Source organism: Mesorhizobium humile (genome assembly GCF_033977215.1).
Lineage (GTDB): Bacteria > Pseudomonadota > Alphaproteobacteria > Rhizobiales > Rhizobiaceae > Mesorhizobium > Mesorhizobium humile.
On the sequence record NZ_JAVIIV010000016.1, the window covers coordinates 111,618 to 158,827 of the forward strand.

General features: G+C 59.6%; 56 protein-coding genes and 3 pseudogenes (1 of these 59 only partly in view). 29 read left to right on the forward strand and 30 right to left on the reverse strand.

Annotation, left to right across the window (positions count from 1 at the left end):
• On the reverse strand, positions 1–337 hold the start of the coding sequence (locus tag RFM52_RS22605) for a LysR substrate-binding domain-containing protein (RefSeq protein ID WP_320293555.1). 551 nt of this gene lie to the left of the window's left edge; the window shows 337 of its 888 coding nt (coding positions 1–337); its start codon is at positions 335–337; its stop codon lies beyond the left edge, outside the window.
• A gap of 246 nt (positions 338–583) precedes the next feature.
• On the opposite strand from RFM52_RS22605, the gene RFM52_RS22610 reads away from it, so the two are divergent.
• Together RFM52_RS22610 and RFM52_RS22615 are read left to right on the forward strand one after the other, a co-directional pair.
• Positions 584–1,450 (forward strand): transporter substrate-binding domain-containing protein, encoded by an 867-nt coding sequence (locus tag RFM52_RS22610; protein ID WP_320293556.1) that lies wholly within the window; start codon positions 584–586, stop codon positions 1,448–1,450.
• A gap of 61 nt (positions 1,451–1,511) precedes the next feature.
• Positions 1,512–2,612 carry an NAD(P)/FAD-dependent oxidoreductase gene (locus RFM52_RS22615; protein WP_320293557.1) on the forward strand — a complete coding sequence of 367 codons (1,101 nt, stop codon included), beginning with the start codon at positions 1,512–1,514 and terminating at the stop codon, positions 2,610–2,612.
• A 537-nt stretch (positions 2,613–3,149) separates the two neighbouring features.
• On the opposite strand, the gene RFM52_RS22620 is transcribed toward RFM52_RS22615, so the two are convergent.
• The 3 genes from RFM52_RS22620 to RFM52_RS22630 form a co-directional block, all read right to left on the reverse strand.
• Entirely contained in the window at positions 3,150–3,317 is a 168-nt protein-coding gene (locus RFM52_RS22620; RefSeq protein ID WP_320293558.1) for a hypothetical protein, read from the reverse strand.
• Positions 3,314–3,580, reverse strand: a complete 267-nt coding sequence (locus tag RFM52_RS22625; RefSeq protein WP_320293559.1) for a hypothetical protein — start codon at positions 3,578–3,580, stop codon at positions 3,314–3,316. The genes RFM52_RS22620 and RFM52_RS22625 overlap by 4 nt, the downstream gene beginning before the upstream one ends.
• Before the next feature lie 401 nt (positions 3,581–3,981).
• Complete coding sequence (locus tag RFM52_RS22630) at positions 3,982–4,200, reverse strand: hypothetical protein (RefSeq protein ID WP_320293560.1); 219 nt, start codon at positions 4,198–4,200, stop codon at positions 3,982–3,984.
• 78 nt (positions 4,201–4,278) lie between these two features.
• On the opposite strand from RFM52_RS22630, the gene RFM52_RS22635 reads away from it, so the two are divergent.
• From RFM52_RS22635 to RFM52_RS22645, 3 genes are all read left to right on the forward strand, one after another.
• Positions 4,279–4,683, forward strand: coding sequence for a hypothetical protein (locus RFM52_RS22635; protein ID WP_320293561.1), 405 nt, complete (start codon positions 4,279–4,281; stop codon positions 4,681–4,683).
• A gap of 331 nt (positions 4,684–5,014) precedes the next feature.
• Positions 5,015–5,182, forward strand: coding sequence for a hypothetical protein (locus RFM52_RS22640; RefSeq protein WP_320327874.1), 168 nt, complete (start codon positions 5,015–5,017; stop codon positions 5,180–5,182).
• Positions 5,183–5,320: 138 nt separating this feature from the next.
• Entirely contained in the window at positions 5,321–5,497 is a 177-nt protein-coding gene (locus RFM52_RS22645) for a hypothetical protein (RefSeq protein ID WP_320293563.1), read from the forward strand.
• Between the two features lie 341 nt (positions 5,498–5,838).
• Here RFM52_RS22645 and RFM52_RS22650 read toward each other — a convergent pair.
• Both RFM52_RS22650 and RFM52_RS22655 read right to left on the reverse strand, forming a co-directional pair.
• A pseudogene (locus RFM52_RS22650) lies at positions 5,839–6,018 on the reverse strand (GNAT family N-acetyltransferase); the annotation flags it as partial.
• A gap of 48 nt (positions 6,019–6,066) precedes the next feature.
• On the reverse strand, positions 6,067–6,270 hold the full coding sequence (locus RFM52_RS22655; RefSeq protein ID WP_320293564.1) for a GNAT family N-acyltransferase: 204 nt from the start codon (positions 6,268–6,270) through the stop codon (positions 6,067–6,069).
• Between the two features lie 95 nt (positions 6,271–6,365).
• On the opposite strand from RFM52_RS22655, the gene RFM52_RS22660 reads away from it, so the two are divergent.
• The 3 genes from RFM52_RS22660 (at position 6,366) to RFM52_RS22670 (ending at position 8,420) form a co-directional block, all read left to right on the forward strand.
• Positions 6,366–6,527 carry a hypothetical protein gene (locus tag RFM52_RS22660; RefSeq protein WP_320293565.1) on the forward strand — a complete coding sequence of 54 codons (162 nt, stop codon included), beginning with the start codon at positions 6,366–6,368 and terminating at the stop codon, positions 6,525–6,527.
• A gap of 784 nt (positions 6,528–7,311) precedes the next feature.
• A complete protein-coding gene (locus RFM52_RS22665) occupies positions 7,312–7,686 on the forward strand; it encodes a hypothetical protein (protein ID WP_320293566.1) in 375 nt (124 codons plus the stop codon).
• 365 nt (positions 7,687–8,051) lie between these two features.
• On the forward strand, positions 8,052–8,420 hold the full coding sequence (locus RFM52_RS22670; RefSeq protein ID WP_320293567.1) for a hypothetical protein: 369 nt from the start codon (positions 8,052–8,054) through the stop codon (positions 8,418–8,420).
• 683 nt (positions 8,421–9,103) lie between these two features.
• Here RFM52_RS22670 and RFM52_RS22675 read toward each other — a convergent pair.
• Positions 9,104–9,469, reverse strand: a complete 366-nt coding sequence (locus RFM52_RS22675) for a hypothetical protein (protein WP_320293568.1) — start codon at positions 9,467–9,469, stop codon at positions 9,104–9,106.
• 251 nt (positions 9,470–9,720) lie between these two features.
• On the opposite strand from RFM52_RS22675, the gene RFM52_RS22680 reads away from it, so the two are divergent.
• Positions 9,721–10,227 carry a cupin domain-containing protein gene (locus RFM52_RS22680; protein ID WP_320293569.1) on the forward strand — a complete coding sequence of 169 codons (507 nt, stop codon included), beginning with the start codon at positions 9,721–9,723 and terminating at the stop codon, positions 10,225–10,227.
• 229 nt (positions 10,228–10,456) lie between these two features.
• On the opposite strand, the gene RFM52_RS22685 is transcribed toward RFM52_RS22680, so the two are convergent.
• The 3 genes from RFM52_RS22685 to RFM52_RS22695 all read right to left on the reverse strand — a co-directional run bounded on the left by RFM52_RS22685 (position 10,457) and on the right by RFM52_RS22695 (position 13,105).
• Positions 10,457–10,687: a hypothetical protein gene (locus RFM52_RS22685; protein WP_320293570.1), complete on the reverse strand. Its 231-nt coding sequence runs from the start codon at positions 10,685–10,687 to the stop codon at positions 10,457–10,459.
• Between the two features lie 916 nt (positions 10,688–11,603).
• The gene (locus RFM52_RS22690) at positions 11,604–12,071 is read right to left on the reverse strand and encodes a metallophosphoesterase family protein (RefSeq protein WP_320293571.1); all 468 of its coding nucleotides are present in this window, start codon (positions 12,069–12,071) and stop codon (positions 11,604–11,606) included.
• Between the two features lie 125 nt (positions 12,072–12,196).
• The gene (locus RFM52_RS22695) at positions 12,197–13,105 is read right to left on the reverse strand and encodes a ribonuclease Z (RefSeq protein ID WP_320293572.1); all 909 of its coding nucleotides are present in this window, start codon (positions 13,103–13,105) and stop codon (positions 12,197–12,199) included.
• A gap of 653 nt (positions 13,106–13,758) precedes the next feature.
• Between RFM52_RS22695 and RFM52_RS22700 the strand changes: the two genes are divergently transcribed.
• The 6 genes from RFM52_RS22700 (at position 13,759) to RFM52_RS22725 (ending at position 20,402) form a co-directional block, all read left to right on the forward strand.
• Complete coding sequence (locus tag RFM52_RS22700) at positions 13,759–14,262, forward strand: hypothetical protein (RefSeq protein WP_320293573.1); 504 nt, start codon at positions 13,759–13,761, stop codon at positions 14,260–14,262.
• Positions 14,263–14,382: 120 nt separating this feature from the next.
• Positions 14,383–14,604: a hypothetical protein gene (locus RFM52_RS22705; protein WP_320293574.1), complete on the forward strand. Its 222-nt coding sequence runs from the start codon at positions 14,383–14,385 to the stop codon at positions 14,602–14,604.
• 535 nt (positions 14,605–15,139) lie between these two features.
• Positions 15,140–15,505, forward strand: coding sequence for a YybH family protein (locus tag RFM52_RS22710; protein WP_320293575.1), 366 nt, complete (start codon positions 15,140–15,142; stop codon positions 15,503–15,505).
• Positions 15,506–15,551: 46 nt separating this feature from the next.
• Positions 15,552–16,175, forward strand: coding sequence for a 2-hydroxychromene-2-carboxylate isomerase (locus RFM52_RS22715; protein ID WP_320293576.1), 624 nt, complete (start codon positions 15,552–15,554; stop codon positions 16,173–16,175).
• Between the two features lie 58 nt (positions 16,176–16,233).
• A complete protein-coding gene (locus RFM52_RS22720) occupies positions 16,234–17,427 on the forward strand; it encodes an MFS transporter (RefSeq protein WP_320293577.1) in 1,194 nt (397 codons plus the stop codon).
• A 1,805-nt stretch (positions 17,428–19,232) separates the two neighbouring features.
• Complete coding sequence (locus tag RFM52_RS22725; protein ID WP_320293578.1) at positions 19,233–20,402, forward strand: acyltransferase family protein; 1,170 nt, start codon at positions 19,233–19,235, stop codon at positions 20,400–20,402.
• A gap of 46 nt (positions 20,403–20,448) precedes the next feature.
• Here RFM52_RS22725 and RFM52_RS22730 read toward each other — a convergent pair whose 3' ends face one another.
• From RFM52_RS22730 to RFM52_RS22740, 3 genes are all read right to left on the reverse strand, one after another.
• Positions 20,449–21,594, reverse strand: coding sequence for an acyltransferase family protein (locus RFM52_RS22730; RefSeq protein WP_320293579.1), 1,146 nt, complete (start codon positions 21,592–21,594; stop codon positions 20,449–20,451).
• A 110-nt stretch (positions 21,595–21,704) separates the two neighbouring features.
• Positions 21,705–22,022 carry a YMGG-like glycine zipper-containing protein gene (locus RFM52_RS22735; RefSeq protein ID WP_127234358.1) on the reverse strand — a complete coding sequence of 106 codons (318 nt, stop codon included), beginning with the start codon at positions 22,020–22,022 and terminating at the stop codon, positions 21,705–21,707.
• A 103-nt stretch (positions 22,023–22,125) separates the two neighbouring features.
• A complete protein-coding gene (locus RFM52_RS22740; RefSeq protein WP_430699209.1) occupies positions 22,126–22,452 on the reverse strand; it encodes a type II toxin-antitoxin system HicB family antitoxin in 327 nt (108 codons plus the stop codon).
• A 64-nt stretch (positions 22,453–22,516) separates the two neighbouring features.
• Here RFM52_RS22740 and RFM52_RS22745 point away from each other — a divergent pair, with 64 nt between their 5' ends.
• On the forward strand, positions 22,517–24,079 hold the full coding sequence (locus RFM52_RS22745; RefSeq protein ID WP_320293580.1) for a recombinase family protein: 1,563 nt from the start codon (positions 22,517–22,519) through the stop codon (positions 24,077–24,079).
• A complete protein-coding gene (locus RFM52_RS22750; RefSeq protein ID WP_320293581.1) occupies positions 24,076–24,894 on the forward strand; it encodes a plasmid partitioning protein RepB C-terminal domain-containing protein in 819 nt (272 codons plus the stop codon). The genes RFM52_RS22745 and RFM52_RS22750 overlap by 4 nt, the downstream gene beginning before the upstream one ends.
• Positions 24,895–24,899: 5 nt before the next feature.
• On the opposite strand, the gene RFM52_RS22755 is transcribed toward RFM52_RS22750, so the two are convergent.
• Complete coding sequence (locus RFM52_RS22755; protein WP_320293582.1) at positions 24,900–25,214, reverse strand: hypothetical protein; 315 nt, start codon at positions 25,212–25,214, stop codon at positions 24,900–24,902.
• 80 nt (positions 25,215–25,294) lie between these two features.
• Here RFM52_RS22755 and RFM52_RS22760 point away from each other — a divergent pair, with 80 nt between their 5' ends.
• From RFM52_RS22760 to RFM52_RS22770, 3 genes are read left to right on the forward strand one after another with little or no spacing between them, the layout of a single operon-like run.
• Positions 25,295–25,597 carry a hypothetical protein gene (locus tag RFM52_RS22760; RefSeq protein ID WP_320293583.1) on the forward strand — a complete coding sequence of 101 codons (303 nt, stop codon included), beginning with the start codon at positions 25,295–25,297 and terminating at the stop codon, positions 25,595–25,597.
• Between the two features lie 50 nt (positions 25,598–25,647).
• Positions 25,648–25,977, forward strand: a complete 330-nt coding sequence (locus tag RFM52_RS22765; RefSeq protein ID WP_320293584.1) for a hypothetical protein — start codon at positions 25,648–25,650, stop codon at positions 25,975–25,977.
• A 2-nt stretch (positions 25,978–25,979) separates the two neighbouring features.
• Positions 25,980–26,684 carry an SOS response-associated peptidase gene (locus RFM52_RS22770; RefSeq protein ID WP_320293585.1) on the forward strand — a complete coding sequence of 235 codons (705 nt, stop codon included), beginning with the start codon at positions 25,980–25,982 and terminating at the stop codon, positions 26,682–26,684.
• 445 nt (positions 26,685–27,129) lie between these two features.
• Here RFM52_RS22770 and RFM52_RS22775 read toward each other — a convergent pair whose 3' ends face one another.
• The 4 genes from RFM52_RS22775 to RFM52_RS22790 all read right to left on the reverse strand — a co-directional run bounded on the left by RFM52_RS22775 (position 27,130) and on the right by RFM52_RS22790 (position 28,193).
• Complete coding sequence (locus tag RFM52_RS22775) at positions 27,130–27,327, reverse strand: hypothetical protein (protein WP_320293586.1); 198 nt, start codon at positions 27,325–27,327, stop codon at positions 27,130–27,132.
• Positions 27,328–27,338: 11 nt separating this feature from the next.
• Entirely contained in the window at positions 27,339–27,548 is a 210-nt protein-coding gene (locus tag RFM52_RS22780) for a hypothetical protein (protein ID WP_320293587.1), read from the reverse strand.
• A 103-nt stretch (positions 27,549–27,651) separates the two neighbouring features.
• Entirely contained in the window at positions 27,652–27,876 is a 225-nt protein-coding gene (locus tag RFM52_RS22785) for a hypothetical protein (protein ID WP_320293588.1), read from the reverse strand.
• Complete coding sequence (locus tag RFM52_RS22790) at positions 27,873–28,193, reverse strand: hypothetical protein (protein WP_320293589.1); 321 nt, start codon at positions 28,191–28,193, stop codon at positions 27,873–27,875. The genes RFM52_RS22785 and RFM52_RS22790 overlap by 4 nt, the downstream gene beginning before the upstream one ends.
• Positions 28,194–28,574: 381 nt before the next feature.
• Here RFM52_RS22790 and RFM52_RS22795 point away from each other — a divergent pair, with 381 nt between their 5' ends.
• On the forward strand, positions 28,575–28,760 hold the full coding sequence (locus RFM52_RS22795) for a DUF3606 domain-containing protein (protein WP_320293590.1): 186 nt from the start codon (positions 28,575–28,577) through the stop codon (positions 28,758–28,760).
• A 175-nt stretch (positions 28,761–28,935) separates the two neighbouring features.
• Here the strand turns inward: RFM52_RS22795 and RFM52_RS22800 are convergent, their stop codons facing one another.
• A complete protein-coding gene (locus tag RFM52_RS22800; protein ID WP_320293591.1) occupies positions 28,936–29,139 on the reverse strand; it encodes a KTSC domain-containing protein in 204 nt (67 codons plus the stop codon).
• An 896-nt stretch (positions 29,140–30,035) separates the two neighbouring features.
• Between RFM52_RS22800 and RFM52_RS32965 the strand changes: the two are divergent.
• Positions 30,036–30,146, forward strand: a pseudogene (locus RFM52_RS32965) (hypothetical protein); the annotation flags it as partial.
• 215 nt (positions 30,147–30,361) lie between these two features.
• Complete coding sequence (locus RFM52_RS22805; RefSeq protein WP_320293776.1) at positions 30,362–31,627, forward strand: NRAMP family divalent metal transporter; 1,266 nt, start codon at positions 30,362–30,364, stop codon at positions 31,625–31,627.
• A gap of 1,134 nt (positions 31,628–32,761) precedes the next feature.
• Here the strand turns inward: RFM52_RS22805 and RFM52_RS22810 are convergent.
• The 9 genes from RFM52_RS22810 to RFM52_RS22850 all read right to left on the reverse strand — a co-directional run bounded on the left by RFM52_RS22810 (position 32,762) and on the right by RFM52_RS22850 (position 41,457).
• Positions 32,762–33,400 (reverse strand): hypothetical protein, encoded by a 639-nt coding sequence (locus RFM52_RS22810; RefSeq protein ID WP_320293592.1) that lies wholly within the window; start codon positions 33,398–33,400, stop codon positions 32,762–32,764.
• The gene (locus RFM52_RS22815; protein ID WP_320293593.1) at positions 33,384–33,794 is read right to left on the reverse strand and encodes a phage holin family protein; all 411 of its coding nucleotides are present in this window, start codon (positions 33,792–33,794) and stop codon (positions 33,384–33,386) included. Before RFM52_RS22815 ends, RFM52_RS22810 begins: the two co-directional genes overlap by 17 nt.
• A gap of 24 nt (positions 33,795–33,818) precedes the next feature.
• Entirely contained in the window at positions 33,819–34,337 is a 519-nt protein-coding gene (locus tag RFM52_RS22820; RefSeq protein WP_320293594.1) for a hypothetical protein, read from the reverse strand.
• A gap of 721 nt (positions 34,338–35,058) precedes the next feature.
• Entirely contained in the window at positions 35,059–36,222 is a 1,164-nt protein-coding gene (locus tag RFM52_RS22825) for a sensor histidine kinase (RefSeq protein ID WP_320293596.1), read from the reverse strand.
• Positions 36,223–36,745: 523 nt separating this feature from the next.
• Complete coding sequence (locus RFM52_RS22830) at positions 36,746–37,051, reverse strand: hypothetical protein (RefSeq protein ID WP_320293597.1); 306 nt, start codon at positions 37,049–37,051, stop codon at positions 36,746–36,748.
• A 145-nt stretch (positions 37,052–37,196) separates the two neighbouring features.
• Positions 37,197–37,526 carry a DUF6894 family protein gene (locus RFM52_RS22835; RefSeq protein WP_320293598.1) on the reverse strand — a complete coding sequence of 110 codons (330 nt, stop codon included), beginning with the start codon at positions 37,524–37,526 and terminating at the stop codon, positions 37,197–37,199.
• A gap of 402 nt (positions 37,527–37,928) precedes the next feature.
• Positions 37,929–38,981, reverse strand: a complete 1,053-nt coding sequence (locus tag RFM52_RS22840; protein WP_320293599.1) for a flavodoxin family protein — start codon at positions 38,979–38,981, stop codon at positions 37,929–37,931.
• A 370-nt stretch (positions 38,982–39,351) separates the two neighbouring features.
• Complete coding sequence (locus RFM52_RS22845) at positions 39,352–40,923, reverse strand: FAD-dependent oxidoreductase (protein ID WP_320293600.1); 1,572 nt, start codon at positions 40,921–40,923, stop codon at positions 39,352–39,354.
• Between the two features lie 27 nt (positions 40,924–40,950).
• The gene (locus tag RFM52_RS22850; RefSeq protein WP_320293601.1) at positions 40,951–41,457 is read right to left on the reverse strand and encodes a YciE/YciF ferroxidase family protein; all 507 of its coding nucleotides are present in this window, start codon (positions 41,455–41,457) and stop codon (positions 40,951–40,953) included.
• A gap of 692 nt (positions 41,458–42,149) precedes the next feature.
• Here RFM52_RS22850 and RFM52_RS22855 point away from each other — a divergent pair.
• Both RFM52_RS22855 and RFM52_RS22860 read left to right on the forward strand, forming a co-directional pair.
• Entirely contained in the window at positions 42,150–42,455 is a 306-nt protein-coding gene (locus RFM52_RS22855; protein ID WP_320293602.1) for a hypothetical protein, read from the forward strand.
• Between the two features lie 628 nt (positions 42,456–43,083).
• On the forward strand, positions 43,084–43,818 hold the full coding sequence (locus RFM52_RS22860; protein WP_320293603.1) for an SGNH/GDSL hydrolase family protein: 735 nt from the start codon (positions 43,084–43,086) through the stop codon (positions 43,816–43,818).
• On the opposite strand, the gene RFM52_RS22865 is transcribed toward RFM52_RS22860, so the two are convergent.
• Entirely contained in the window at positions 43,819–43,974 is a 156-nt protein-coding gene (locus tag RFM52_RS22865; RefSeq protein ID WP_320293604.1) for a hypothetical protein, read from the reverse strand.
• Positions 43,975–44,254: 280 nt separating this feature from the next.
• On the opposite strand from RFM52_RS22865, the gene RFM52_RS22870 reads away from it, so the two are divergent.
• Together RFM52_RS22870 and RFM52_RS22875 are read left to right on the forward strand one after the other, a co-directional pair.
• The gene (locus RFM52_RS22870; RefSeq protein WP_320293605.1) at positions 44,255–44,470 is read left to right on the forward strand and encodes a hypothetical protein; all 216 of its coding nucleotides are present in this window, start codon (positions 44,255–44,257) and stop codon (positions 44,468–44,470) included.
• Positions 44,451–44,624, forward strand: a pseudogene (locus RFM52_RS22875) (transposase); the annotation flags it as partial. The gene RFM52_RS22870 and the pseudogene RFM52_RS22875, both read left to right, overlap by 20 nt.
• Positions 44,625–44,802: 178 nt before the next feature.
• Here RFM52_RS22875 and RFM52_RS22880 read toward each other — a convergent pair.
• A complete protein-coding gene (locus RFM52_RS22880) occupies positions 44,803–45,045 on the reverse strand; it encodes a hypothetical protein (protein WP_320293606.1) in 243 nt (80 codons plus the stop codon).
• An 82-nt stretch (positions 45,046–45,127) separates the two neighbouring features.
• Between RFM52_RS22880 and ku the strand changes: the two genes are divergently transcribed.
• A complete protein-coding gene (gene ku / locus RFM52_RS22885; protein ID WP_320293607.1) occupies positions 45,128–45,952 on the forward strand; it encodes a non-homologous end joining protein Ku in 825 nt (274 codons plus the stop codon).
• Positions 45,953–47,103: 1,151 nt separating this feature from the next.
• A partial coding sequence (locus RFM52_RS22890; protein WP_320327875.1) for a PRC-barrel domain-containing protein occupies positions 47,104–47,210 on the forward strand: 107 nt, incomplete at its 3' end.

Consider the following 47,210-nt stretch of genomic DNA (forward strand, 5'->3'; position numbering starts at 1 on the left):
ATGCACCGATGAACCGGGGCAATACGATGCTGGAAAGCGCCGGATAGGCGCCGATGACAAGACGGCCGGCCTGCAACTGCTGGATATCGGCCGCCAGCCTCCGCAACCGCGCCATGCCCCTAGCCACATGGCCGGCTTCCTCATGAAGCAGATAAGCCTCGGCAGTCGGAGTCAGCCTGCCGCCTTGCCGCACGAACAGCTGGATCTTCAGAGCGTGTTCCAGGTTGGCGATGTGGGCGCTGACCGAAGGCTGCGAGATGTGGAGGAGGTCCGCAGCGCCGACCACGGTCCCGGCGTCCATCACCGCGCGGAACGCCTGCAGCTGTCTGTAGTTCATCGTAGCCGAGCAGCCAGTTCGCTATAGGAAAAAGCTATAGAGAACGAAGCTTTTCATATTTGTCAATCGCCTCGCGTTTCGCTTAACTGCTGCCTGCCGGGAGGAATTTCCGGCCAAAAGGCGCCAGGACCGGCCATCACGGCGCTGAAAATCACCACTGCGCCGAGACTGTCGCGATTGCGTCATCGCCCCTGATCGACGATCGGGTGGCCGTTCGCGCGCCCAGCCAACACCAAGAGGGTAACAATGAAAACGGGACTGTTACGCTGGATCGGCCTTGCGGCCGGTATCCTGATCTCGCTTGCAGGCGCTGCGCGCGCTGATGATGCCGGGCAATGGTCGAAAATTCGCATTGCGACCGAAGGCGCCTATGCCCCTTGGAACTATATGTCTGCTGACGGCAAACCGGTGGGCTACGAGATCGATCTCGCCCAGGAACTGTGCCGTCGCATGAAGGCCGAGTGCGAGATCGTCGCACAGGATTGGGACGGCATGCTGCCGGCGCTCAACGCCGGAAAGTTCGACGCGATCATTGCTTCCATGTCGGTCACGCCCGAGCGGCAGAAGGTTGCGTCCTTCTCAGTCCCTTATGCAAAGGCGCCCAACGCCTTCATGATGATGAAGGACAGCCCGCTTGTCGCAGAGCTTGGACCAAGGGTCGACTACAGCCTCAAGAAGGATCCCGAAGGCGCAAAGAAGGCCATCGAGGCGATGGCCCCGGCGCTGAAGGGCAGGGTGCTCGCTGTCCAGGGTTCCTCAACGGCAGCCACATTTGCCACCGCCGAACTGAAGGACAAGGTGGAGATCCGTGAATACAAGACCACGGAAGAGCACAACCTTGATCTCGTCGCCGGCCGCGTCGACCTGGTGATGGGCAATATCACCATGCTGAAAGCTGCGATGAAGCAGCCTGATCTCGCCAACGCCACGCTTGGCGGACCTACTTTCATCGAGGGTGTTTTGGGCAGCGGCACCGCCAACGTGGCCATGCGCAAGGACGACACCGCACTCAAGGCCAAGTTCGACGCGGCCATCCATGAGGTCAATGCGGACGGGTTCAACCGCGAGCTGACAGAGAAGTGGTTCGGGGTCGACATCACGCCCAGGGACTGAGTTCGCACCGGGCAGGTGCAACCTTGCGCCTGCCCATCCAACCATCGGAAAAACTGATAGCATGACCCGATTTATCGTAGTGGGGGCCGGTCTCATCGGCTCATCGATCGCATATCGCCTTGCCGAGCGGGGACACCCGGTCACAATCGTCGAGTGCGACTATCCCGGCGCCGGCACCAGCGGTGCGAGCTTCGCCTGGACCAATTCGAACGAAAAGACGCCTTACAGCTACCACCTGATCAATGCGCTCGGCATGCGTGCGCACAGGGAGCTCGAAAACGAGTTCGGGGCTTGCCCCTGGTTTCATGGTGGTGGTGCTGTCGAATGGCGTGCGGACGCGAACGAGGCGCAGGAGCTCGCGGAGCGCGTCCAACGCCTCACCGGCTGGAACTATGCGGCTGAATGGATTCCTGCGGACAGGCTGCACAGGCTGGAGCCCGCCCTGGCGCGGGGAGCGTCGGGTGATGCGAAGATCGCATACTTTCCCGATGAGGGTTGGGTGGATCCTGGCGTCTATATCGAGTTCTTTCTCGGGAAGGCCCGCACGCTTGGTGCGGAACTGTGCCGTGAAACCGTCATCGGCATCGAGCTGAGGGCGGACAGGGTTACAGGCGTCAGGACGGCATCGGGCACGACACTCGGCGCCGACGTGGTCGTCAACTGCACGGGTTGCTGGGCGAACGATCTCGGTCAGGATGTGCGCCTGACATTCCCGCTGGCCCCGACAACCGGCCTTCTCGTGGTGAGCGCTCCGGCCGCACCGGGTATCCGACGCGTAATCCGGACCAGCGGGGTCAATTTGCGCCCCGACGGTGCCGGCAGGATCATGCTCCACAGCGAGCAAGACGAGAAGCGCTTCACGCCGGACAGCAGTCGCGAGGAGACAATGCCGGTGGCCGCCGCGATGGTCGAACGGGCGGCAAGGCTCTGTCCCGACCTTGCGGGCGTCAGGCCGGAGGCGATGCGCCTCTCGCGCCGGGCAATCCCGGGTGACGGCGTGTCGGCCGTCGGTCCGGTTCCGGGCATCAGCGGCTACTACGCTGCCGTAACGCATAGCGGGGCGACACTGGCACCCTGGCTGGGGCAGGTGGTTGCTGCCGAACTGGGTGGTAGTGCTCGCGAACCGGCGCTTCAGGATTTCCGGCCCGCACGGTTCTTCTGACCAACCACTGGCGTCTTTCAGCGCCTAGCACAGAAAGGCCAGCATGTTTCGGCGGCTTTGGACAGATGCTCTTCGCCGCTCGAAGACGGCCCGCAACAGATCCTCTACGGCTGTAACCCATCATCGAAAACGCCGGCGGTTGTACTCATTGTCCGCTACATAGCGGTAGCGCTTGCCCACAACCCTCTCCCCAGGGAAGTATGCCGGCGACGGATGTTGAGCACAAGCTTACGCTAATATGCGTGAGGCGAGAGGGGTTGCTGATGCTCAAGCCAAGACGAAAGCCGCCGAAGGCCTATCCGAATGCCGATCGCTTCGGAGAGGATGGGCGGCGCCTTTATGCGCCTACGACGCAATGGCCGCTCGATCCGCTCGGCAAGTCTGGGTCAAACGCATAACGCTCGCCGCAATCGTTCTGGCGCTAGTCGCCGCGGTTCTTGTGGTCGCAGTCTTTAGCCTGTTGCCTCACTGAGCCTACCCGCGATCCTATGTGAATCGCCTCGCTAGGCGTCATCACACCACCCATCAGCGACCTATTCATCTGATACTGCTCGCAGGCGGCTTCGGCGTGCTATCGAACGACAGTCTCTCGACCGTGGCAACAATCGCCACTGATAATGCCTCGGCCTCGTCGAGCAACGTCGGGCCATAGTGGCCGTTCACCTGTTCCTCGAGCATGATGCCGATGGCTGCGTCCCTCGTCATGAAGAACGTCGCCTTACCGCGTCGCGGCTGACTGTTATCCCGAGATGCTCGCCGCTCACGGTGACGGTGCTTTCGTCAACCCGCGTCACCTCGCCTATGAGGTCGACCTTCTGACCGCTGCTTATGCCGGGAGTCGTGTCGACAATGCTGTGAGGCTGGTTGTACGATGGGATCAGGACCGCCACGCGGTCTTCCGTCACGCGCTTCCGGACGGTCGCGGTAATAACCACCTCATCGCCGACCTTGAAAGAGCCCTTCGCCATACCTGGAGTCTGGGGCGGTGAGCGGCTTAGTCAAGCGTTTGCTAATGGAACATAAGGCTAAGGGTGAAGTTGATTAAACAGTCGGCGCGCTCAGCGCACGTCGCGTCGGGCGGGGTAGCACGTAACCAGGCCCACTCTGGATAAGCGTGTCCGCAGGGAGGCCCGATAAAGAGCCCGTCTGGCACCCATGGCAGGCGGGCTCTTTCACTGCCGAATAGACCATAGCAAGTAGCGTAATGGGACCTCAGTCCTCATTGCAGCACGAGGGATTATCGAACAACTTTTACTTACCGCCGAGTTTAAAACCACTTCCCCCCGGAATAGGTGAGGCGGCTAGGCCCGGCTCGCATAATCCTGTGTCACCCTCGATCTGCGAGCCGGGCTTGCGCCGAAGCAGTTCATTATTTGGCAAAGTCCTTTGGCGGCTCTTCTGCAATACTGAATTCGTGGACGGTGCCTCCGCGTTCGTCGACAACCCGAAACCAGTGCTCTTGCAAGGCCTTGGTGGAGATCGTCTTTCCCGTCAGGGTCTCTGCGGCGCTGAACGCATCAGGGGCCTCTGTAGACGTCGTGGCAACGAGGCGTTCGCCATAGAACTCTTCGACTTGAAAACACGCCATCGGAAACCTCCTGAATCCAATGGCAACGCTTCGCGAAAGAGAAGGTTCAAGGTCCAACTAAGATCAGCGGAACCTAATATGCGGATCATGCTTATGGAAATGATGAGCACGCGCGGCATCAACTTTCTCGATCGATGGATGTCGGAGCATCTGCCAAACGCAATGACAGACGACCCGGCCGCCATTTGCGACCTGGTCGGCCATGTGATGAAGGCCGCAAAACGTGAAGGCATCGACCCGGAGGAAATCAGCGAGGAAGTTGGTAGTGTCTTTGGGGTGATCTTCGACGCGATGCAGCACCGCGAAGGCAGCTTGGCCGAAGGCGATGGAAGCGACAAGACGGCAGAGGTCGCCCTGGATCTGATGGCCGGACGTTTGGTGAGAGAGACGGGCATTACCCACGAGCAAGCCGAAGAGCTGATAAGACAGATCGGAATCGACTGGGACTCCCTGCGTCGTGAGGCTAATTTCTTGAAGAGATGATGAGCGCGTCGACCGCCGCCGCTCCCGTCGCCGCTGGTACATCCGCAGCAGCGACGGGTGCCGGAACGATCGGCCGAAGAAGAGGAATGCCGATCTTCTCCCAGCAAACTAGCGGGGTGTGCGGCCGAGGTCATCCTTCAAAGAGAGGAACGATGTTTGCTCCTCCTCTTGCGAACGATAATCACCAAACGCCATATGGGGCTCGGGTGGGGCGACCTCGTAGGAGATCGCCATGGGCAAGGAGTATCCGTTTTCGGAAGGCACGCTCGGCGGCAAGCTTGCGGCCGGCACAGGCCTATCGGTTTATTGTCTCACATGCAGGCGAAGGGCGGTGCTCGACGTCGCCGCGCTGGCCAGGCGGTTCGGGCCTGACCAGCCCTGCCTCCACTGGGATCTGCTGAAAATTATCTATTGCCATGAGTGCCGCGCCGCCGGCCGCAACGACCGAAACCTGCAATTCACAAACCACGCGACGACGCCAGAGCAGCGAAAGCGGTGATAGCGTCTCAATTTGAAATTTAGTTGGAACTAAATCAGCTCGGCACCCGTTGCTTTCAATCGCCGGTAACCATCCACTGGACACCATTGGCGCCTGAGAGACGCAGAACGCGCTCCCGTCTGATTACGGGAGTGCCCTGTGGTCCGCGATGGCGAAGAGCGTGCCGCTCACATACTGGCGCAAAAAGAGTTTCGGGTACGGTTTCTCATGAGGGAAACCAGCATCACCGAAGCACAGGCGCGCGATCTAATCGACCTGATCGGCAATGATTCTAATTCGCTTCTTCGCGAGGCGCGGCTCCTGAATAAGCTCTAATCGGCCGTCCGACCTCAGTCTCATCGGATTAGGGGAGTGGAGTCCAATGTCGGAAGCCCCAAAATATCTCGACCACCTACTTGAATGCCCGTACTGCCACACAGTGCGGCTACGAATTCCAACGGATGCCGGTCCAACCACTCCAATCACCTGTAGCGATTGCGGCCGATATCTCGGCGCATGGGACGAGATACAGACCGACTTTGAGAAGCAGGGCGGCAATGACGGGGTTTTCCGTCTCGACAAGGGTCGCATCAAACGCATTGAATAGCCCTTAAGCGCTTCCGGGCTGAGCAGGGAGCGCTGGCGCATTCCCGCAGCGAAGGACGCCTTGTCCCTGATCAGTACGTCCTCATAGCCCGACGTGGCATGCCGGCTTCCTGAAACTCGTCACCATAAGCGACAAAGCCAAGTTTCTCGTAAAGCGTGGTCTTGTCGGCCTGGGCCGTAAGAAAGAACCTCATTTCCCCACGCGCCCTCGCAAGTTCCATTCCCAAATGCATCATCTGGGTGGCAATGCCTTTCCCGCGTGCCTATGGCAGCACAGCGACCCGCCCGAACTTGGCATGCTAGGGCAGAAATACGACCCGCAGCGTGCCGACGACATCGCCGTTATCAATTGCCACGAGGTGAAGCGCCTCAGCATCGTAAGCATCACGTTCGATCGTCTCGGGCACGCTCTGGCCGACAATGAAAACCTTGCGCCGGATTTCCAAGGCGAGAAGCCCCAGGTCGGAGGCAATTGGGACGGGCAGAATGGTTAGAGCAGCCATGGTGGTTGGCCAATGATATCGGCAAAAATTGACCGGCGCCACGCAGGCTCAGTTGAGGCTTGCCGATAAGCCGCGACTTATGCAACATCCGCGGCATGCAGGATCACGAACTTGTCGAGCGGCCCGGCAAGGGCTGGTCACCCTGGAAGGAAGGCGCCGGCCTGGCCAACATAGAGGCGGTCTGGTGGGATGCTCGGGTACTGTTCGCCAAGCTCAATTCTCATGTGCGTTCTCAGGATCCGAACTCGTCGGCATAGAGCATTGGGGCTACGGCGGCGATAAATGGACCATGAAAAAGCCGCCGGTCGAGCATCCACCGCTGCCGGAGGAATTCAGGCTCGAGCGGGAGAGGGTGCGGGAGGAGAGGCTTGCCCGAGCCAAGGCAGAGGCCGAGGCACGCTTCCTTGCCGCCTGCCAGAGGCGCCAGCAAGCGAAAGGCGTCTCGGCAGGTTGTAGGACAGCGCAACGGGGAGACGCGCGTTTGAGGCTCAGCCGGCGAAATAGATCGATATCCCAGCACCTATCACGGACAAGCCTAGCATGAAGGCCATGAACGCCTCAAAACCATCGCCGCGGTTACCGGTTCTGTCCATTGCGATCCTCCCTTAGACGCTCAGCCGGGTTCTAACGTGCTTCGCGTAAGAAGGTTGCGAGGCGAACATCGATTGGTCGCTGCAATGCATGGCCTTGGCCAGGGAAGCCCGCCAGAGGGCGATCGAGGTAAGACCGGTGTAGGAGAGCGGCGAAGGGAAACGCGCGCTGGTGCCATGTGGGGCGACTCTCACAGGCGGCCCGGCGCTCTTCTCCTGGGGTAGAGGGGCATGGGACACCGGGCCTAGCCGGCTGGAACTTCGAGGAGTGGGCTCAACGGAGTGCACCGGCTGGCAAAGATGTATGCTCTTCTGATGCAGGCGAAACATGCGAATGGAGGAAGGCCGCGCAAGGGCGATGCGAGGAAATGCAGATCGTCCCAGGGCGGTTTTCCCGCCGCTTCATGCTGCTTGGCGCCGCGGCCTCTGTTCCGGCCCGCCCGTCGGAAGCTTGAAGCCCGTCGGCATCCCTGCCGGCGCAGATCCGCGCTCATGGCGGCAGGCGATCGAACAGCAGCTTAACGACCCGTTCGACCGCGCCACGGCGTTGATCACCGCTCTCGACGTCATGGAGGCCGATTGCGACCTGGAGGACGGTGCCGACGCCGCGCCCTGGTTAGGATGGGGCGAGCGCGGACCGAAATCCGTCAGCAGCGTATTCACGGACGGCCGCGGCAGTTCCCACTGCGATCGGGAGCTTGAGGACGAGCATGGCGGCGATATCCAGGACGAGCCGCATGACGAAGAAGAGCGCGAAGGCGACCACGCCGACATGACAGCCCGGCTTTATCGAGGGCGGGCAGGGCCTCTGAAATTTGCCAGCTGACGAACTTGGCCCGGCTGCTCGGGTGGCCGGGTCCTTAGTCTTTATGAGGAACGATATATCCGACGGAGCGGCCAATCCCGCGTGTGACCACGACAGTTGCAAAACCGGCCGGCAGCGAACCTGTGACGGTTGGGTCAATGGGGCGACAGCGGCCTATTAATTTCCCATTGGGACCGTAGGCAAGCCTGTCAGCCAATGACGTTCGACATTGCTCCATCGATGCAAACATGGGGGACGTCGTGTCCACGGGTTTGCAAATGGAAGCCGCGCCCGGGCTGCACGAGAGCAAAACCATCACTGCCGCGGTTGCCGAGTCCATCGTCTAAGCTCCCTTGTGTGGAAGCTGCAACGCTCGCGAAATCGCTTTGTTTCACATTTTGCTAAAATTAGACACACAGGCCCGGAGGCTTAGGCTTCCGGGCCTTGTTCCGACCGAGATCGATTTACTCAGCGGTGCTTTTGACAACGACTCGGTGATGATGCCTGTGATGGCCTTTTTTGATGACCAACTTCGTGGTGGAGTGATGATGCCGCTTGCCGTGATCATAGAAGGCGACCGTGCCGTGGCGACGGTGATGGAGACGATGCCCATCCTTAATGACAACGGCTGTGCTGTGGTGATGATGCCTGTGATGCGTCTTGACGACCACATCTGCCTCGGCAGCGGATGCGACAGCCGGAGCGGCGATGCAGAACGCCAGAGCGGCGAAAAGCACTGTTTTCATTGCGATTGAACCTTCAGGTTGGATTGCCCCTTCGTCGCAACAACTCGGCTCCTGGCGGACTTGTTCCAAAGGCGCTCTTACAGTCATTACGGCATGGTGAATTTTCAGCGATGCGGGCGCCTAGCCTTCGGCAACCATTTTCAACGCCAACGATTGACGGAATCCGGTAGCGGGCCGAGAATACCCCCCTCTTCTTGCTTTATTCCCATCTGCCCGGCTGCTTCGGTGGCCGGGTTTTTTCACGCCTGCGTGAGGGCGGGAACGCGAAGCCGGGATGCCGGTTCTCCTGTCAGGGCCTAGGCATTTCCCCAACAGATATGGCCCCTCGGTCTCAGGCAACCGACGACCTTCCCCGTCCCCCGCTCGCAGAGCGTCGGTTGCCGGCTTTCTGCGTTGGCTTGTTTTGCGCCTGGCGGCTTCGGCTTCCGGACTCATTTCGTGTCGCGTTTTATGTCGCGTCCAGTAGCCGCGCATCAGTGAAAACCGTTGAAAACTGCGGCGTGCCAGTTGCAACATGATGCAACATGCTGACGCCGCATATCTCTCACCAACTCCTTGATTTTGTTGGTGATCCCGCCAGGAATCGAATCTGTGACCTACAGATTAGAAATTTGTCAGACGGGCTTTCCTGATGTTTCTCGTTGCACGCCCAACACCGCGCTTGGGCTTTCGGATTTGGAAGGATGGTTCACTCAGCTCGCGGCTTTGAAGAATCCTGTCCGGCGGGAGTTCCATCTGTTCATGCTGCTTTCGGGCCATCGCCCTGAAGCGATCAGGAAGGCACGGTCGAGCATGTCGATTTTCCTGCCCGTGTCCTGCACATACCCCGACCGAAGGGCGGCGAGGTCAAAGCATTCGATATCCCGCTTTCGAACGCCATGATCCGTTGTCTGGTTCGCGCGATGCGCATTGGTCGGGCCCTCTATGAAGAGCAATCCCGGGATTGGCTCTTTCCGGCCGACAGCGAAAGCGGTCACATGGCCGAACACAAGGAAAAACGCCACGATCTGTCGAAATGGGGCAATGACCTGCGGCAGACTTTCCGCACCATCGCCCAAGCCATTCCGGGCCGGTCGATAATTGTGATCTCGCCGCGCTTGGCATGGATCAGCCCCCTGGAACGACGGACTTCCCGACCTGGCATCTGCTTTCCCTAAAAGGATGATGGCAGCCGCATTTGCCCGACGACGGGTACAGATTCCTATCGCCCCATCAATTTCGGTAACGCCCGGCGCCAAGTGAATGCGTGTCTGCTAATATAAGCGGTTTCGCGCACACACGCGCGTGACGAACAGGGAGGATGCATACCATGATGATTTCGTCGCGATCTAATGGCCGATCAATGCTCCTTTTGCTCGGACTGGCAAGTGCGGCAGCCCTTGTATCTGGAAGCGAGGCACTGGCTGCTGAGGGTCAAGAAGGCGTAAAGACAACCCCCGTCCTAACGACCGACAGTCCTGACCTGAAATGGCAGGACATCGGCGACCTTCCGCCTGGCGCAAAAGTCGCTGTGCTGGCGCAGTCCGGCGACTGGAGCGTTGCCCGTGTAAAATTTCCACCTCACTACGTCGTTCCGCCGCACAGCCATCCCAACGCGGAGGCCGTGTGGTTGATTAGCGGTCAGGTTGGGTTCGGGTTTGGAGATAAGGTCGACCAGACCGGCCCATGGCTTAAGCCGGGAGCGTTTTTTGCGTTACAGCCTGGAGGCAAGCACTACGTGTGGACCGGAGATGAAGGGGGGATCATTGACGTTCAGGTTAGCGCCCCTGGTGGCATCACTTTCGTCAACCCGGCTGACGCTCCGAAGAAGAAGTGAGAAAAGATGAGAGCCAAAGGGCAGCGAAGAAAGCGCGCCGCTGGTTTTCTGCTTAAACACGGGAGCGGCCCGGTAGTCAGCTCAGGAGGGCTACCGGGCCTAGCCCGGCTGGAACTTCGAGGAGTCGGCTCAACGGAGTAGCAGCGGCTGGTAAAGATGTATGCGCTTCTGCTGCAGGCGAAACATGCGAATGGAGGAAGGCCGCGCAAGGGCGACGCGCAAATTTGGTCTAACCCTCGTCATCGTCGGCAAGGTATTCTCTGACGCTTCCGAAGTCGCGGTACATCCCGCCGTCTGGATGCTTTTTCTCATGCCAGGCGATCGACCAATAGCCAGTGTCCTGAAGATCCTCCATTGCGCGGACTCGATCAGCAACAAATGGGAATTGCTGTTTGAGAAGCGCGTTGACTGCATCCACCCCGCCCAGTCGAAAGGTTTGCAGGCATATGTCGTGAAACATTGTCTTATCCCCGCAAAACTTGCAGGAGCAGCATTGCGCAACTATTGCGCGCGCACAAGCGGGCCCTTCCTCGCACGTCCTAGATTGGCAACAGCAGCACCAGCACCACGAAGACGGCCCCTAGAAGACAGCTCCACATTCCGATCAAATCCCGCCGCCGGTAACTCCAGACTGCACCAACCAGCATCAGGCAAGCCAAGGCGTCGATTAGAAGCGTGCCCATCAAGAGGACATGTAGCGCAAAGCAGTCTTGGCAAGCGCGAAATCCGCCGACAACCGGGCATCAAGACGGTGCCGGGGTTCGGCGGACGCAAGTTCGGCCTGGAGAAGGCCGCACTGAACTAAGCGGCCTTAATCCCGGCGACGCAGGCCGCTGCGTCGCCCTGCTCTCTGGCGGCGGACAACAACTCGCCAGAGAGCAGTCACATAGGGCATAGGTCGCAACGGAAGCCGCGGTTCTCGCTGAACCCATGCTGCCCCACGCCGGTCCAGCTCACGCCAACGGCGCAGCGCAGACGATGGCGAATTGAATGCGGCCGCGGTGCGCCGCCTGTCACGAAACGTCGGTCCGAACCGTCAGGCTGGTAGCTAAGGTGAAGTTCGGCTCGGGTCAGGCAGCCAATCTCGCAGATTGCACTTTCCAATTCCACGGTAGGAGTTCAGCCAAGCCTAGGGCAGCCTTGTCACCGGCTTTGTCGCCAGCGCCTTGGCACTGGTCAGCGGCGCCTGGGCGGCACTCGCGCTGCGCGTGCAAGGATGAAGCGCTTGCTTGGCGTGCTGTTCTTCATCCCCAGTGCGGTTCCTTCGATGGAAAGGTTGGCAATTTGGTCCAAATATCCCGAAAGCACATGTTCAGCTTTCAGCCCATTCCAGACATTTCTTGGCGTCCAATTCGCCTCAGGGTGCGTGCGACGCATCAAGCGTCGCCGAGTTCGTGAATGACTGGTTGCATGTGGCTAGGCGTGACATCGACCGTCGCCAACGTGATCGGCAGCTTGAAGCGCCGCTGGCCGGCGCTGCCGGGATTTAAGTAGAGCACCCCATCGACAGTCTCGATCTTTGGAATGTGAGAGTGGCCCGAGATTACCATGTCGATGCCAAGCGCGGCCGGCGAGATCTGCAGCGTCTTCAAGTCGTGAAGCACATAGATCGTTCGCCCCGCAAGCCGCACGAGCTCAGTCTCAGCGTACTGCGCGGCCCAGGTTCCGGTGTCCACGTTTCCTCTGATGGCGGTGACCGGCGCAATCCTTCGAAGCGCGGCGATGATCTCTGGCCTGCCTATATCTCCGCCGTGAATGATATGATCGACACCGGCCAGGCGACGCTCTGCCTCGGGCCTCAACAAGCCGTGTGTGTCCGAAATGATGCCGATCCTGAATGTCATCGTTCGAGCTATGGGAACCCAAAGTGCTTTGGGATCAGATACGATCGATCTAGGCCCCGTACCCGGGGGCGCGAGTCCACTTTACCTTTCAAAAGCGGACATTCTGAATTTATGAATACGCGCCCCTAGACCGTAAGGATTGTGAAATCCGTTGCGACCGCGGAGTTCGCAAACGTCTGCATGGCCTCGGCTAGGATTTCCTCATCAGAATAGCGGCCGGAGATGTGGGTGAGAACGAGTTGCTTCACATGGTTGTTCGCCGCCACCGATGCGGCTTCCGCCGCTGTGAGATGGCCGTACTCGCGGGCCATGCCTGAATCTCGTTGAAGGAACGTGGCTTCGATGACCAGCAAATCGGCGCCGCGTACCTGTTCTCTCAAACCATCGGTGGTCTCGGTATCGCCGATAATGACGAGCTTCTTGGCGCCTTCGGGCTGCCCAAGAACTTCTTCAGGTGCAACCGCCTTGCCATCGCAGAGGATGATGGAGCGGCCCTCCGCCAGTTCCTTTCTGATTGGACCATCCGGCACACCCAGCGCCGCCAAACGGTCCGGGCGAAGGTGTCGACGCGGCGGCGTCTCGAATACGAACCCGTAGCTATCGGTATCGCGATGTCGGACTTGGAAGCAGTCGATCCTGAACTCATCTGCGTCGACGACCAAACCCGGCGTCAGCGGCACGAGATCCAAAGAGATCGGCGCCCGACCTTCGCCCCATAGACCCGCGAGCATGCGGGCAACGACGTCGAGGGTTTCCCGGCTTCCGTGAACGGACACGAGTTCTTCGCTCTGCCTGAGCCGAAGTGTCGAGAACAGCCCCGGAATCCCGAGCACGTGATCGAAGTGCGCATGCGTGAGAAGCAGACGGTCGAGCCGCCTGAAGCCGGCTCGGGCACGCAGCAGCTGTCGCTGAGTACCTTCGCCGCAATCAACCAAGATCCGCTGGCCTCCGGATTCAATGAGGAGACTTGGATGATTGCGTTCGGCCGAGGGCACGCTCGCCGAGGTGCCAAGGAATGTCAGTTTGAAGGTCATGAGGCCAGTGTAACCTCATGAACCACCAAGCAAAGGGTCTGCGGGAACACCCTTTGATACGTGAATCGATCTCATGGACGATGGCCTGATCATTTGCCGGGGCCACTTCAAACGGCTGCTTTGCGCCGCATGGTAGTCGTTCCGGCTAGTGGTACAGTTTCCTAAAAGCGGACGCTCAGACAGCAGTCACGTCGCCTTCGCCGCGTCCGCTGGCGTCGTCCTGGCGCTAGCTTGGTGGCCGTTTTAAAGCATCGAGCGGCCGAGACTTAGGGCTCCTTCCACGTCGCCCGGAATGTCCTCGACCAACATGGAAATCGCAGCACTGATTTCGATCGCGACCATGGCTTATTCGGTCACATTGCTGTCGGCAGGCATACGGCTCAGGGCTGACCTACGGCCGCCGCTATTCGATCATGGCTTTGCTGGGCCTCACGGCGAAGGAAGAGGACGACGACGTCAGAGTGAATACCTTTGTGGCGGGCAGGCATAGGATGTCTCCGGCAATTAATCGGGGTATGAATACGTTCCTGATTTGTTCCGCTAGAGTCGACCTCTTACAAAGCCACCGGTTTGCTCACATATTATTGCAAGGAATTCTGACGGGGGCGTTGGATGGTCGACACAGGCTTTCTCAACAAGTTTGAAGAGTATTTTTGGCAGACGCGCAGCCAAAGCGGTGGTCCGGCATCATTGGCGCCGGTGCGATTGTAGTAGTTCTCGGTACCGCATGGAGCGACGTCAGTCCCATCGTGGCATGGGCCAATACAGACGGAATTAGCTGGTCTGTATTCGCCTTCCGCGTCCTAGGCTTCCTTATCTCGATTGGTGCGCTGATATCGGTGGGAACCGTGTTCGCGCAGGCCACAGCCAATCGAGCCCGTCAACACCAGTTCCTCGCCGACTTCGAGACCGTGACGGAGAAGCTGGAGAGTTTTTCAAAGGGCATGGACAAGGCGATAGGGGTCCAAGAGGAAACCATGGGGATCTTCGCCGAGTCCGTCGCGATCCTGGACAATCTGAAGGCCAAGAAAGAGGCCCAGACCCTTCGGGAGACCATTAAGAAGAGCAAGGCCAACCGCGACCAGATGCGCCGCATGAGCGACCAGGCGCGCGAAATGGCAGCCGACCTCATCGGGGGGAATCCGGTCAAAAGGTAGGACGCCCGGCAGCTGTCCGATCACATCAAAATTAATTGCGGACTTCACATGCTTGTCGCACTCTGCGGGCTTCGTAGCTTTCGAGGAGGAAAGGCTATGTTGTACCCCGGCCAAATCGTCATGGACGACGAACTTGCGATGCTTGCCCGAATCCATAAAACCCTGTGCGAGGAGCGCGGGATTTTGCTCGACAGCACGCGCGGCCAGAAACTGGCGGCTCACCTTTTCAAGCTGTTCTTGAACGGGCTCACTGAGGAAGACGAGATCCTGTACGCCGCGCGGAACCGAGGCCCTCTGGTGCTACCGCCCGGCCAGGGTATCGAGCATTCTTTGGCGGGTTAGCACGTTCGAGCCAATCGCCGGCCGAACATCCCCGATGAACACGGCCAGCGACGGCAGCTTGTCACCACCGAGTTCGTCGCCTTCACGGAGCGCAGTCGAAGTCGTTGAGCCACACACCATAAGCTCGATTGGCGAACATGGTCCACTAAAGCTCCAACTGTCAGCGAGATGAAGCGAACGTCAACTCTCAGGAACCTGCCGCAGTGCCTCGAATGGCCGCAATGGGTCGGCAGCAGAACGGCAGCTTGTCGCTAATGCCGGCCAATACCTGACGGTCCGCTGTCGGCCCCCAAGCTGCCGGTCGGCAATGCGCCTTAACTCAGACGTAGAGCCCGCCTTTGCGATATCCCGTAAGCGGACACATGTGCGCGGTGTGAGGTCGCAAACTGCCAGAAGGGAGACTGACACCCCCACCATGGGGCCACCGCGATGACGGTTAGATGGGAAGATGGCCGGCGGCCGACCCCGCATGGGAGAATTGTCGCATGTCTGAGAAATTGCTAATATAGCAATCTCACCCCTGGAGGGGCCGGCGGTGTCGATCCACGAGGAACTGCAGATTTTCTGGAATGCCTACGTGGCCGCCTATCGGGCCGGCGACGCCAAAACATGCGGCGCGATGTTTACGGCCGATGCCGAATTACATTCGCCTTATGCGCCTCCTGCTCGGGGCCGCGACGCGATCGAAGCCCTCCACGCAACCTGGACGAACGGGCACAGCGAGGCGACCGACAAGAAGATGACAGTGATGCACGCGGGCAAATCTGGTGACTTGGCTTGGTGCCTGGCCACGTACACCGAGGGGCTAGAAGTCGGCAACGGTACATCAGTCGACGTGTTCGAGCGGCAGCCCGACGGGTCATGGCTCATACGCGTGTGCAGCCTTAACAGCACCGACTGAGGCATTGGTTCGTGTCGAATCGGCTGCGGCCGTGGAGGCGGTGGGAATGAAGCAGATCGACTTCTTCTATTTCTTCGGGAGCGGCTACGCATATCTGTCGGTGATGCGCATTGCCGCGATGGCGAAACAGTCGGGTGTTGCCGTTCGATGGCGCCCCTTCAATGTCCGAACCGTGATGGCCGAGAACAACATTGCCCTCCGCACTCAGGCGGCAAAGGTGAAGTACATGTGGCGCGATGTGGAGCGGCGCGCGGCGACGCACGGCGTGCCTTATGTCAAGGCGCCCATCTGGCCGACCGATCCGGACCTTCTGGCCAACCGGATCGCCATGGTAGCGGCCGAAGAGGGCTGGTGCGAGGCCTATACCATCGCAAGCTTCTCGGCATGGTATCTGGAAGGCATGGAACTGGGTAGCCGCGCCCATTTGGGCCATGTGCTGGCCCCCCTCGGTCAGGATGTCGATGATGTGATTGCCAAGGCCGACGGCGCCCGTGCCCACGAGCGGCTCAAGGCTGAAACCGATGCGGCCCGCAGCTATGGCATTTTCGGTTCCCCGGCCTTCGTCGTGGATGGCGAAACGTTTTGGGGTGACGACAGACTCGAAGAGGCGCTGGCCTGGGCCGTTGGCCGACATGATCTGCAAGCGTTGAACAATGGTGGACGGGACTGAGCCCGCGACGCATTTGGTGAAAACCATGCGCCGATCGTCAGTCCTAGGGAGGATTCAAGTGCCGCGCCGCTGGACCATTCTTGCTGTCTTGTTTGTCGCTCGTGCCGCCTTCGCGTTCCAGTTTGGCAGCGTAGGGGCCGTAGCGCCGCAGCTTAGCCAAAGCCTCGGTGCGAGCCTGGCCGACATCGGCGTCCTTATCGGGGTCTATTTTGCTCCGGGCGTCCTGCTCGCCTTCCCCGGTGGTACCATCGGACGCCGCTATGGCGACAAGGCGATGGTTCTTGCGGGACTCCTGGCGATGCTGGCAGGCGAATTGCTGATGGCCTCGTCGGCGTCATGGAGCGTGCAAATCGCAGGCCGACTGATCGCCGGCGCTGGCGGCATTCTCCTGAGCGTCCTGATGACCAAGATGGTCGCCGACTGGTTCACCGGCCGCGAAATTGCAACAGCGATGGCCATTTTCGTTAACTCGTGGCCGGTGGGCATCGCAATCTCGCTCATGCTCCTGCCATGGATCGCAACGAGGTTCGGCCTTCATCTCGTCAACCTTGCTGTCGCAGGATGGATTTTGATCGGCCTTGTCCTCATGGCCTTTTTCTACCACGAGCCGGAGGCGGCCGCCTCCGTTGAAGGCGAACGAGGAAGTGTGACCTCGGAAACGGTCTGTGCGGTGATTGCCGCTAGCTCGATCTGGTGTCTCTACAATCTCGGTTTGGTGATGATCTTCAGTTTCGGCCCAACGATGCTCGTCGAGCAAGGTTGGTCCATGGCTGCAGCTGGACCAACGATCAGCATCGTCCTCTGGCTCACGGCAATTTCGGTTCCCGTCGGGGGCTTCCTCGCTGATCTGACCAAGCGCGGCGAAGCTATCGTTGTCGCAGGTTGCATTGGCTTTGCGCTGTTGACGGTTCTTCTGTCGCGAAGCGACCAGGTGCTTCCCGTCGTCATTGCCGTCGGGGCCGTTTGCGGCTTGCCTGCCGGGGCGATAATGAGCCTTCCTGCGCGTGTGCTCGAGCCGAAGACACGGGCGGTCGGAATGGGGATATTCTATACGGTTTTCTATGCTGGAAGCCCGGTTGGTTCCGCGATCGGCGGAAAGCTTTCCACGTCGTTCGGTTCCGCAAGCGCCGCGCTCGACTTCGGCGCCGTCATGCTCCTGGTCTGCCCAGTCATTCTGTGGTTCTTCCGCCGTATCGTTGCAGGCCAATCGGCTGGCACTTCCCTCGACATAGAACGCACAGGCAAACCTTAGGTGATATCCCAGGCCATGGTGTTGCTGCATAGCGCGGTGATCACCAACGGTCCGCACGGCAGACTTGGTGGGTGGATTCGTCGCCGGCGCGGTGATCGGCGCATCAATCGCTTACTACTGGTCCCAGTGACTGCTGCCACGGCAGCTTCGGCGATGTGCTGCCGATATTAGACGGTCCGTTCTCGGCCCCGAAGTGACCCGCCGCAATGGACGCTCTAGTCGGTCGCGCTTTGACGTGGCTATCGATCTGGTCGATGACCGCCTGCCATGCATCGTCGCTTATTGAATTGAAGGCCAGAACAGAATTATGCCGCAATCCAGAAATGCGATCAGTCCGATTGGAGGATGCATTTGAAGCAACGGAACGTCAGATTGTTCGTTTCTGCCGCGGTATTCGCCGGGGTCGCTATGGCAAGCTCGGCGGACGCGAAGTGTCTCGCCCCGAATGGTGAGTTCGAGTTGGGCCAGTACTCCTGTCTGGCGACAGGCCCCAATAGCTATCTCGCTCGTTGCGAAAACGACCAGAACGTTTTTTCCTGGGACAGGATCGCCGATTACTGTCCTGGCGGCGCTACCCGGATACCGAGGGCTGCCTCAGCCTCGTCCTGTCGAGGTGACGGTCAGATGTTTCCCGCGGGAAGTTTCGCTTGTTTGGCCGTGGCGGGGCAAGGTCACCTCGCGCGTTGCGACATGGTGCTTAATAGCCCTTCGTGGACGAAAATGCAGGAAGGGTGCTCAGCACTGCCATTTCAGAAAGCCGCGGAAGCCCCGCGACGCAACTGGCTTAAGAAGGCATTGGACCTTCCCCGTGGCCTGCTGAACCAGTTCTGATTGCGGCGCGAAGCGTCAGTCGGCACTGCGCCTGGATCTCGCCGCCCGCCGATTCTCGCCAAGCCTGGAAGTTGCCGTACTTTCACCTTCGGCCGGCGGCCAACATGGGCATTTCCCCCGGCGGCTTTTCACGCCGTCGATTGGACGAAGATGAAAATCCGTACGGACCAGGCAGCCCTCGCGAAAGGCGACATCAGGTACGCCAAGGTCTGGAAATGCTCGACGACGAAGCGACACACGCCAAAGCGCGGACGGCACCCCCCAACGTGACCTACGCGGCGCGTCGTTGAGCGAAGAGGCGACCCGGCCGGGCTCGACGAGGATCGAGGGCAGTCACGATGCTGTGGTGGTGATCACAGTAGACGCGATCCGCCGAAGTTGGCCCAGCACAAAAACGATAACCGCCGGGCACTGATGGGTCTTCGCTTACCGGGAAGCGGCACTGATAGACGCCTAGTTGGATGAGGGGGACGTCTCTCGAAGTCAGTCTGATATTTTCACGCATGATGGTCTTCAGGTTCCTAGTTCATAAGCCGATACCGGACTGACGGCCGCAGCGCGACCGCTCCGAGGCGAGCTTCTCTCGTTTTGAAAGGCTATGGGTCGTCATATGGTGTTGGTCGCGGCATCAATGAAGCCCCAGGCCCTGCTATACGAAGCCGATAGTTTGCGACTTAAGGCCACACCTTCGGCTGCCGAATGGCAGCAAGTCGCTGAACTCCCCCAATGGCGGACGGTCGGCTTGCGGCCCCAAATAGGCCATTCGCAACATCGCGAAACTGGTCAGGTTGTTACCCAGAGTTTCGGGCCAAAGCCCCACACCATCAGCGGGTATTCCTCCCCTTGCTCAGATCCAGCCTCAGCCCGTAAGCCGGACTAGGTGGGCCGATATGACGCGCGTGACCGCATCAAATTTCAGCTGACAGACATCGAGGGTTGACATTCTGGGCTCGCTCGCCATGCTGCAGTGCAACATGAACGATAGCCTTACGGATTCATCGCGAATCGAATGCCTGGATGGGCTTCGCGCTACCGCCGCGTTGTGGGTGCTGGTTGGTCACTGCCTGCTCCTGACAGGCTGGCATCTCCCGGTGCTTGGCGACCCTGCGCTGGGCGTCGATCTCTTCATCATGCTGTCCGGCTTCCTGATGGTGTTCCACTATCAGTTGCGCCAGGACAAGGAGCCTTGGCAAAGGCCTGAAACCTGGCTGAAATTCTGGACGCGGCGTTATTTCCGCATCGCGCCGTTGTTCTACGTCATGATGTTCTTCGCGCTGGCGCTCGGCCCGTATCTTTATGAATCGCGGACGGTCATCGACGCATTCCTGGGCCGTGTGCCGCAGGCGCCCGAGCGCTTCCTCGACAGCAGCCTGAAGAACATCGCCGCCCACCTGACATTCCTGTTCGGCCTTTCCCCGAACCTTGCCTACCGGACGCCGCTGCCCGACTGGAGCCTCGGGCTGGAAATGCAGTTCTACGCGGTCTTCCCGGCGCTCATGCTTTTGGTGCGCCGTTTCGACTGGGTCTGGAGCGCGATAGTCGTGGCGGCTCTCGGCGCCTTCGTGGTGATGATCCTCAATGCGATCTCGGTCCATTTCCCGATGCCGTCGTTGCTGCCGCTGAAGATCCAGGTCTTCCTGTGCGGCATGCTTCTGGCGGGCGTCCTGGGCCAGAGGCAACCGCGACCGCTGCTGCATCTGGCGCTGGCCATGGCGCTTGCGGCCATTCCCTTCGGCGACGGCTACGGCCTTTCGAAGTTCGTGATACGCGAAGCGCTGGTGCTTGGGTTCTTTGCCCTCGTCCTCTATCGGATGCTGCCCGGCACGGCGGGTGCCATGGCGCGAACGATCGCCATCGCATTGGGCGGAGGCGTGTTCCGTGTGCTCGGCGAACTGTCCTACAGCATCTATCTGATCCACCTTCTGGTTCTGCAACCCGTGGCGGCCCTCGTCATTGCCCATTATGGCGACGGCCTCGCGGCGCCGCTGCGCTTCGCCATCGTGCTGGCGATCGTGCTGCCGGTGGTCTGCGTCCTGTCCTTCGTTACCTACAGGGTCATCGAAATGCCTGGCCAGCAACTCGGTCGCACGGTTCTGCGCCGGTTCGCCCGCAAGCCGCTGCTGAAGCCAAGTCCTGCCGAGTAGCATCGGCGGCGCATCGTCGATCGCCGCCGGTGCGGCAGGACTTCGGCTAGAACTGCGTCACGCCCTCGCGTGCGCGCCGCAATGAAAGCAGATGCCGCAGCAGCGTCCGGACATTCTTGTCGTAGACATAATGCGCGAACGCCGAGACCGCGATGACGAGAATGGATGTTCCCACTACGAATGGCAGGCCGTGCTGATTCCACTGGGTTCCAGTGACGGATTCGTCCAGGACATTCACAATCCTGATCAACGGCGTGTGAAGCGCATAGATGGCGTAGGAGATGTTGCCCGAGAAAAGGGCGATCGCGCGCCAGAAGCCCGAGAGCCGCAAGCGGGAAGCCGTGAGAACAAGCCAGGGCCAGACCAGCACTATAATCGCCAGGTCGTACGATTGCGCATTTCCGGCGGGACGGAAGATCATCAGTCCCGCGCAAAGCGCCAGCAGGATCGGCATGTAAAGATTGCCATCCCGGCTGTCTCCGGTCGCATATCGCCGCAGATAAACGCCGAGGAAGAAGGAAAAGGCGATCCGGGCGGGAGCCGCGATCGTGCCGTCCCAATGGGCCCCGCCACCCAGGATGACGCCGTGCCAGGCCATCAGCGCCAGCGCCAGGAACCCAAGGCTGAAGATAGCAGCCAGCGAGCGGCGAGCAAGCTTCAGGGCCAGCGCGGCGAAAACCGCGTTGGCGACCAGTTCATAGAAAAGCGACCATGCCGGACCGTTCAGCGGGAAGAGCACATCTGGGCCGACCGACAGCGACGGCGGCGTGGGAAGGAAAAGAAGGGAAAACGCGAGGCTCGCAAGCAAATCCAGCCGGGAATACGAGCTTAGCCCCTGCGTTGCGATGACCGCGCCCACGCCGACCATGGCGACACCGATTGCGGCGAAATATAACGGGTAAAGCCTGAGGATACGGGCCTCCGCGAATTCCCAGAAAGACATCCCTTTCCGGAACTTCTCGTCATAGGCGTGGGCAATCACGAAGCCGCTCAGCAGAAAAAACAGGTCGACGGCCAGGAAGCCTGACGGCGCCAGCTCAAGATGCCGCGCCGTAAGCTCGCTGAAATGGCCAAGCATCACAAGAACGGCAGCGATGCCTCGCAGTCCATGCAACGCGTCGAAATGGCTCGTCTCGGGTCTCAGATTCCGCTCTCCGGTCGTCCTGACCCCGCCAGCGTCACCCAAACCCATCTACGCATCGATTGTTGCGTCGCACAAGAACCTTTTTGCGGCGCACGCGACCGACAATGCACTCATACCCCGGACCTTCTCCCCGCGAACGGGGAGAAGGTGGCTAACGATCAATAGTTGCCGTTGTAATACCGGTCGTCGCAGGGCGCGGTGTAGATGCGGCCGTAGCGGTCCTGATAGCGGCAGAGCTGGTCGCCGCGGCGCTGCGGGGTGGTGGCCGAGCCAACGACGGCGCCGAGCAGCGCGCCGCTGGCAGCACCGATTACCGTGCTCTTGGTGTTGCCGCCGATCGCCTGACCGACCAGTGCGCCGCCGGCGCCACCGATCAGCGCGCCGGTAGTGGCCCGCTGCTGGCCTTCGGTCTGCGTCTCGCAGCCGGCGAGTGCTGCGGTCATCAGCACCGCCAGAATAGCCTTCTTAATGATCATCACTAGAACTCCTCTGAAGCCCCAGGGACTGGAAAACGGGGGCGGAATCGCCAAGTGCGGTCGCATTGCGGCGGAACGGCGGCGCGCCGGCTCACGAAGTGAATCACGGTTTCCCGGCAGTTGAACGCCATGGTTGCCAAACGGGAAAGGCGGCTCTCTTGGCAGTAACCTTTAGCGAATCCTCAATGGAACCATGATGGTTGTGATATCTCGACGGCCGGTCTGCCTCGATTTGTGCAACGGAGGTGGGAACGGGAAGGGCCTCGCCGTCATCGATGAGACCTTCAACGTGGAAAGCAAGCGCCTGTTCGGCTAGCTCGCGCGCCTCGGCGAGACTTGCGCCAGCCGCGACAACACCGGGGAAGTCAGGGAAAGACACTCCGTAATCACTGGCGTCCTCTTTGTGGATCAGCCCGACGTACTGACGCATTCCGTTCCCTTGCCGCACGGTCATCGACCGCTATTTTAAAGCACCAGCACGACGGTGCAAGGCGATGGATAAGGTTGCAACGGCCCGCGACCCTCCTGCCGGGAGGCGCAGGGTTCGCGCGGCTCAATATCTTCGTATGTCGACCGAGCACCAGACCTACTCGATCGAAAACCAGAGGGATGCCATCCGCGACTATGCGGATATCATGGGCTACGAGATCGTTGCCAGCTACGAGGATGCGGGGCGCAGTGGCCTCAATCTCGGAGGCCGCCCTGGGCTTCAGCAACTTCTCGCTGACGTCGAGAGTGGGAATGCCGATTTCGAGACCGTCGTGGTGTACGATGTGAGCCGATGGGGGCGCTTCCAGAATATAGATGAGAGCGCTGCATATGAGTATCGATGCCAGATGGCTGGCGTCCGGATCGAATTTTGCGCCGAACAGTTCGCAAACGACGGCAGCATCGGATCTGATGTGCTCAAGGCGATCAAACGCAGCATGGCTGCGGAGCACAGCAGAATGCTGTCGCAGAAAGTCTTCGTCGGCCAGGCGAGGCTAATCCGGATGGGTTTTCGGCAGGGCGGCAAAGCGGGATTTGGCCTGCGGCGCCTGCTTGTCGACCAACATGGGCATCCGAAAGGTATCCTTTCGTCATACGAGTACAAGAACCTGCAATCCGATCGCATCGTTCTGATCCACGGGCCGCCCGACGAGGTCGCGACGGTACGATGGATTTTCAAGCATTTTGTAAGAACTCGAAAAACACAGCTTGAAGTCGCCCGAACGCTCAACAAGCGCGGCGCGCTGACCGACCTGGGGCGCCCATGGACGAGGGAATCGGTGCACTCGCTGCTGACTAACGAGAATTACATTGGCAACAGCGTCTGGAATAGGGGATCGACCAAGCTCAAAGGCCATCGGTTCCACAATCCTCCCGACCAGTGGCTCCGTGTAGAAAACGTCCTCGAGCCGATCGTCGACCGCAAGCTATTCAAGCGAGCTCAGACTTTGCTGAAGACCATCCATCGCCACATGTCCAATCAGGAGATGTTGGACGCCCTAAAGGCGCTGCTGGCACGCCGTGGCGCTCTGTCAACCTTCATCATTGATGGCGATCCCGATTGCCCGCCGGCCCAACGATACTGGTGGCGTTTTGGATCCCTCGGCAAGGCCTATGAGCTGATCGGATACCAAGCGCCCAAGAATTACCGCCACATCAGCGTCAATCGACGACTGGACACCGTGAAACTGCAGGTGATTCAGGATTTCTTGGCCGAAGTTGAAAAGCGGGGCGCCGTTGCGGCCTATGAGGCGGAGACGGGCCTCGTGTGGATCAACGAGGAGATAACCGTGGCGATAGCAATAGCACGCTGCAGGGTTTCCCACTTCGGTTATCCGCGCTGGTTTTCGAAGGCTGATCGGCAGCCGCTGTCGGACATCTTTGTCCTGATCCGGATGAGTCCCGGCGACCTGGCCATTCGAGACTATTTGATTGCTCCCGTGGGTGAGATCGCCGGCAAACCTGATCTGCACGCCCATAACGGGGCGCGTCTGGATTCATATGTCTTCCCTACGCTCACCCCGCTGGTTGTGTTGGCGGAGCGAGCGGCCGTCGAGATGGCAATATGACCCCAAAGCGGCTGAAACGAGAAGTTGCCTACCAGCTTCTCCTCAACAACGACCGCCGGCATGCGGGGGCGTTGGCCTCCGATCAGATGCGCCCGAAGATGCGCCGTTCCACTCCCGAGTTTCTGAAGATTTACGACGCGGAGCGCACACGCAAGCGTGCCTTCATCGCAGAGGTGGAGGAACTGGAGCACCGTTTGGACAGGATCGTCGTGACGGTTCGCCTGATAACGGGCGACCGGCGATTCCGTGCGCTGTTGGCATCCGAAGGCCTTGCAACAATGCCGAATACATTGGGGCTGAGAATCAGCGGCTTTCCACCTGCGCGGACCTCATCGCAACCTATCTCCGGGGAGGCCAATCCGATTTCAGCCGGAGAGATTTGCCCAGAAGTCCTCAGTCTGCTGAGGGATTGCACCGGGCCGGCAGGGCTTTTCGCATTGCTGCGGGTGGTGCTTCCGGTCAGGCAAATAGAGATTGCTCGCTTGATGATTGCCAGGGGGCCGGTCAGCGTCAACTACGTGAAGATGCTCGTCGCTCTCACGCCACCGTCGTTCCTGGTTAAAGATATCCATCCGCAACCTGAGCTCGCCAGCCTTTCCAAGGACCGGAGGGCAGAAATGGTGTCCGAATTGGCCGAGATTAACCGCGCATTCTTAAACGCGCTCGACCGGCGCGGCCCGTTGAGCCTGGAACTCATCACCGCGAGCCGGTATTTCGGCCGGCTGATGGATAATTCCAAGGTGGTGCGGTATCTGGCACGCAATTTCCCTGGCCGCTTTGAAGAATTCCACAACTTGACGGTGCTTGCCTTCTAGCGGGTCTATTCATCTCGCCAGATCACACGCTTCTCCCAGCGGATTTGGACTAGGCGCCTATACCGGATCGTGTGCGCCTGCTCTCCGGTCGGATGGAACAGCTCGGCGTCCATCCATTCGCTGCCGCATTGCTGGCACCGAACCTTTTCCCGAACCTCATCGATCGTGACATTGCCGATGACCTCGCGCAGCTCTAGCGGCTTGTAGAAGCGCTTGAGATTGCACTTACCGCAGCGGATGCCGCACGCTTGCCCCGCATCATGGGCATGCGTCAGCGTCCAGACCGCACCTCGCGGCCACTTCTCTGGTTGTTCCGGCATATGCTGAAATGAGGAACATATTCCTGTGACGTCAAGAGGTCTCTTGATTCAATGTTCTCTTTTCGTTCACTGTAGGCGAGATGGAGGAATTTCCAATGAAGCCCCTACGTGCCATCGAAGCCGACCAACCCGAAATCTTCGCTATCATCAAGCGCGAGTTGCCCGCCATCCATCTCGCGTCACGCAAGATGGGCAAGCAGTTGCGCGGCCTGTCCGATGTCAGCCAGAAAAAGGCCATTGCGGAACTGATGGCATGCTGGGTCGCGGCGTGCTACCCAGAAGACTTGGAGTTGCAGCTGTCGCTCGCGGAGGCGATCTGCGACCAAGCCGAGATCAATCTGACGGAAGCCGCCCGAATGAAGGCGCGCCGCCAGCAGCATTGATGGTCACGCGAAGCCGCGGCATCCCGGCGCCTACGATCATCGACCGCGAGATGCCGCACCAGGCCGCCCTGCCCGACGATATCTGCACCGGTCACAATTTCACGCTGATCCGGCGCTTCCTCGAAGAGCACGGCCTCGAATGCCGGATCAGGTCCGTAATCGCGATCTGGGAGGACGGCAAGCAGGAACAATGGCGGCTGCACTGCTTTTCCGATAGCGCAGCCGCAGCGGCCTTCCTTGACCACTTCGGCGGTATCAAGTTCGATCCGAAGCGAGACAGGAAGAACGGTCGCGCGCGCGGCGTATGGTGGCGCTCCGGCGCCTATGAACGAATTCTGGAAATGGGGCCGCTCAGCGTGCCCGAAGCCCTGCGGAGCTAGGCATGTGCAATCTCTACAACATCACGACCAGCCAGGAGGCGATCCGCCAGTGGACGCGGACGCTCCGCGACATCTCCGGCAACTTAGAGTCCTCGATCGACATCTACCCAAACCAATTTGCTCCGGTGGTTCGCAATGCTGCCGACGGCAGCCGCGAGCTCGCCAGGCTTCGATGGGGCATGCCAACGCCCCCCGAGCGGATGCGCGGCAACGCCGATTCCGGCACAACCAATGTCCGCAATCCGCAGTATGCCCACTGGCAGCCCTATCTCGGCGTCGAGAACCGCTGCGTGGTGCCGGTGACGAGCTTTGCCGAGCCGTCGCCGACACCGGGCGACAAGGATCCAGAAACCGGGATCCAGAAGAACTTCTGGTTCGCGGTCAGCGAGGAGCGACCACTGTTCTTTTTCGCCGGCCTGTGGACGCCATGGCACGGCGTGCGCAAGGTGAAGGAAGGCCCCGGCGACCACGAAATCTATGGTTTCCTGACGACCAATCCCAACGCGCTCATCAAGCCGATCCACGAGAAGGCAATGCCGGTGATCCTGACCACGCCGGAGGAAACCGAATTGTGGCTCACCGCCCCCTGGTCGGAGGCGAAGAAGCTACAGCGGCCGGCGCCGGACGACACGCTGGTGATCGTTGAGAAGCCGGAAACGCAGATCAAGTTTCCAGGCGAGCCGCCAGCGCAGGCTTCCTTGTTCTAGGATAACGGCCATGGATCACATCGTCAGGTTGGACAGCCGCCAGGGAGGCAGCGCTGCAACAGGTTGCCGACAAGTTCATCAAGCTTCACGGCGGCGACACCGTGAAGGCGCTGAAGGAGATGATCGTGCTCAACGGCCACCTGCAGGATGAATTGGACAAGATGAAGGGCAGCCCGCGCGGTCGGCGCTACGGATGAGCGACGAGGCCACTCGCACCGGTGAGACCATCCAGCAGCGCCGGCGCGGCCCGCTCGGGCACGCTGCGAGCATGCCGAATGCGGCAAGGATGCCGGTTGGGGTTTCGGGCGGCCGAAACAACCATCGTACTGGTTCTGCTACGAGCACCGTGGCGAAGGGGAGAAATTCCTATGATTGAAGTGCTGTATATCATCGACGGCCGGCTGAACGCCAACCTGGAGGAGAGCCAAGACCGACCGCTGGCGCACTACATGCCGAGCGTCTGGGCTTTTCCAGACGGTTGAACAGCTTCAACGAGCAATTCCGCCGCCGCCTCGACCTCGTCCGCCGCGTGGTCTGTTCGCTCCATACGCGTCACAACCCGTTTGTGCAGCATCTCCAACCTTGCGGCATGGTAGAGGGCGCTTCGCGTTCGGCCGTCCGAATTGAGCGGTTCAAACAGCATGGCAAATTCCCTCAATAGCGTGCTTCGGGATTGAGCTTCATAAAGCGGGCGCGCGCATCGATCACGCGCTGCTGTTCGACGCGGATGCGGTTGCAGAGAGTCAGGTTGATAGCAACCCCGCCGCACTCGTCCGCCAACTCGTTTGCCCGGCTGAGCGAGCGGTTTGCTCGATTGATGCGCTGACGCGCCCTGGCAACTTCCAGATTGAGCATCTCGACCATAGTTCGGCATCCCTTAAGTCTGCCGTCCCTTCCCAAAATCAACTGAAGTCGAGCGATTTCGTTCCGAGGGCGGAATGTCGCGGCCGAGGCGATCTTCGTTGAACTAGCGCTTCGACACCGCGCCTTTGTCCAGCTCGGCTTCCAGTCGATCGCTCACCGGCTTGGGCTCAGCGCTGAGCGACACCCTGTCGAAACCCTGCAACCAAGCTTCCGCATGCTCGACCCAATAATCAGGCACAGCCCGTTCCTTGCCGTCCTTGCGCGCCTGCTGGCCATACATCCACGCGTAGCCGACGCGCTCCTGATCCTTCTTGGCGACGGCCATCATTCATCCTCCCAAAAATCCTTTAACGAGGCGTGCCGCAGCATCTCCTCGCCCTTGAGGATATTCACTCTACCGACGAGGCCGGGTTTCAGCCACTCCGCCTTCTGCTTCTTCAAACCCCTCGGCGGCGGCGCGCCACCTTGCCGATGAATGCGGTTCCACAGCGCCTGGCGCTTGTCAGCTTTGAAGGTGACGAAAGCGCCGCCCATGTAGTGGCCCTTGTCAGCCATGAGCACCATGGCCGGCTCACCGGCCCCTCGCTGCACGCCGAGGATGTCCATCTCCTTCTCGACGTAGCACTTGATCTTGCGCCAGTTCATCGTTGGGCCACTGCGGTAAGCGCTATCGATCCGCTTCGATCTGATCCTTCGAGGTTCGCCTCGCACGCAGGGTGGTAGACGGCGTCGCTGGTGTGCCTGGGAGCGCCTCGCTGAATTGGATACGGCCACCGGCCGGGATCAGCGCTTGTAAAAACTTTGCGCCAATCCCCATGGCTTCGCCCTTCGGCGGCAGCTCGACCAACTCTGGTTCCATCGTGCGAATGAAGGAAGCCGATCCCCGCCGGCAGACTTGCGCATAAGCGCTCTGACGCAGCACGAATTTGATTAAAATATCGCAGAACCGTAAGCATTCCGTTAGAGAATTCTAAAACGCGGGAACATTCGATTAATGCCGCTGTTTTCCTGCCAAGGAGACAGCAAATGACCGATGACAAGAACAAGCGAGATTTCCGCGACCGCGACCGCGTGTCAGCCGATGAGGATTATGAGGTCCGCAACTTCGCCAAGCAGCATCGCATCACGCCCGAACAGGTCAGGGCACTGATTGGGGAGCACGGCAACGACCGTAAGATTTTGGAGCGGGAAGCGCGAAAGCTGCGCGGGTGACAAAGCTTTCCGATTTGGGACCGCCTATCGTTGGCAAATTGCGACTTAAGCCTGAGCCCACCGAGGAGGCCCATTTCCAAGTTTGCCTAGCGTGCGGCCAGGCGGTTGATAGACGCGACCTTAGGCAGGTCATTTGGCACGAACAACCTGGTCACCAGCCTTTTGAAATGGACAGTTAGTCCGGAACGCGGCGATACCGGAAATGATTGCGGATGTGGTCGTTGAAATAGCGGCCCTTGACGAAGGCCGACCGGAAGGCCGTGTAGGTCTCTGGTGGCACCTCCTCAAAGTCGTAGCGCTTGCCGCTGGCCACAAACCACACCGAGAGGATTTTGCTGGCCGGATCGTATTCCGTTTTCCTGATTGAGGTAGATGGCATGGGCAGTCGCTAGCGGCCTGTGCGACATCAGTGGAAGATCACGGCCGACAGCACTGCTATGCCGATCGAGACCGGTATTGCTGCCAGCAGGCAAGCTTCGACGATTAGGGTTTCTTTGTCGCTGAACATGGAAAGGCAATGCTTTTCCGTGCTTTAGGTTCCGGGTAACAAAAAAGCCCGACGACCGGAGCCGGCGGGCTTTACCGTTCGCCTGAGCCATCTTGGCATCAGGGCGGCGGTAGAGGCGGGGGCACGGAAGGTCCCACAACGATGGCAGAAAGCTTCGCCTTGCGGATCCCCGATTGATCCCTCAAACGCCGAGAAACTGGCCCGCTATGGTGGGTTGTCAAGCCGCCAAAAAGCCCGCCAGCTGGAGCTGGCGGGCAGGTATTGGGGACCGCCCGGATGCGCTGGCAACGTGTGCGCGACGGGCTGTCCTGTAACAGTAATGAGCCTGGCTGGTTCCTCCACGAGCCGTCCCTTGCCCCTCAGTCCTACTATCCCTGAGACGAACGTCTTGCCACGTCGCTCATAGGTCCCAGCCGTGAAACCATTTCCGGAAATTTCTCTTAGGGTGGGCTGGCAAGAATAGTCCCTTCATTGCCAGCCCGTGGATGCCCAGCATCGACCTGCGATGATGGTGGGCATCCACGTAACTTGATTGCGAGGAGAGTGCCCAATTGCCGATCCCGGAAAGTCTCAATGATCATCAACTGAAGTTCGATTGCCCACGATGCTCGCATCCGATCATTCGCCGTGGCTCATGGTTCAAGGTCATTTCCACTTTCAGGTGTCCGGGTTGCAACGGGACGCTCCATCTCGGCTATCCCGAAAAGGTCCGCATCTTCGAAAGTCACAAGCATCTAGCCGGCTAGCGCGAGTAGCCTGCATCTTCATTTACCGCTTGGCGCGCCTTCGGTGCGAGGAGCCAGGGCGATGAGGAGGCCTATCGCGCCTGGACGGCGACATCGTATCCCACAGAGAGCGGCGGCCCGGACGCGCGGTGACCGGCGCGTCGAAGCTTATCCTCGCGGGCTTAAGTAGATGCGAGGGAACTGAAGGGAATAATCCCCGTTCATCATCCATCCAACCTAACTTAGCAGGCGCTCATACGTCGTCGGTGAGCCCTCGACCGAGGTCGACCCTTCGTTGCAGGGCCATGGGCATGGAGGACCAAGACGTGAGCGATGCCAGTTCGGGAGCCTCTCGCGAGCAGAGCAACATGATCGCGAAAGGGCCGTTTCAGCGGTTCCTGCGCACTATCGGGCCGGGCTTTATCACCGGGGCTTCGGACGATGATCCCTCAGGTATTGGCACCTACAGCCAAGCGGGAGCGCAGCTCGGGTTCACTATCGGCTGGACAATGGTTGTGGCTTTCCCACTGATGGCGGCCATCCAGGAGATTTCAGCGCGGATCGGCCGCACGACGGGCAAAGGGATATCGGGCAACTTGGTCCGCTACTACCCGCGGGCCTTGCTCTGCTTTATCGTCACCCTGCTTTTTATCGCGAATGTCATCAACATTGGCGCCGATCTCAGCGCCATGGCCGACTCGCTGAAACTGCTGGTCGGAGGTCCAAGTTCGGTCTACGTGATCGGCTTCGCCTCGGTCTGTGTCGCGGCAATCGTGTTCCTCGACTACAGCCGCTACGTCACCATCCTCAAATGGACGACCCTCAGCCTGTTTGCCTACGTGGTGGCCATGTTCGCGGCCAAGGTCTCTTGGAGTGATGCTGCCAGAGGGCTCATCCCGCAGATCCAATGGAGCGGGACGTTCCTCACCACCCTGCTGGCCATTCTCGGCACCACCATCTCGCCCTACCTGTTCTTCTGGCAGGCGTCGCAGGAAGTTGAGGAAGAGGAAGCGAAGCCGGCCGCCAAGCCGCTAAAATGGGCCCCCTGGCAGGCAGCGCGGGCGTTTCAGCGCATTCGCGCGGACACGTTGGTGGGCATGGCTCTATCCAATCTCATCGGTCTGGCAATTATCTTCACGACCGCGGCAGCGCTTCACAACGCCGGGGTCACCGACATTGCCTCGTCCACCGACGCGGCCAAGGCTCTTGAGCCGGTGGCGGGCAAGTTCGCGTTCATCATCTTTTCCGCCGGTATCATCGGTACCGGATTGCTCGCCGTCCCGGTGCTTGCCGGATCGGCCGCGTTCGCCGTCGGCGAGGCATTTCACTGGAAAGTTGGCCTGTCGCGCAAACCTAAGGAGGCGGTGGCGTTCTACGCCACCCTTGCGGCGGCGGCCGCGCTGGGCACCGGTATCATGTTCACCCCTATCGACCCGATCAAGGCCCTCTACTGGAGCGCGGTGATCAACGGTATGTGTGCTGTTCCCGTCATGATCGTCATGATGTTGATGGCCGGACGCGCCGACATCATGGGCAAGTTCCCGGTGCAGGGGTGGCTGCGTCTGCTCGGCTGGCTCTCGACAGCGGCAATGGGGCTCGCGACGCTCGGCTTAGCACTGCAGTGGGTGATTTAAGCCTTAAAAATGCGCGTTTCTACAAGCCGCTCGAGCTACACGAAGTGATCGCTCGACAGCGGAACATTAGCGTTTTCTAAATGTTATTCTTCTAGGAGGAGATAGAAATGCATAGCATCATTTACCTCGTTGGGCTCGTCGTCGTTATTCTCGCAGTCCTGAGCTTCTTTGGTCTGCGGAGATAGCCACGTTTACAATCTTTGTGCGAGCCGGCGCCCCGTCGTCCTCGCCGATCAGGCCTCGTGGTGTGTCAGAACAGGGCGTCCACGGCCCTGCCCGTCCATCGCCAAATTGCGCGATGCTTACTTCTTCTTCGGAGCATCCGCTGGGTTGCTTCCCCGTTCGTCTCCGGTCCCCCTGTATTGACCCTCTGCAGCCCGTGCCGATCCGCCATATGTCAGGCCTCCCGCACCGGTTAGGCCGAGCACAATCGGTCATGAGACGCTGATAAAAACTTCATGTTGTGGTCGAAAGCCATCGCTGACAGCAGCCGCAAATCGAAATCCCCTAGCTCACCGCCTGTGGCCCGCGGGTTCCTTCCTCGGGGACTTTCGTACGTCTTCCGGCGCCGAAACTCATCAAGTAGCGGAAAGGCGGCTTTCGGATTGCAAGATACTTAATCGGACGCCCGTTCACCAAGAGTCGATCGTCTCCGCGGGACCGTGCCTACCGAGATTGAAGCCTCCTGGAGTCGACTCTAGCTTCCCGGATCAGGACCGATCCCGCTAAGGACGCTGCTTAACCTTTGGACGCCGAGCTATTCCACCCGACCGGAGAGCAGGCGCACACGATCCGCTACCGGCGCTTGGTGCAAATCCGGTGGGAGAAGCGCGTGATCTGGCGAGATGAGTAGGTAGCTTTCCCCTGCGACGCGGACTAGCGAAGAACATGCGCGGTGGCTAATAACGACGAAGGGGCTCCGGATCTCGATCCGAGACGATGCAAAGCTTTTGGAACGCCTATGCCGCCGTCTACTCTGCTGGCGACGCCGCGACTTTCGGCGCTTTGCGGCACAGCGAACGGATCGACAGCATCGTCCGTGAGGCCGGATCGAGCAAGGAAGTGGGAGCCAACAACAATCGAGCAGCTTCCTCGACATCCGATTGCTGGTCGGTGCGGACTGAGGCACGGAAGCTAACCGGCATCGTTCTGGTCGCTCGAGGTGGACCCGCTCAAATGGTTGCTGATGGCCGCCATGATGACAAGGAACGCAGCGCCATATTTTGCAAATCCGAAAGCTTGCGCGGCCCAAATCTTCGCACCCCTCGAATGTTGAGAGATGAAGTCGCCTGCAGGTCTACTCAGTTCGGACGGGATATTGGCCATCAGCTCTTTCTCTAGCGCCGTCGACCTGAAGCCGCCGCTTAGTATCGAGCCGATCGCCAGCCCGCCTGCAAACCGAGCCACCGCGCCAGCCCGAGCAAACGAACCAACCGGCGGGTCCGATCGCTCGTATGGCGGCTCGGTTTCCGGGTCGCTCGCATGGTCATCAGAATGCCTGGAAGTATTTTCGGTCGCGCTCAGCCTTCCGACCTCGAATGCGGTAATTGCCCCCAGGCCGATTAGCCCTGCCGTCCCACCATTTTCCTTCACGGCATAGGAAACGTTGCCGAACGTCTCTTCCATCTTCTTCTTCGCGATGGCCATGGCGCCGTCTGCCAGCTGACGGGGTTGCATTCGGCGAGTAATCTCCGCGACGCAGCCAGCTAGCGCGTGTCGCTCCAAGGCAGCTCTTGCCGCCAAGGCTGCAATCTGCTCATTGGTTGGCGCCATGATGGAGTCCTCTCTTCAGCGCGGTGAAATCGGCGGTTGCCTGGGCGATTGTCTGCTCCGGGATCGGCGTCCAACCTGCGATGGCCTTTTTTGCGAAATGCAGCGACGCCACCCCCGCGACGGACAGCACAGCACCGACGATCAGACACGCGAAAACGGCACTGATTCCAGCCAGCACGATGGCGAGTATCAGGCACTCCACCAAGGCAAACGACCCCAGAACAAACAGGACCGCCGCCGCGATCCCGTAGATCCCAGACGCCATGATCGTGGAAGCTTTTGATTTCAGCTCAGCGTGAAAGAGTTCCAGGTCGAGACGAGCCAAAGACGCTGCTCGGTCTCCCGCCTCACGCACAACGCCTCCAAAAGAACGAACCTCCGGCCCATTGTCCATGTCAGCCCTCCTGGCCCTGACAGATCAGGAGTTGGAGTTCCGCATGAAGCGCGTCAGCACGATACCAGCGAGGATCCCGATGCCAAAGAAAGCGGCGGGCTGGCGTTGCGCGAACTTCGTCACCGAGTCGACCAGCTCGCCGACATTACGATCCCTGATGTCGGTCGAAATCCGCTCCACACCCTCGGCGGCACTGCGCACTATGCTCGCCACTTGAGGCGATTTCTGCTCGATGCCATCTGCCGCTTCTTTGACCGAGTGGGCAATGTTTGCGATAGCGTCGGCCCCGGCGGTCTTGTTTGTTTCCACCGCCTCTTTGAAAGCACCCGCGGCATCAGCGGCCACGCCCCCCGCATACCCTCGGGCATCTGTTGAAACCGCAGCCGCAGCATCTTTCAGGTCGCCCAACGCGTCGGAGGCACTCGACTTCAGCTTATCGATTGCCGCTCCGGACTTGCCTGCGGTGGCAGCGCCGGACGTGCGATCCCACGCATCGCGGTCGGATATGGAACCGGTCAGATTATCTTTTTCGGACGGGGTCATTGGTTTCTCCTCCATGATCGAAAGGGAACTCCATGCATCGTTCGAGGTTCCAAGCGCTGGCTAATATAAGATTGGAGGAGGCAAACGTAGACGATCGCCCAGCCGTCGCGGGCTAGATCATAACCTGACGGATCTGGGAGAAGTAGCCGGCATCTCCTATCCAACATGCTGGCACCACGGCACAGATGGCGGCGGGCACGACCAAGGCAGAGGACAGTGTCTTCCTTGAGCACGGTCTCATAGCTGATCAATCGCCGGAAACACGCGAGCTTGTAATCGAATTTCGGGCCTGCGGCAGGATTGCCACCCAGCCAGTGGAGGCAGCCAATCAAGCTCGCCGATCTGGGTTCGAGTAGCGGCCGGGTCAGTGTGTCGACCGGATCGCCGGGCAAGCCCTGTCTGCGCTCCACTGGTTGAGCGCCCCCCGGGCGAGAATTGCCACGCCGGGGGCAAGATTCCTGACCGTGCCAGATGGCACCGTGGCCGGCTTGCCCGATGGCATCGGCGGGGAATTTCTCGTCGGATGAAGTGAGCTCCTGCAAGCCAACGATCTCATATCGGGTTTCACCGAGCCATTTGAGGAGGGCGGGTGTTACGCCGTGTACGTTGAAGGTCGCGATGGTGGTCATGGTCTATTGCCGACGATCTCTTGCGAGAAGCGTATCGATTTCGAGCTGTGCGTCAGGGAGTGCGAGATGCGTAAAGAGGTACGCCGAACTCGTTATGCGATTACGGGAAAAACGACCGTTACGGTGGTGCCTTTGTCAGAGCTTAACAGCTCCGCCGTGCCGCCAATCTGGCGTGAAAGTGCTTGAATGAGCTTTTGTCCCGATCCACCGGGTCGCGGGTTCCGCACGCCATGTCCGTCATCTGCCAACGTCAGTCGCGCCTCCCCGTAGCCGACGCCGGATTGCAGGCTAACATTGATGTTGCCTTTACCTGTGCCGAAGGCATGCTTGACAGAGTTCATCACGGCCTCGTTCAAGATGAGGCCCAACGGAACAGCACGCTCCATCGCGAGTTCGACTTCGTCGGCGTTGATCTCGATCGTCGCGTTCTCCATCTGCGCCTGCAGTGATGCGCATAGCGCGCGCAGATAGTTCGCCACATTGACCGCCCGCAGATCCTGGCCGGGTGACAACTGGTCATGGGCAAGCGAAATAGCGTTCACGCGGTTTGCCACGTGCTCCAGAACGCGATGCACTTCGGCGCTCTCGAAGCGCCGTTTTTGAATAGCAATGGAGGCCAGGATAAGCTGGAAGTTGTTCTTCACCCGGTGCTGCATCTCCCGCAGCAGCACCTCGCGTTCCTCCACCTGACCGATGGCGGCTGCTGTTGATTGCGCGTCGGCGGAAGCAGTTGGTCTCTGCAGTGTTGAAGAGATAACGGCCGCAGCAGCCATCAGAAAAGCGATAGTGTCGTCGCCGAACTCGCGCGTGACTGTCGAATCCACCTCGAGTACGCCCCAAGCTGCGCCCTTGACGAGGATAGGTACGTTCGCAAGGGACTTGATATTGTGCTCTTTAAGCACCTCGGAAAAAACGAAATCCCCCCGCTGTTGCGCAGTCGCTCCGTCTACTATCACCACCGGCTCACCCGTCTGGTATGTTCGTCCAGGTGGCGACCGCAGGTCGGCGGGAAACGTCGCCAGACCCACCACGCCGTCCTTCCAACCAAACCCGGCCTCGATGAACAAATCAGCTGTTTTATGCCGATATCGCAGGGCCTTTACGTGGTCGATCTCGATCGCTCGAGCAACTTGCACGCAGGCTTGATCAAGGAAGCGAGAGAGCGTGGTTTCTTCTCCGGCCAGCCGGCCGAGGTCCACAAGAATGCGGACATGTCGGCGCAGCTTTACAAGGCCATCAACGTCGTCCAAAGGCACGATCCTTCAGGTCAACGTTTGATTAACGCCCGAGTGCGGAAAATGCTCCCGAGTGCCCGTCGGTGTCTCCCGCGATTGGAACCAGGCCTCCAGTTCACAAACCATGCCGTTGGAGCAGCGTAAGCGGTGGACTCCCGGCAGCAAGCTTTCATATCAGCAAGCTTGAATGCGGCCGAGGAGCAGGCGCCTCACATTGGCAGCCAATGCCGAACTACCTTTGAAATTCTCCGAAACGAGCAAAGCTAGGTGATACCTGGCTCGATCTCGACAACCCCAGCGGCTGCGAGGGGAAGCACTGAAAGCATTGCATGAGATTGCCATCGACGAATGGCTTCACGCGAATTGGACGTTAGGGGCGCTGTGCGCGATGAGACCGGCAAGCTGCTTTATTCTGCCTCGCTCAACATTGCCCGGCCATTGGCGAGCTAACAGGCCGCTGAAGAAGTCTGTAGCAGCGCCGTCGGACTGGGGCGAGTTCGTATTCGCTTTTTGGGACCTATGTCTTTGGCATCGAGTTAACGTCTCAGATGAGCGCTATCGCTAAGTAGCGGACCACAACATTATCCTGTTTAAACCGGCGCTCCAGATCGCCACGTCGAAGTTTCCAATCTGAAACGTTCACCTCTGGCGTCATCACCTCGAAGATAACAATCTCGTCACTGTCTGTTTCTCCACTGTCTTTCCAAAGACCCTCCGCGGGTGCCTGGAGATAGGCGGTGACGCCTTTGAAACGAACCGCGAGTTCTTCTTTCACATCGTCGAACTCCTTCCCCGGAAACGGCTCACCTTGGTTGTCGTTGCGAGGCAGCAGGATCTGGACAAGATACATGGCAAATCACCGCGAAAACGCTATAACCGTCGCCGCTAGCAAGCGGTTCCCTCCAAGGGTCGTCGGCGCGAAAGCGAAAGCCCCTCTCAGGAAGCATGATTAATATCTCGGGCCCTTCACCCCTTGGCTCCGGCCGGGGGGTTTTTCATGTCGAGCCAGAGCCTTCTGGTTCCTTGGTAGAGGGAATATATCGCGCGGATCCCGAGGGAACCTTCGCCCCAAATTGAAGGGTGAACAACAGGCGGTCTTCGCTGTCCGTCACATTCATGATCCAGGGCGTCATATGCTCCCAGAATGACCGATTGCTCTCGTTGATTATCTCGCCGGCCGCACGCACTGCTTCCCGCCGCGCGGCAGTCAAATCTGGCAGTTCGATTCCGTTAGGGTCTGGGGTGAATTCGCCATTGTCGACGTGGAAGTGATAGATTGGCATGTTGTGCTCTCGCTGGTTGCGACAATCCAACAGCGACGCCACGACTTCGTTCCCGGCGAATGGGAGCGCAGTAGCGTGCCGCTTGACCAGCTGCGAACGCGCAGTCCAGTTTCGCGCTGTTTGAGGGATCAACCGGGGATACCCCTGAAGAAGCCACACGAGAAGTCCGCCCTTGTCCACAAGGCGAAGCTTTCTGCTATCGTTGCGGGACCGTCCGTGCCTCCGCCCTGATCCCAAAACGGCTCAGGGGAACTGCAAAGCCCGTCAGCTATCGGCTCGAAATCACTGCTCGGCTTAATCGGAGCGGTCATTTAGCTGTCTGGATGTTCGCCAGCTGTGCTGCATGAGCTGTCGCGAACAGAGCCGGAAGTACGCTGCACTGACCGGCAGATGTCGCTGGTTGTCGGGGGCGAACCGGCGGGTCTCATCCTTGCTAGGATGGACCTATTTCTGCCTCGGTTCTTCTAACGTCGAGCCGGCTATCCTTATTCTACCGGCTCGCTGGTCCATCAGCGCTTCGGCAAGCGTCAAGGCGACGTTGCGCACTTCGCCCTGGATGGCTTCGTCAGTGTCCAGTTCCTGATGATTGGTGGCGTAGGGTTTCCAATAGCCGATGTAGCGGTCGAGCTCGGCAGCCGGCCCAGCTGGCGCAAGGTTCATGAAGCGCAGCCAATCGGAAACCGAACGGCGCACATTCTCGGCGCCTTCGACATCGCCATGAACGACAATTGAAAACAGTCGGCCAGCTAGGTGACGCGGATAATCCCAGCCGTCGAGTTCGACATGCTTGGCTTTCTCAGCGTCCTTCCCCCCGGTAAGTGTCGGATCCGGGTTTCCACCATCCGCGCAGACGAGGCGGTCCATCATCAGCTTTAGGGGAGATGAAACCTGGTACCAGTTTACCGGCGTGATCACCATGATCCCGTGGGCAGCCACCCAGAGCGGATAAATATCGTTCATCCAGTCCTGCACCTGCCCGAGCGAATGGTTCGGATAACAGGAACAAGGCCAGTGACAGAGTGGAGCTGCGGTTGAGAAACACGCCTTACATGGATGAATGCTGCGCCCGTATTCTGACGCGAGCCGTGATAGATCGAGTATTTCTGCCGTTAGCTTGCCATTGCTCTCGATCGCATCCCGCGCCAACTCGGCCAACCGGAAGCTTTTTGACATTTCCCCCGGGCAGGTATGTTCGCTCCGCGATGAGCTGTTGATGATGAGAACGTGGGGCGGCATGGCCCGGTTCTCGTAACGCTGCTGAGCATCATCGATCGCCTGCCGCGCTGCGATCCAGTCCACCGAGAGGTCGTAATCGGGATCTGCAAACCCCGGTCCCGCCTTACGGGTCCGCGGACTCTTGCGGCTATCGGCATAGGCCTGCCAAGCCACTTCGGCAATGTCTCCGAGTTCGGAGTCCAGCTTGTCAAACGCAGGGTCGGCAAACTGCTGTCGGTAACGCACCTTGAACTCCTGCTCGCCAAGCTTTGGGCTGGGCATCCCCTTCCGTGGCGTCGTATTCCCCGGGGACTTTTGTGTTCGCTTTGGCATTGCGGTTGCAGCGTCAGAGGAGCTTATCGAGCGAAACGCGGGGATCTTCGGAGAGCGCCATAGATGCGCCGTTGACGCTCAAGGACATGATCACCTCGCTGCGAGCTGGGTCTACTTCAACTATCTTCGGTTCGACCGGTTCCAAGGCCCGCTTCGTAAATCACACTGACAGTTGAGCAGTGGCGCAAGAGCCCAGCGGGGTGATTGGGAATGATACCATCGTCCCTGAAGAAGAAAGCGTTCGCCTCGCGCGCGCACCTGACGATCGAGCTCGCCGCTTGACGGCCGCTCCCAGCCCGTAATGTTCTCGACGATCTTTTTACCGCGCTCGAGTAAGGGCATCAATCTCTCCCGCGGACGCGTCCACTGGCCGGAGAGGATCAACGGCCGGCCCGTTGAGCACAGTGCCATCGGGAGCAAAATGCGAGCCGTGACAGGAGCAGTCCCAGCATTGCTCGGTGGAATTCCAGGCGACTTCGCATCCGGAATGCGTGCAGACGGCGGAATGCAGCTGCAACTTTCCGGCTGTGTCGCGGCAGGCGGCAATCTTGCTCAGGCCGTTGCGAAGAATCCCACCCTGACCGGGCGCAAGCGCGTCAAGTGACTTCAACTCGCCCGGAAGCAGGTAAGCGGCAAGATTTTTGACGGCGGACACGTTTTCCCGGACATAGTTGATCACCCCAGAGGGCGTCTTGCGCGACGGCTCGTAAACCGTCGCCCAACGGTTCTCCTGCCCCGAAATCAGGTCCTTCAGAAGCAGGCCGGACAGCGCGCCATGTGTCATGCCCTGTCCTGAATCACCGGTGACCACATAGACCGACTTGCTGCCGGGATTTGGACCGATGAAGGCGCAGTAGTCGATCGTGTCCAGAACCTGCCCTGACCAACGGGTGACCTCCTTGCCCAGCGTGGGAACGAGTTGGCGTATCCAGGCCTCGATCGCCTCGAAGCGGATGTCGCCATCGTCGGCTTCGCCCGACTTGTGGTCGGCGCCGCCGGCGATCAGATAGTCGATCGAGCCTGGGCCGGGATTCATTCGGACGTAATGATAGGGATCGCCGGTGTCCCAGAACAGCGCATCCGGCAGATCGCCACGCGGCAGGGTGAAGGCCATCGCATAGGTGCGATAGGGCGACATCTTTGTGTGCAGTTGGAAGCGATCGTTGATCGGGGAATTCGTGGCGACGACGGCTGCGGCCGCTTCGATCACGCCACCGTTCTCCGTAGAGATGCGTACGCCATCGGGCAATTCTTCAAAAGCAACCACAGGGCTGTCCGCGAAGATTAGCCCGCCCCTGACACGGATTGCGCTAACCAGGCTACGCAGATAGCGCAGTGGATGGAACGTGGCCTGATTGGGATAGCGCAGGACGGGCGCCTTCTCGAAACCCTTTAACGGCACTCCGGTCACGAGTTCGACGGGCGCGCCCAACTTCCGCGCCGCGTTGAATTCCTCACGGCGCTGGTCGCGCGCCTCCTTGGGATCCAGCCCCATCGCAGGAAACAGAAAGGCGTCCAGCCTGCGGAAATTGCAGTCGATCTTCAACTCGGCGACGTTTTCTTCGATGCGTGCTACCGCGGCTTCCTGGCTTTCCTGGAAGAGCCTTGCGGTTTCTTCACCGCGCAGATTGATCAACGCGCTCAGGCCGTCGTCGCAAATTGGCGCCAGATGCGCTGTGGTGCGGGACGTCATTCCGCCGGCGATCGATCCTCGATCGATGACGATCACCCTTTCACCGATGCTGGCCAACTCGTGTGCGACCGACAGGCCAGCGATGCCCGATCCGATGATGACGGTGTTGCAGCTCTTCTTTCCCGAGAATTTCGGCGCGTCAGGATAGACGTCGACCTTCATCCAGAGCGATCGGGTCTGTTCACCGCGCGCATTCATGCAGAGATCCCTTCGGAGAGCTGCCGCTCAGCCGGATGCCTTTTGGTTGACCTTTCGCTGCGCAATGGTGGTCAGCTTCTTGTCTGCCGCCTTTTCCTCGCTGAGCGTCGTTGTAAGAAGCCGGGCGACGGCTTCGTTGCCGCTCTCCTGCGCCCACGCAATCAGCGTTCCGTACCGGGTGATTTCATAGTGCTCGACGGCCTGCGCCGCGGTGATCAAGGCGGCGTCGAGCACCTTCTTCTCTGCAACCTCGCCGGCGATCTCGTTGGCCTCCTTGATGATGCCGTCGATCGCCGGGCAGGTTGTCCCCTTCGCCTTTTCGCCAATCAGTTCGAACGCTTGCTCGAGCCGCTGCACATGTTTTTCCGTTTCAAAAAGATGCGCCTTAAAGACAGCCGTCAAATCGCGATTGGTCGCCTTTTCGACCATGTCGGGAAGCGCCTTCAGGATTTGCTTCTCGGCATAGTAGATGTCCTGCAGAACATGCAGGAACAGGTCGTCCATCGTCTTGATGTCCTTCGTAAACAGGCCCACGGCTCACTCCATAATCTGAATGCTGAATATGCCGGAACAACGTGCAGCGTCAGTTCCCGTTCCAGCCGCCCGCCACGCCGATGAATGCGGTATGAGCGTGACCGAGGCTGGGCCGCCCATGCCGCAGGAACGAATGTCGTCTTCTGGCGTTGCGGCTTGTCGGACCAATTTCCGGCTTGCCCCGTATCTATGGAAAATCGCCATATGGAGATGGCCGCGTTCCATTCAACAAGTACAAGTCTGCGCAGTTAGTTGTCAGATCCAGCCCCGGCATTCCTCCAGGAATGTTGAATGTCGCGTGCAGAGGCCGGACACGATTTGCTGGTCGGGCCTAGCCGATCTATGGCGCTCGCATGCGCGAAAGGCAGCACACTGCATACCGCCCGCGCGGACGCTAAGCTGCATTCCGCTTGAGTATCACAGCGAAGTGGTGCGCATCCGTGGCTCGACGAACGATTGATGGACTTGCCGAGCCTATTTCATTGGGGGGTTGATCCGCCGGCCGCCAATCTTGTCGGAGCCGTCAGGTGCGCGCCCGTCGCCGGTCTCGCCGCGCTCGCTGCCCCAGGAAAGGGCCGACGTACCGACCGTCTTTTATCAATACTTCACCATAGGGGCAGCGGTTCCGGAACCTTTCTGATTGCCACGGACTTCCGGGAGCCACTGTGAATCCCAAATGAAGGAATGTCGGCATGAAAGTAACCGCAGCAGGCATCGACCGCATCAAGATCGGTAATGCGGACGCAACTGGCCACGGCGCGCATTTCGTCGTTTGGCTTTATCTCCAGGTCGACGAAGGCGGCACGCAGACCGGTCAGGAACTTGTGGTGTCGGTCCCGTACGACGCGAAGATGACCTTCGACGATATCGCCACCCAGGCCTTCGAGAAGGCGCACGCCATGCTGCTCGCTTGCTGCGAGATAGACGAGTCCATGTGGTGGAAGCAGTTCAACCGCAGCCTTGCGCCGCTGCCGGAATGGACGCCTGGTGCGCAGTAATTGGGAGGCGTAGCGTCCCAACAGGGCCCATGCCAGATTCTGAATAATAGGGCCGAGACTTGGGCACTTCGCCAGGCAGCACGGTGGCCAGAGAACGAACCCGTCGTGCGGGCTAGGCCGTGAGGTGAGTTAGGACCACGAGCGGGACGTCGCCAGGCGTCCGGCTCGCGGTCAGCCACTCGCTTTGCGCCCGCATACAGTTCGGGGGTCGAGGAAGCGGTCACTCATTCCGCCCTCCGGATGCGTTCACGCGTGTAGCGCAGTAGGATGCCAGCTCTTTAGCCGGAGGACGCTGGATGCGTCTTGGCTCTAGTATAGCGGCTGTCGCTCTGGCTAGCATGATGGCGGGACGATCAGCAAAGGGAAGAGCGGGCGATCCGAGCCGCAAAGGCGCGAGCTGGCACGCATGTTGGCTATCGCATGGAGTCGCGACGCCGAGCCAGCGCTCGGGAACTGGCGGCGGCCCATGGCCGCTGGCATCGTCTCATCGAGGGCGTCGGACGCGCCCAGGTTTACAGCATCGACGACGGTCAATCCGTTAAGTTAGGATCGCGGGTGTGATCCATCATTAGCATTCGGATGATTACATCATTTCGGAAAACGCATTTGGCTAAGCTGCGATGTCATCATGAGCCTTGAGCGAAAGATCGTGGCGTGCCTCGGATCGAGCAGCACGGCAGGCAAAGGACAAGCATTTGATTGGATCGCTGAGCTTCGCCGCCGGCCGCGCAACGGCCGATTTGAGTTTCGGAATTTCGGCGTCGGTGGTGACTTGGCCTATAACGCGCTGCAGAGGTTGCCAGACGTGGTTGCCTGTCGGCCCCACAAGGTTGTCGTTTGGGTTGGCGGCAATGATGTTCTCGCCGTCGTGTCAAGCAAGGCACGGCGTTTCTTCGCTTTATCGAAGCGCCTCCCATGTAGTCCGTCACCAGACTGGTATCGCGAAAACCTCGTCGAAATAGCCCGTCGACTAAAGCGGGAAACTGAGGCGGAGGTGGGGCTTTGCTCGCTCTGTCCCATTGGAGAAGCCTTGGACTCGGATGATCCGTTCCAGAGCGAACTCAATCGCCGGGTCGAGGAATATTCCGGGATCGTGGCATCTGTCGCGGATGAGGAACGCTGCGTCTACATTTCGCTCTATGAGGCGATCACGGAAGCAGTTCATGCCTCGCCCGGTCGGGCCTTCACGGCGTTCAGATTTCTTCCATTCTACCGCGATGCGTTTCGCGTACTGGTGATGCGACAGTCTCCCGACGAAGTCGCACGCAGAAATGGGTGGCTTTTTCACACCGACGGCGTGCATTTGAACAGCCGTGCGGGGCGGATCGTAGCTGATTGCATACAGAAGTTCATCGACGCCTGATTAGCAGCGGTTTGAGAAGCCCATCATCTGCAATGAAGTCACGATTGCAGTTTGATGGCTGTTTCCGACCGAGGAAGCATTGAGGCTGATCTGGATCAGACTGCCGCCCGTAGGCGAAGGGTTGGGCGTCGCGATCTTCTTGATGATCGCTTTCATTCTTGTCGGTCATGGTATCCTCCTCGTGCAATCATGCCTCGCGCTACGATTTGCGAAACGGTTGCCTCGACGCCGTTCAGCGAAATGCCGAAAGAGAAGCTCGCGTTAAAATCCACGCCGAAGGAGGCTCAGGGCGGCCGGTGGTCGTATTGCCGCGGCCGGCGATGCGTTCCGTTCGGATCCTTTCGGAAGGCTCGAGCTATGGAATCGGTCTGGTTTTCGGGAGGAGGAGAGGGCGTTTCTGGCTGTCTGCGCTTATTCGGTCGGGGAAGCCGATTGCTTGGCCAAGGTCCAATATCTTTTGGAGATCGAGGCGCGCGGCCAGCTCGACCTGCCCGAGCACATTCAGGCTCTTCTTGGCTCGATGATGCCGAAGCCACGAGACACGCCGCCGGACAGCTTCGGCATCATCAGCAGCTTGCCGGAAAGGTTAGTTATGGGACTGAACTGGTGCGCCGCGCGGTGCCTGGCTGCCGCTGCCGGCCTATTCGCCTGATCTCAATCCAATCGAAATGGCCTTCTCGAAAATCAAGGCGCTGCTCAGAAAGAAGGCCGCGCGATCCTTCGACGCTTTATGCAACGCGCTCAGGACCATATGCGACCTGATCGACCCGCTACAGTGCAGAAACTTCTTCAAAGCCGCCGGATATGAGGAGAGCCATCGGGAGCGGAACCTAAAAGGACGGGGAAGCATTGCGTTTCGTTCAGTGACAAAGAAACCCTAATCGTGGAAGCCTGCCTCCTGGTAGCCATACCGGTCTCGATCGGCATGACCGTCCTGTCGGCTGTCATCTTCAACTGATCAGCACGCGCGGCATTCGGCTGCATTCAAGAGGCGTCGGGCACGATGGTGAGCGGCTGGTTACTATCCGCAGCCAAATTGGCGGCAAGGGCTTCGAGCGCTTGAACGTCAGGCGCGTAAGCAGCAGCATGCGCAGGATATCGTCTCTGCTGCGCGCGGTAAAAGTCCAACCATTTTGGCAAGTCGGCGATCGGGAACGTTCCTCGCCATATGTCTTTCTGGAGCGTGAATGTGCCCGCCCTCGAATCGTAAGTCGCTATCGTCTTCATGCCAGCCTCATAGCATGGCTCGACCGGGAACCATGCTCGGCGCTAACTGTTCCTGTGTGAATGCATCGGTGAGGAACAAGGCATGGCAGCGCCCCGCGCGGTTTGGAAAGGCTTCCTGAAGGTCGGGTCGGTGTCCTGCGGGGTGAAGCTGGTGGGCGCGACCACCGAGGCCGGGAAGGTTCATTTCAAAATCCTCAATCGGGAAGACGGCTTGCCCGTCAAAAGCGCCTATATCGACGAAGGAACCGGCGACGCCGTGCCGACGGAAGACCAGATCAAGGGCTATGAGGCCGAGAAAGGCGATTTCGTTGAGATCGAGCCGGACGAGATCAAGAAGCTGAAGCTGACATCCCAGCATACGCTTGACGTGGAGGGCTTCGTCGCGATCGATGAGATTGACACCCGCTACCTTGAAAAACCCTATTACGTCATTCCCGCTGACGGTGCCGCCGTAGAGGCATTTTCGGTGCTGCGCGAAGCCATGGCCAAGAAGCGGGTCGCGGCACGCTCCTGTGTCGTGCTGTACCAGCGGGGCAGAGAGGTCATCATCCAGCCCTTCGGCAAAGGAATGCTGTTGACTGAGTTGCGAACCCACAACGAGATGGTTTCGGAGCGCAGCGTTTTCGACGACCTGAAGAGCCCGAAGTACGACAAGGATCTGCTCGAAATCGCCGGGTTGTTGATCGACAAGAAGGTCACGAAGTTCGACCCGTCGAAGTTCGAAGACACCTATGAGGATGCGTTGATCGCAATGATCGATGCCAAGCGGAAGGGCAAGAAGCCGCCCGAGCCAGCGCCAAAGCCCGAGGAGAACGTCGTCGACCTTGCCTCCGTTCTGAAAAAGAGCTTGGAGAAGGAAGGGATCAAGGGCGGCACGAAGGCGAAACCGACGCGCAAATCGGCTTAGTCGCTTCGCTTAACGTCTGTGAAACCCAGAGGTGGTGCTTGCGTGCAAGGGTAGCCCGGGCCTTCGGCCCGACAGCTCCGGTCAGCGGGCTTTTCTATGCCGCCGCACGGTTGCGGTGATGACGTTGATACCTTCGACGTATTCATGGTCTGGACCAGCGAAAGCCTTCGTCAGGCAAGTGGTCAACCCAGTCGCTGAGGGAAATCGCAGGAGCCCGTCGCCAATCTCTCCCGAGCAAGAATAGTCCCTTCATTGCCACCCCGTGGATGCCCAGCATCGACCTGCGATGATGGTGGGCATCCATGTAACTTGATTGCGAGGAGAGTGCCCAATTGTCGAACCCGGAAAGTCTCAATGATCATCAACTGAAGTTCGATTGCCCATGATGCTCGCATCCGATCATTCGCCGGGGCTCATGGTTCAAGGTCATTTCCACTTTCAGGTGTCCGGGTTGCAACGGGACGCTCCATCTCGGCTATCCCGAAAAGGTCCGCATCTTCGAAGCTCACAAGCATCTAGCCGGCTAGCGCGCAAACCCCATAGCGTAAAAGCCTCGCGCCGGCAGCGGCTAAGCTTCATCCGAAGCGGGCGCCTTAGCGTGCGATCGGAAGGGTCGGGAAAAGCGGTTGGAAACAACGCCTCCTTTCCAATTTGCTCTGCGCGGCAGTTTTTGCTCATGTTGCGACGGCTATCGGGCCTTCTACGGAACTGGCACATGGAAATTGAGTTCATCGATCTGACACCGGAAAATGGCCTCGTACCAACGTCGCCGATCGCTCGCTTACATGGTGGATGCGCTAAGGGGGCTCCGCAGCGGATCTCAAGAACCCACGGAGCGTCGCTATCACGCTTGCCCGGGCGGACTTCGATCCCTTTCTGTTGGCGCCGGCCGGAATGATATTCATCCCCTGCTGTCGTGGTGAGCCCCAACGAGGCGGAGAGCGCCAAGATTACGATATGGCTGCGGGGACTTGCGTGCTCGCCAACACGCTTGTTGAGCTTGCTAATCTCTGACGAAAGCGGCTGGCGGCCGCCACCGAGGAGGCGATGAAGGATCACGTTCACTCCCACCGATAGCTGCGCGGTAAGCCGGAACTTTCGTCCGTGCCCCTCATTGTCAGTGCAGGTATTCAACAGAGAGGAGCACCACCATGACCACCCCGTCCGGGCATACCGAAGCCATTGCGGCCTCGCGCGTCATCGGCACGTCTGTCTACAACACCGAAGGCAAGAGCATCGGCAGCATCGAGGACGTCAT

Excerpts from the sequence above, each read along its gene's own strand:
- RFM52_RS22610 (WP_320293556.1), top strand. The coding sequence starts at position 584 with ATGAAAACGGGACTGTTACGCTGGATCGGCCTTGCGGCCGGTATCCTG.
- RFM52_RS22615 (WP_320293557.1), top strand. The coding sequence starts at position 1,512 with ATGACCCGATTTATCGTAGTGGGGGCCGGTCTCATCGGCTCATCGATC.
- RFM52_RS22620 (WP_320293558.1), bottom strand. The coding sequence starts at position 3,317 with ATGACGAGGGACGCAGCCATCGGCATCATGCTCGAGGAACAGGTGAAC.
- RFM52_RS22625 (WP_320293559.1), bottom strand. The coding sequence starts at position 3,580 with ATGGCGAAGGGCTCTTTCAAGGTCGGCGATGAGGTGGTTATTACCGCG.
- RFM52_RS22630 (WP_320293560.1), bottom strand. The coding sequence starts at position 4,200 with ATGGCGTGTTTTCAAGTCGAAGAGTTCTATGGCGAACGCCTCGTTGCC.
- RFM52_RS22635 (WP_320293561.1), top strand. The coding sequence starts at position 4,279 with ATGCGGATCATGCTTATGGAAATGATGAGCACGCGCGGCATCAACTTT.
- RFM52_RS22655 (WP_320293564.1), bottom strand. The coding sequence starts at position 6,270 with ATGGCTGCTCTAACCATTCTGCCCGTCCCAATTGCCTCCGACCTGGGG.
- RFM52_RS22660 (WP_320293565.1), top strand. The coding sequence starts at position 6,366 with ATGCAGGATCACGAACTTGTCGAGCGGCCCGGCAAGGGCTGGTCACCC.
- RFM52_RS22680 (WP_320293569.1), top strand. The coding sequence starts at position 9,721 with ATGATGATTTCGTCGCGATCTAATGGCCGATCAATGCTCCTTTTGCTC.
- RFM52_RS22685 (WP_320293570.1), bottom strand. The coding sequence starts at position 10,687 with ATGTTTCACGACATATGCCTGCAAACCTTTCGACTGGGCGGGGTGGAT.
- RFM52_RS22690 (WP_320293571.1), bottom strand. The coding sequence starts at position 12,071 with ATGACATTCAGGATCGGCATCATTTCGGACACACACGGCTTGTTGAGG.
- RFM52_RS22695 (WP_320293572.1), bottom strand. The coding sequence starts at position 13,105 with ATGACCTTCAAACTGACATTCCTTGGCACCTCGGCGAGCGTGCCCTCG.
- RFM52_RS22705 (WP_320293574.1), top strand. The coding sequence starts at position 14,383 with ATGGACGACGAACTTGCGATGCTTGCCCGAATCCATAAAACCCTGTGC.
- RFM52_RS22715 (WP_320293576.1), top strand. The coding sequence starts at position 15,552 with ATGAAGCAGATCGACTTCTTCTATTTCTTCGGGAGCGGCTACGCATAT.
- RFM52_RS22725 (WP_320293578.1), top strand. The coding sequence starts at position 19,233 with ATGAACGATAGCCTTACGGATTCATCGCGAATCGAATGCCTGGATGGG.
- RFM52_RS22730 (WP_320293579.1), bottom strand. The coding sequence starts at position 21,594 with ATGGGTTTGGGTGACGCTGGCGGGGTCAGGACGACCGGAGAGCGGAAT.
- RFM52_RS22735 (WP_127234358.1), bottom strand. The coding sequence starts at position 22,022 with ATGATCATTAAGAAGGCTATTCTGGCGGTGCTGATGACCGCAGCACTC.
- RFM52_RS22740 (WP_430699209.1), bottom strand. The coding sequence starts at position 22,452 with ATGCGTCAGTACGTCGGGCTGATCCACAAAGAGGACGCCAGTGATTAC.
- RFM52_RS22745 (WP_320293580.1), top strand. The coding sequence starts at position 22,517 with ATGGATAAGGTTGCAACGGCCCGCGACCCTCCTGCCGGGAGGCGCAGG.
- RFM52_RS22750 (WP_320293581.1), top strand. The coding sequence starts at position 24,076 with ATGACCCCAAAGCGGCTGAAACGAGAAGTTGCCTACCAGCTTCTCCTC.
- RFM52_RS22755 (WP_320293582.1), bottom strand. The coding sequence starts at position 25,214 with ATGCCGGAACAACCAGAGAAGTGGCCGCGAGGTGCGGTCTGGACGCTG.
- RFM52_RS22760 (WP_320293583.1), top strand. The coding sequence starts at position 25,295 with ATGGAGGAATTTCCAATGAAGCCCCTACGTGCCATCGAAGCCGACCAA.
- RFM52_RS22765 (WP_320293584.1), top strand. The coding sequence starts at position 25,648 with ATGCCGCACCAGGCCGCCCTGCCCGACGATATCTGCACCGGTCACAAT.
- RFM52_RS22770 (WP_320293585.1), top strand. The coding sequence starts at position 25,980 with ATGTGCAATCTCTACAACATCACGACCAGCCAGGAGGCGATCCGCCAG.
- RFM52_RS22775 (WP_320293586.1), bottom strand. The coding sequence starts at position 27,327 with ATGCTGTTTGAACCGCTCAATTCGGACGGCCGAACGCGAAGCGCCCTC.
- RFM52_RS22780 (WP_320293587.1), bottom strand. The coding sequence starts at position 27,548 with ATGGTCGAGATGCTCAATCTGGAAGTTGCCAGGGCGCGTCAGCGCATC.
- RFM52_RS22785 (WP_320293588.1), bottom strand. The coding sequence starts at position 27,876 with ATGATGGCCGTCGCCAAGAAGGATCAGGAGCGCGTCGGCTACGCGTGG.
- RFM52_RS22790 (WP_320293589.1), bottom strand. The coding sequence starts at position 28,193 with ATGAACTGGCGCAAGATCAAGTGCTACGTCGAGAAGGAGATGGACATC.
- RFM52_RS22795 (WP_320293590.1), top strand. The coding sequence starts at position 28,575 with ATGACCGATGACAAGAACAAGCGAGATTTCCGCGACCGCGACCGCGTG.
- RFM52_RS22800 (WP_320293591.1), bottom strand. The coding sequence starts at position 29,139 with ATGCCATCTACCTCAATCAGGAAAACGGAATACGATCCGGCCAGCAAA.
- RFM52_RS22805 (WP_320293776.1), top strand. The coding sequence starts at position 30,362 with ATGATCGCGAAAGGGCCGTTTCAGCGGTTCCTGCGCACTATCGGGCCG.
- RFM52_RS22810 (WP_320293592.1), bottom strand. The coding sequence starts at position 33,400 with ATGGCGCCAACCAATGAGCAGATTGCAGCCTTGGCGGCAAGAGCTGCC.
- RFM52_RS22815 (WP_320293593.1), bottom strand. The coding sequence starts at position 33,794 with ATGGACAATGGGCCGGAGGTTCGTTCTTTTGGAGGCGTTGTGCGTGAG.
- RFM52_RS22820 (WP_320293594.1), bottom strand. The coding sequence starts at position 34,337 with ATGACCCCGTCCGAAAAAGATAATCTGACCGGTTCCATATCCGACCGC.
- RFM52_RS22830 (WP_320293597.1), bottom strand. The coding sequence starts at position 37,051 with ATGTATCTTGTCCAGATCCTGCTGCCTCGCAACGACAACCAAGGTGAG.
- RFM52_RS22840 (WP_320293599.1), bottom strand. The coding sequence starts at position 38,981 with ATGCCCAGCCCAAAGCTTGGCGAGCAGGAGTTCAAGGTGCGTTACCGA.
- RFM52_RS22845 (WP_320293600.1), bottom strand. The coding sequence starts at position 40,923 with ATGAATGCGCGCGGTGAACAGACCCGATCGCTCTGGATGAAGGTCGAC.
- RFM52_RS22855 (WP_320293602.1), top strand. The coding sequence starts at position 42,150 with ATGAAAGTAACCGCAGCAGGCATCGACCGCATCAAGATCGGTAATGCG.
- RFM52_RS22860 (WP_320293603.1), top strand. The coding sequence starts at position 43,084 with ATGAGCCTTGAGCGAAAGATCGTGGCGTGCCTCGGATCGAGCAGCACG.
- RFM52_RS22865 (WP_320293604.1), bottom strand. The coding sequence starts at position 43,974 with ATGAAAGCGATCATCAAGAAGATCGCGACGCCCAACCCTTCGCCTACG.
- RFM52_RS22880 (WP_320293606.1), bottom strand. The coding sequence starts at position 45,045 with ATGAAGACGATAGCGACTTACGATTCGAGGGCGGGCACATTCACGCTC.
- ku (WP_320293607.1), top strand. The coding sequence starts at position 45,128 with ATGGCAGCGCCCCGCGCGGTTTGGAAAGGCTTCCTGAAGGTCGGGTCG.